Raw genomic sequence first — 57,671 nt, 5'->3', positions numbered from 1 at the left:
CCGCATTTAATCCATCAGTATAAGGACGACGGCCAACTGACACCAAACAATAATCGCCTTTAAACTCAACAACTTCTCCTTTTTTATTTTCAGCTTTCACAATGACCTCATCCCCTTTTCGCTCTACCGACTGTACTTTATGAGACATGGCCATATTGAATTTAGCTTTCTTAAAGACCTTGTTTAATTCTTTGGATAGTGAAGCATCCATGGTTGGTAAAATGCGATCCATATATTCTATGACGGTTACCTCAGCTCCCAATCGTCTATACACCTGACCTAATTCGAGTCCGATAACACCACCACCAATGACAATCATATGTTTCGGGATCTCCTTCAATTTCAACGCTTCAGTTGAGGTAATGATTCGCTCCTTATCCAGAGTGATAAATGGCAAATTAGAAGGCTTAGACCCTGTAGCGATGATAATATGTTTAGCTTCTATCTCTCCAGCATCTTTTCCATCAATCTTTATATGAGTGGCATCCTTAAAACTACCTAAACCTTCGTAAACATCCACTTTATTTTTCTTCATCAAAAAATCAATACCACCAGTGGTTTGGTCAACTACAGCCTGCTTTCTTGAGATCATCTTTTTCAAGTTTACTTTAATTTCCCCTGGAATTTCAATACCATGATCTTCAAAATGTTTAACTGCTTCCTCGTAGTGATGCGACGATGCCAAGAGCGCTTTACTAGGAATACAACCCACATTCAAACACGTACCTCCTAAGGTTGAATATTTCTCAATTATTGCTGTTTTCATTCCTAATTGTGCACAACGGATGGCTGCAACATATCCGCCAGGACCAGAACCAATAATGGCTACATCATATGATTTCATATACTATTTTTTATCAGATTTCAATTGAATTACAAAAATACAATTTTGATTATTGAATTACTACTTTTTCACAGAGTTTGAAATAGCTTCAAAAAAAATAGCCCATTAAACCACAGTTATTTTCAAACCAATGGTAAATGAGCATATTTTCCCTCTGAATTAATAGCAATTCAAAATTGAAGATTTTATAAAACTATTGCAATACTCAATTTGAGTATTAACACTTAGAGAAAATTTTGATTGGATTTCAACATCCCTATAAGTTCACCAGTAGAGGAAATATTAAGTTTTTTTAGAATATTTCGACGATGTGTATCAACCGTATGAGGACTAATATTCAATTTTTCGGAAATGACTTTACTCGAATAATCTAAAATGAGTAACCTGATGATATCACGTTCCCTATTACTAACAATATCGCTTAAAAGTTTTTGCGAAAAGTTATTAAAATAAACCGTTTTATATTCGTTGTGCTCATTAAGCAATTTGGCAGATGCTGTAATATCCATTCTAATATGAGAATCCAGCACTGTATAATGCGCTAGACCAATAATGGGTTTGCCTTCAGAATCGAAAACTAGTGGTGTGGTGTTTTGTACAATATTGACATAGACGTCATCGGCATTTTTAAAACGAAAGTTCCAAGTATAATTCGCACGTTTTCTTTGTTCTTCAGACATCTCAGCAAGGGTAAATTCCATTAACTGATTTAATGCAGATAGCCAGCCTTCAATATCATCTGGGTGAATTCTACTCCAAAAATAACGCATCCCTTTTACGGTCATTTCTTGGGTATCTAATCCCAAACAAGCCGTGAAGTTTTTACTAATAAATTCAAAGGTCAAATCTTGTGTATTAGTGACACAAAAAAACGTCGAGCTATAAGGCAACACCTTATCTAAATCCACAATTTTCTTTATGTGTTCTTGTAATAGCGGTTGATCGTAGGATTTGAATATTGTTTTATACAAATCCTTTATGCGGTTATATTTCATAGCAAACTCAGTCAACTTTTAGAGCGTTATAAAAATACAGTTAATTTTTAATTTGGAAAACCGAGCATGTCACCCATGCCAACAGTAAACAACCAACAACCATAAATAGCGTGTTCTACTGAAACCATGACTGTCGATTTCGTTTTTAGATAGGTGAATGCGAAAAGAATACCTCCAATGAACGTCATAATTAAAACTAATGTATTCTTAAAGAACAGATGTGCTAAAGAAAACACTAAAGCATTGACAATCACAAAAACAGTTTGACTTTTAAACATGTTCTTATAACGTTCGAAAAAGAAGGTACGATATACAAGTTCCTGCGGATAAACAGACAAGGAACTATAAATTAGTAGTAGCAACAGCCAGAAGAAAGGTTTGTTTAACATCACATAAAAGAGTTGTGATTTATCCATAAACCACACGTACAACACCGTTAGAATAGCAATGACTAAGAGTTGAATTAAAACACGTTTAAAAAAGTGGCGCCAATGAAGATTTTTGGCCATTTTAAATTTGACATGTTCTATTCGCAGTAACACAAAAAGCACATAAACAAAACCTAAACAGCCGATACTGAATTTTATTAATATCGGATAATCCAAAATATAACTTAACGGAATCAAAATGAAGATGCCAATAAATTCCAGTAGTTTAAATCGTATCGATTGCATAGGTCAAATGACGTAATAATTAGAGATGAATAGCGGTTGAGTGCTTGACTTCATTAATCATAAAGGTACTATGCGTGCTTCCAATATGACTAATCGTCGTTAGTTTTTTTACCATGAATTCTCTAAAAGCATCCATATCTGCAACAATTACTTTCAGTAAATAATCGTAGTCACCACTGGTGTGATAACATTCCATAACTTCATCAAGTTGCACGACTTCTTTCTCAAACTGAACCACACAATCCTTCGTGTGTTGTACTAATTTAATACTACAAAAAGTCACAAAGGGTTTCTCCACTTTTTTTTTATCAATAAGTGCGACATATTTAAAAATAACTCCTGATCGCTCCAGTTTTTTAATGCGCTCATAAACCGCTGTAACCGACAGATTGAGTTTATTAGACAACTCTTTATTTGTCTGCTTACTATCCTTCTGAAGTAATTGTAGTAATTTTTTATCGATAGCATCTAAGGTATTCATATGGAAAAATTTTCTAAAATGGTAATAAATTATCCTACAGTTGCAATAAATAAAACTATAACAACAACTTTATCAAGATTTATTTTCTAAATATAAACATAACTATTGATATATTATCTATTTCTATTGAATTTTGAGGTGCATAAATCATTAAAACTATTAGTAATGGCATTTAAACCAGCTAACAACATTCAGGATTTACAATACTTTGGAGAATTTGGAGGTGTTAATCCATCTATTTCAGATTCATCCACTTATACATTTTTATCAGCTAAAACCATGTTTGATACCTTTGAAGGTAATGCCGATGGTTGCTATCTGTATTCTCGTCATTCCTCACCTTCCAATTTATATTTAGGAGAAGCCTTAGCCGCTATGGAAGGTACAGAAACCGCGAATGTTTCTGCCTCAGGAATGGGTGCTATTACACCAGTCATCATGCAGCTTTGCGGTGCAGGTGATCATATTGTTTCTAGCAGAACTATTTACGGTGGCACCTATGCTTTTCTAAAAAACTTTACACCACGTTTTCATATTGAAACCTCCTTTGTTGATATCACTAAGTTGGAAATGGTTGAGGCCGCCATTACCGAGAACACCAAAGTCCTTTATTGTGAATCAGTGAGTAATCCTTTGTTGGAAGTTGCAGACATCAAGGGTTTGGCTGAAATAGCAAAGCGCCATAACCTCAAACTGGTAGTTGACAACACCTTTTCTCCTTTGTCCATTTCACCAGCAAAATTAGGTGCTGATGTGGTGATCCACAGTATCACAAAATTCATTAATGGCTCTAGTGATACTGTTGGTGGTGTGGTCTGTGGTACACAGGAATTTATTAACGATTTAAGAAATGTCAATGATGGCGCTTCTATGTTGTTAGGATCCACCATGGATAGCTTACGCGCTGCTTCCGTTTTGAAGAATTTAAGAACTTTGCATATTCGTATGCAACAACATAGTTTCAATGCGCAGTTTTTAGCTGAAAAATTTGAACAAGATGGTTTAAAAACGGTATATCCAGGATTACAATCTCATCCTTCTCACGAATTATTTAAATCGATGATGAACGTCAAATACGGCTTTGGTGGTATGTTGACCATTGACGTTGGAAGCTTGGAGAAAGCTAACGAACTCATGGAATTGATGCAAGATAAAAACCTTGGATACTTAGCAGTTAGTTTAGGCTTTTATAAAACCTTGTTTTCAGCCCCTGGAAGTTCCACCTCTTCGGAAATTCCTGAGGAGGAACAACAAGAAATGGGTTTAAGTGACGGCTTAATTCGCTTTTCAATAGGTTTGGATGCCGATATTGAACGCACGTATCACATGATGCGCGACTGTATGGAAGCACTGGATATACTCAGTCCGAAAGCCACGGCTTCAGTATAAAGCTTATTGTTTTTGTTTGAGCAAGGCTTTAATCTCGTCAATATCTTTTTGTTGGGATTCAAGCTTTGCTTTTAAACGGTCATTTTCTTTTTTCAGCTCAATCATATAAAGATACGCTTCCTCAATTTTTTCCAAGTTGGTCACAGTCATCTCTCCCACACTGATATTCATACCATTGGCCTTTACTTCCTCATAAGATTTCACATTCGGCAAGTGGCCATGCGCCATGATAAAACGTTCAATCTCTTCCAAAGATTTAAAGGAATAGGAATTATTTAAAGCTGATTTTCCAGTGTAGTAACTTTCAAAAACATAATCCGGATACGTAGTCACATCAGTGATGATATCACCGATAACAGCCATATTTCCAGTGACAGAAACTGTCGGTCCACCAACAAGATCAATTTTCACACGCTCAATACCATTACTTAAAAACCTAAACGCATCATCAGCATCATCATATTGAATGCCGTAATTAGCATAGGTAGTTGAATGAGCCAACACCATTTTGTTAGCATTGTTAAATCCACTCGAAAACATATATAACATAGGAGCAGGCGTGCCGTTTGAGGCTGGAAAAGTGATACTGGTTTGATCGTTGACGAAGGTAATATCATCACCAGCGTTTGCGAGATTGAGTACATTTCCAGTACGCGTCCAAAAGGAAGTTGATGGCACATCTGCCCAGCTCAAATTACCTGTCCCATCGGTTTGTATAATTTGGCCATTCGTACCTCTGGTAAGAGGAAACACATAACTATTTGCTATGGTCGTACCAAAAGACACTTTTCCTAAAAAATAGGCTGCGAAGTGATTACCAGTTGTATTAACCGAGTTATCAGAATAAACACCATAACTACTATTGGTTCCGGTAGTCAACATTTCGTTGAATACACCGTATACATTACTCGTCGGACTTCCAACCGAGGCATCTATAACATTTTTAACCCCATAAAAATTAGCATTTGCCAAAGCTGGTAATTCCAGATTGTTATAAACACCAACCACATAATCAGATGATGGTATTGGGTTTAATGGAGCGCTGATATTATAAACAAATTGATTATTGACACCAATCGACGTTGTTGAAAAACTTCCATTCATCTCAAAATTATTGTGAACACCGTATTGTTCACTTATGGTATCGAAGTATTGATAAAAACTATTAGATAGTCCTGTTCTGGCATTAGCATCGCCTACAAATACATTGTAAGCGCCATAACTATTAGCACTGGTATCAGTTGAATTGAAATAACTGTTTACCCCATACTTATTGCCATAAAAACTATTCATATAATTGTAGACACCATTGAATTCTTGAGTCCCTCCAGCTACATTATTATAAATCCCATAGGTAGGACCTAAGGCATTAACGAAACCATTATAAGCACCATATTGAGTACCCGCTGATCCATTGGCAAATTCCGAAAGCATACCGAAATTGTCAGTAACTGATGCATTCGTATTGTTAAACCTGTTCTCGACACCTGTTAATGATAAACCTTCACTATTGGTAAAGTCATTATCGACCCCTTTAAAAAATGACGCTGAGCCATTCATATCATTATCTATAGCAATAATGCTTGCCGAACTGTTGCCGTACATCTGATTCCAATTACCGATACCATCAACAGAATTAGCAATAGTCATGTCGTTGTGCAAACCGTATTGGTTGCCCTGACCGTTCAACATGTAATTGTGGATTCCGTAATGTTGACCAGCACCCGAATTATGAATGGCTTGATACATTCCATATTGATTGGAAGGGGAATCCCCAGTCATCACCGTAAACACCCCATGATCTACTGGACTCAAAGAATTAGCGGAATCAAAAAAATTATATAAACCATAGCGATTACTAGAGCCCCCTTGACCAAAGTTATTATAAACCCCACGCTTGTCGGCACTATTGCCTGTAAATTCATTTTGAAGTCCGTAATGCACGGCCGCACCATTATTGGAAATATCGTTATAGGTTCCAATTTTAGACCCTGTTCCTGCCCCTCTCAAGTAGTTGTAGGCACCATAATGTATTCCTGAACCGGCACTAATCAAATCATTGTACACCCCAAATTTATCGCCATTACCTGTACCAGTAAAACTATTGTGCATGCCATAATGCATACCACTTCCATCTCCAGCTAAGCTATTGGCGACCGCATATTGTAAATTATTATTGTCATTTATGATTAGATTTGTAGTTCCATGCACTCTTCCTGTTGCCGTTCCTCCGATATTGTTATACGTCCCATACATGAAGGCTGTTCCTGAGCCTGAAATAATAGTCGCATTCCCATATTTCTGACCAGTACCCGAGGTTACCAAATTATTATAGACCCCAAAATGGTCCCCATTGGAGGTGTTGTTAATATCGTTGTATACACCGTACTGATCTCCAGTTCCATTTCCAACTAAGGAATTATAGGCACCATAATGTTCTGCCGAGCCCTGGTTATTGATAATGGTTCGTACACCAAATTGTTCACCTGCACCACCACCACTCAAGGTGTTGTAGAGTCCGTAATGAGCACCTGTACCACCACCATTTATATAAGAATTAAAACCTCGTTGTGCTCCATCACCATTACTTAAAACTCTTCCAAATACACCAATATGTGTTGCATCAGAGGAATTGGTCACCTCTGATAATATCCCGTAGGTCGTCGTATTTGCCGATCCCGTCATTGCAACGGAAATCCCACGCCCGCCATTGGGCTCCTCTACTTCTAGTCGCCAATCGGCTGTATTTTTTCCAATCGCCAAATTCCCTAAAGTGTATTGATCATCGTTAATATCATCGGGTGCTGTTGTGGTACCTTCTTCATAAAAATCGTGGTCGTCGTCACCTACAGAACTGGCATCCACCCAACTTACATTTCCTGCACCATCGGTTTGCATAATTTGATTGGCCGTGCCTCGAGAGGCTGGAAAAACATAATTATTGGCATTGGTAGTTCCTACTGATAAAGCGCCTAAATAAAATCCAGCAAAACTGCCAGCTTTAGTGACGTTGGAAAAGACACCATAATGGGTGCCTCCTGCCGAATTTAATATGTTGACATTAACCCCATATTTATTACCAGTGCCTGTTCCCGAAATTATATTGTCGATGCCGTAATGGTTGCCATTGCCAGTACCACCAATATCATTTCGCATGCCGTAGCGATTACCGTCACCGTTAAAATTTAAATCATTGAAAACCGCAAGTTTTGGCCCATCACCCGTATTGAACTGATTATAAACCCCAAACTGTTCTGTGTTTCCTGTGCCCTGTAAACTGTTAAAGGTTCCTGTAAGATTTCTTGTATTACTTGCGTTGGAATTGATAATCCAATTATAAGTTCCGTATTGCCAGCTCGACGATGACCCAGTGATTTGATTGTAAACACCATAATTGGTAGCATCGTTGGTGTTATTGATACCATTATAGGTACCAAAACGCGTAGAGGTTATTGTGGATGGTGAACTCGAAATCGTATTATACGTCCCATATTGTGGTTTATCGGCATCTTCAATAATGGTATTGTAAGTACCATATCGTTGAGAGTTTCCGGTATCATTCATATTGTTATAAATGCCATACTTCAAATTATCTCCAGAACCAGACATCAAGTTGTAGATACCACGTTGGGTATCTGCATCACTTGGTAAAACCCCCGAGACAGAATTGAAAATACCGGTAACTGGTCCTCCCAGATTAAATCCGTTTCGATTGTAAAAGGTGGTAGGCGCTGTATTTTCTGTGACATCCAGTCGAAAACCAGGCGCATTGCTTCCAATGGCTAAATTTCCGAAGGTATAGGTATTATCATTGATATCGTCTGGCGGATTTGTAGAACCTTGCTCATAAAAATCGGCATCAATACTTCCCGATTGCTGTATTGGCAACCATTGGGCGCCATTGAAGAAATAGAAGCCTACACCATTACCACCAGTAACCGTCGCATTGGTGTTCCATACCAATAACCCTGTAGCAGGCGCATTTATAGGCGCTACAACATTCGTTACATCAAGTAGGTTAATTCTTGGTACTAGAACACCTTTGTCGGTTGCCGTAATGTCTAAAATGGAAGAATTTTCAGGGGTTGTTGTGCCAATACCGACTTGCGCATTGGTGTAACAAAACATCATAATACTAACCAATAGGGTAAACTTAAAATGTCTCATAATCATAGGGATAAAACCCTAATATAAAACGCTCTTTCTATTGATGACAGATTTTTTTTATCGATGGTAAGTAATAATGTATAAATGGTAAGTTATATCAATAAGCAATTGATGCATAATTGAAACTCTAATACTTAATACACCATATCACATTGACATTTGTTGGTCGTGATTCATTACCACCTTCTGTTGCTGAATCAAAAGCAGCAATATCAATACTATGCTGGTGACTGCCAGTGTTTTGTGTATATTGAGAGGGTACATTGAGTGAATGAGAATGAGAACCTGCACTGTACATATTGGCTGTTGCGTTCACTGAATGTGCGTGAGCACCACTTCCTAATGTATTAATAGTTCCTGTACCTGGTCTGAGCTCCCTTATCGTCGTTCCACCACCAAATGCACCTGGTGTTGCCACATCCACTTCTCTGTAATATAATTGGTGATAATGATTTCCGCCTGTATTTGTTCCACCATTAACATATATATTATGAGTATGATTACCAGTCGAATTTGTATTTGCCGTATAGCCATTCACATAATGATTATGTATTCCACTGGCAGTCACATTACTATTAGGTGGGTCAATTTGATGAAGATGCATGGCATTTTCGAAAGTTTGTTTAGTCCCAACAACGTCACCAATAGCTCCATCTCCTCTATCAGTACGTGTTGCAGCATCGGGATCTGTTCCAGCACCATTGTCCAAACCTCTTAAAAATTCTCCGCGATAATCCGGTAAATTAAACGTAGTAGAACCATCGCCATTGCCATAAGTCGTCCCTATGACCGCGAAAAGTTCGGCATAAGTAGTTCTACTCACGGCACTGCCGTCACAGCTCAAATAACCCATAGGTAAAGTAGCAGATGGAAACGCAAAAACAGCACCAATAGGTACGCCATCTCTACTCTTATCCATCAGTCTTACCCACTGTGTACCGTTGTAAAAATAAAACCCAGACACATCATCTGTTTGATAGATCAAAAGGCCTTCAGCAGGCGCACTAATAGCAATACGTTCAGCAACTAACATTCTAGGCACTAAAATACCTTTATCATTGGCCGTCACATCTAGAGCAGACGAGGCATCTGGCGTGGTTGTTCCAATTCCAACTTGCGCATTTATTATACCTAAGGAAAAGACGGTGAATATCAGTAAATGCGTTATCGATTTCATAATAATAGTTTGATTATGAACTCAATATAATACGATTCAACTATTTCGATACAATATTTTACGTGAACGGTGTGTTTTTTTGTGTGAATGGTTCATTATTGACCTTTTAAACGCCTCCAAAGTGCCCGCATCGTAAATTTAAAATCCTCCATTGCGGGAGCAAAAGGCTTCATATCCAGACGACCATGAGTTTTGTAGAGCTTTAAATTAAATACTGATTGATACCCTTCCCTAGTTTCGACCAATGGATACCTCAAGTCTTTATATACATAAGTTGAATCTTCTAGAGACTCGACGTTGTAATAATCATTGCTAAACCATGCTAACCTTTCAATATCTTCATAAGTCGCTGAGGTCAAAACACGTGATTTAGGAATTGTTTTCCAATCTGAAAATCGACGAGAAGTGTCCAATAAGGAATAAAATCCCACATGATATTCATTTTCGGTTTCTGCAATGCCATACCATAACACATTATTCAGAATTGTTGGCTGTGAACTAAAACGGTTAAATGACACATTCTGTTCTATTAAAGATTGACTAAAAATATCATCAATGCATAACTTATTTATGACTGTTAATAGCATATAAAAAGAACTGATGCCGATTCCTAACTTCAACCAATAGCGACGTCGCTGATGCTTCCTATTAAAAAACATCAACGTGATTATACAAATCAAAAAAGGCAAGGTATACAATGGATCTGCTACAGCAATATTATTAAAAGCCACCCGATAATTAGAGAATGGCGAAAACAACTGTGTCCCATAAGGTGTGAAACAATCCAGAATTGGATGCGTAAACAATGACCAAAAGAATAGCCGTATCCAATCATGTAGGCGCGTTGTTCCTTTCCGTTTTCCAGTATTATATAATTTATGAACCATCCAACCTAAAGCAAAAGCTGCAATCACTGCAAACAAAATGGAATGCATGAAACCTCTATGAAATAACATGGCATCAATTTCATTATTGAATAAAAGACTTCCTACAAGTACATCAAAGTCTGGTATGGTACCTCCAAGAGCACCAAAAAGTAATGCCTTATTGCCAATTTTACGTCCCAATACAGCTTCTCCGCAGGCTGCTCCTAAGACAATTTGGGTTAATGAATCCATTAAAAGTGGTTATATAAATCGCTAAAGTACGCAAGAATTATGATTTGCAGAATAGGCAACATTATCGTAACATTACAATTCAAAACCTAATAAACCACTTCATGGATAGTCAAGATATAAAACCAAGAGTACCACAGGACGAAAATATTATTGAAAACAAAGAACTTAATATTTGGGAGGCTTTAATTCCTGTTTTTGCTCTTATTATCTTACTAGCCTATAATGTTTTTGTTTTTGGTGACGATGCCATAAGTGGCAGCAATCAATTTATTCTTTTACTTGGTGCTGCTATTGCAGCTATTGTCGGTTTTTACAACAAGGTGTCTTTTAGCCAAATGATAGATGAAGTTGCCGAAAATGTTAAATCAACAACTGGCGCCCTACTTATATTATTGATGGTAGGCGCTTTAGCAGGCACATGGCTGGTTAGCGGTGTCATACCTGCGATGATTTATTACGGGCTTCAAATCCTCAATCCGACCATTTTTCTGGCGGCTTGTGTTATTATTTGTGCTATTATTTCTATAGCCACTGGAAGTTCTTGGACGACTTCTGCCACTGTGGGTATTGCTCTTGTAGGAATTGGTGAAGCCTTGGGAGTGTCTATGGGTATGACTGCTGGTGCGGTGTTATCTGGTGCCTATTTTGGGGATAAAATGTCACCCTTAAGTGATACCACCAATTTGGCGCCTGCGATGGCTGGTGGTGAGCTTTTCTCTCACATAAAGTATATGGCATTGACTACTGTACCTACCATTTTAGTGACTCTGGTTGTATTTATTATTCTTGGTTTTACACAAGATGTTCAAGGAGCGACAGATACGTCACAACTCCTTGCTGATATTGATAGCACCTTTAATATTAACGGTTGGTTATTCCTAGTGCCTATTATTGTCATCATTCTCATTATAAAAAAAACATCGCCTTTAGTAGCCCTTCTTATTGGGACACTCTTAGGTGGTATATTCGCTCTTATTTTTCAACCACAAATTGTGGCGCAAATTGCTGGTGTGGAATCTTTAACATTCCATTCAGCCTATAAAGGTGTAATGAATGCCATTACTGTTAAAACAACGATTGCCACAGAAAACGCTACTTTGAATGATTTGTTTTCGGCATCAGGTAAAGGCATGTCTGGAATGTTAGGAACGATTTGGCTCATCATTTGTGCCATGACATTTGGTGGCGTCATGGACGCTATTGGAGCGCTGTCAAGAATAAGTAGAGCTCTATTAAGTTTAGCATCCTCTACCTTCGGATTATTTGCAAGTACAGTGGCAAGTTGTTTGGCGTTAAATGTCACAGCTTCGGACCAGTATTTAGCCATAGTGGTTCCTGGAAAAATGTTTAAACAGGCCTATGAAGATAAAGGTTTAGCTCCTGAAAATTTAAGTCGTACGTTGGAGGATTCTGGTACTGTCACATCGGTACTTGTACCTTGGAATACCTGCGGTGCTTATCAATCTGGTGTTTTGGGTGTTCCTGTGGTTGATTATTTTGTGTTTGCCATATTTAATTGGTTGAGTCCGTTTATGACACTTCTTTTTGCTGGATTCTCAATAAAGATCAAACAACTCGCTGATCGTAAAAATTAATTACGCATCATATATCACGCTATATTATCAAGTTGACAATCTATAGACTATCAAATTATTGATTTCGTAAAATATACACCGCTTTTTTGATGCCATATTTTAAGACTATTAACTTATAATATTATATAATTTAATTCAATTTAAACACGTGTTTTTAGTGACTAAATTTGCTGTATAAATTAATAATCATTTAATTAAATAATATGGCATTAGTAGGAAGAAAATTTCCAGATTTAAGCGTAAACGCAATGAACGAAATGGGTGACACTTTTAAACTCAACGTTCTTGAGGAGGCTAAAAACAACAATAAAAAAGTAGTATTATTTTGGTATCCAAAGGATTTTACATTTGTATGCCCAACTGAATTGCATGCATTTCAGGCTGCAATGAGCGAGTTTGAAAAACGAAATACCATCGTTATCGGAGCGTCTTGTGATACGGCTGAAGTACATTTTGCATGGCTTAGTACAGCTAAGGATCATGGTGGTATTGAAGGTGTAACTTATCCTCTTTTAGCAGATTCAAACAGAAACTTGGCATCTGCCTTAGGTATCTTGGATATTACCAACGAAACTTATAATGAAGAAACAGGTTTATTAACTGTGGAAGGTGACAATGTCACTTACAGAGCTACCTACATCATTGATGAAGAAGGAATCATACAGCATGAAAGTATAAATAACATGCCTTTAGGTAGAAATGTGAATGAGTACTTAAGAATTATCGATGCATTGACACATGTTCAAGAAAAAGGAGAGGTTTGTCCAGCGAACTGGGAAGAAGGAAAAGATGCGATGCAAGCGAATGCTAAAGGAACTGCTGAGTATTTGAAAGCACACTTAAACTAAAACACGATGTTGAAGGAATTAGATCAAGATAATTTATCACAATTAATAGCAGATAATGACACTGTTGTAGTGCAATATTCAGCCACTTGGTGTGGTAACTGTCGTATCATGAAACCAAAATTTAAAAAATTGGCTTCTGAAAATGAAAATATGACATTCGTGATGGCAGACGCTGAGAAATTTCCTGAGTCTAGAAAATTGGCAACCGTTGATAATTTGCCGACGTTTGCAACGTTCAAACAGGGAAGTTTTGTTAACCAAACACAAACCAATAAGTTTGATGTTTTAAAAGGTTTAGTCGATGAAGTTGCCAGTAATTAAACATTTGTCTCAGTTTATAGAAGACAATGATGAAGACTATGTTGTTGAAACTATTGAAACTTTAGAGAACCTTACGGAGGTATCTTCGCTTAAGGACGAGGAGCTTGACGTCATCGGTGAATTAATTTCCAACATGTATGGTGCTTTAGAAGTGACCAAAATGGTTAAAGAAGGGACACCTAAGAAGGAAGCCTTAAATACCTTTATGTCACGTGTATTAGGATCAATTGACAAATAAACGCGTCTATTCGTATAAAAAAGTCACATAACCAATTAGTTATGTGACTTTTTTTTTAATAACATTGAGACGTCTATAGGACCTTTACGATACTTTCAAACGCTTTTTCTTGTGCATAATCAGCGGCCGTCTTCCCGTGCTGATCTTTAATAGATGTATCAGCACCATGCTCCAGTAATAACTTTACAATATCCTCTTTCCCATAAGTGGCAGCAAACATCAGAGGTGTTGTTCCTACGTGGTTTTGCGTATTTAAATTGGCTCCTGAATGAATGAATTTATTTACAAGACTCAAATTACCTTTAAAACAAACACCAGACAAAGCGGTATTGCCTGAGGCATCCACATCGTCAATTTTCGCATTGTGTTCAAGCAGCATATTAACAACCGCTTCCTTATCAAAATAGCTTGCAAATATTAACGGTGTAAACCCTCTAGAATCTTTAGCATCTACCAATTTAGGATTAATATTTAAAAGGGCCATCACGCGATCCAAATCACCAGAACGTATTGCTTCAAAAAACACTTCCGTATCTTTCATATTTACATTTTTATAAACAAAAAGGAACGTCACCATAGGCTCGTTCCTTTTCTGATTAAATTAACAATTATTTTAAATCGAATCGATCCAAATTCATGACCTTATTCCAAGCAGCCACAAAATCTTTCACAAATTTTGCTTGTCCGTCGTTAGCACCATAGACTTCTGCAATGGCTCTTAATTCGGTATTAGAACCAAAAATTAAATCAGCACGAGTTCCTTTAAACTTAACTTCTCCTGTCCTTCTATCCTTCCCTTCGAAATAACGGTCGTCCTCTGACGTTGCGCTCCAAGTGTAAGTCATATCGAGAATGTTCGCGAAGAAATCATTGGTTAGACTGCCTACATTGTCTGTGAAAACACCATAATCTGAGCCATCATAATTCGCACCTAAAACTCTAAGGCCACCAACCAATACCGTCATTTCTGGTACTGAAAGCGTTAATAAGTTAGCACGATCAACCAATAAGTCCTCAGCCGCCAATTGAAGATCTGATTTTATATAATTTCTAAAGCCATCAGCGAGAGGTTCTAAGTAACCGAAGGATTCTATATCTGTTTGCTCTTGAGAAGCATCTCCTCGACCTGGGCTAAATGGCACCTTAACAGAATTTCCTGCCTTATTAGCCGCTTCTTCAACACCGGCAACACCGCCTAAAACAATTAAATCTGCCATCGATATTGTTCCGCTAAATTCCTTTTGAATGCCTTCATAGACGTTTAATACTTTTTGTAATTCTGAAGGGTTATTAACCTCCCAACTTCTTTGTGGCTCTAAACGTAATCTTCCACCGTTTGCTCCACCACGCATATCCGAACCTCTATAAGTGGACGCAGAGGCCCAAGCTGTTCTCACAAGTTCTGATACGGTTAACCCAGAAGCAAGTATCATCTTCTTCAGACTCGTAATATCGCTCTCGCTTAAGGTATAGTTTGTTTTAGGAATCGGATCTTGCCATAAAAGTTCTTCTTTCGGCACTTCAGGTCCCAAATAACGATCAATAGGTCCCATATCACGATGGGTTAATTTATACCATGCTTTTGCAAATGCTTCCTCGAATGCCTTGTGATCCTTGTGGAAACGTTTAGAGATTTCCAAATAATCTGGATCCACTTTCAGTGAAATATCAGCTGTAGTCATCATCAAAGTTTGTTGACCATTCGGATCACCTGCTTTTGGCGCCATTCGCGCTTTTGAGGCTTCAGTTGGCTTCCATTGGTATGCTCCTGCAGGACTTTTTGTCAACTCCCAATCATAGTTTAATAAAACATCAAAATAATCGTGATCCCACTGAATTGGATTAGGTGTCCAAGCACCTTCAATACCACTCGTAATCGTATCATCGAGAACACCAGTACCAAAAGAGTTTTTCCATCCTGTACTCATTTCTTCGATTGAGGCACCATGAGGTTCTTTGCCTACATATTTATTTGGATCGGCTGCACCATGTGCTTTTCCAAAAGTATGTCCTCCAGCGACAAGAGCCACAGTTTCTTCGTCATTCATGGCCATTCTTCCAAAAGTTTCACGCACATTTTTCGCTGATCCCATAGGATCAGGGTTTCCGTTAGGACCTTCAGGATTCACATAAATCCAACCCATCATCACGGCCGCCAAAGGATTTTCTAATTCACCTTCTTCATAGCGCTCGTCATTTGCACCCCATTGCGTTTCACTTCCCCAATACACATCTTGTTCTGGTTCCCAAATATCTTCTCTTCCTCCAGCAAATCCATAGGTTTTAAAGCCCATAGATTCTAAGGCGCAATTTCCTGCTAAAATCATTAAATCAGACCAAGAGATATTGCGTCCATATTTCTTTTTTATCGGCCACAAAAGCAATCTGGCTTTATCTAAATTACCATTATCAGGCCAACTATTGATAGGTGCAAATCTTTGGTTACCACCACCAGCACCTCCTCGACCATCACCTATTCTATAAGTTCCTGCACTGTGCCATGCCATTCTTATCATAAATCCACCATAGTGTCCATAATCGGCAGGCCACCAATCTTGGGAATCGGTCATTAAGTCTAAAACATCTTGCTTTAGAGCTACAAAATCTAAACTATTGAAAGCCTCTGCATAATTAAAGTCTTCACCCATAGGATTAGACTTTGGCGCATGTTGTCGCAGAATGTTCAATTTTAATTCATTTGGCCACCAGTCGCGATTCTTGACACCACTTCCAGCAGTATGCTTATTGGTACCACTCAAAAAAGGACAGTTTGCCGCACTTTCATTAATATCAAAATTTTTTCCATGAGACGAATCACTAGAATGAGGATTGTTTTCCATAATATGTTAGTTTTAATTAATTTGATTATTTCAGTGTCATAAATTTAGAGAATTCACAATTCAATACATAGTTTATTGACATTTTTATATATTATATTACAATAGATAAAAATTATACCCAATTGCCCTTATATATTGTTTATGAATACAGGAGCTTTTGCGTGTTTCAACTGCATTGTGAATTCTAAAGCATTAAAAAAGCCACACTCGTCTGAATGTGGCTTTTCAACAACCTAACTAAATCAATCAAAATATTATCTAGCGATAATTACTTAATTTGTTTAACAAATATAATAAAAAGTTAAACAGTTTTTATTGTCTTTATAATAACTTTAACGTTGTATCAAATTGAATTTAAAAGGCGCTACTTTTAGGATTTAGGTAACAAAACGCTATCAATCACATGAATCACACCATTCGACTGATGAACATCTGCAATAGTCACCATGGCTGAATTCCCTTGTTCATCTGTAATATAGACGGCATTGTCTTTAGTCCATATCGTTAACATGCCACCACTTACAGTTTCAACTGTTGCTTTACCTTTACCTTTTTTGATAAGTTTCGAAATTGATTTAGCATCCCATTTACCAGCTACCACGTGATATTTCAATACGGTTTGTAACATGGCTTGATTCTCCTTCTTCAATAAACTCGCCACAGTCCCTTCTGGTAATTTATCAAATGCTGTATTCGTAGGTGCAAATACAGTAAATGGCCCATCACTCATCAATACTTCCACCAAATCTGCTGCTTTCACAGCTGCTACCAAGGTCGTATGGTCTTTTGAATTCACAGCATTTTCAACAATGTTTTTACTCGGATACATCTCGGCACCACCTACCATTTTAGTGTCTTCTTTTATCATCTTACTTTGTGAGAATGCATTTTGAAATGTGATCATACTCATTGTGATGAACAGCATCCCTAATAAATTTTTAGTTTTCATAATTTTTTAGTTTTAATTAATAATTGTTTCTATCCATACAAACGAAATAACAAGCTATTGGGTTTTTTAATAATTGATTTTTCTTTTTGAAAACCGTTTTTTGTTGTAACTTAATGAAGGAAAAACAGACTTATAATAAAAACACAAGCATCATGACAGATTCCACATACACCAAAATATTTTCAGGAAATTTTATCATAGTACAATTAGCCTTAGACAGATTAAAGAGTGCTGGCATTAATGCCGTTATTAAAGACGAATCTGAGTCAGGTAGACTGGCTGGTTTTGGAGCCTCTATACAAGGGTACCAAGAATTGTATGTTAGTAACGAGGAGCTGGATCAAGCACGCCTTGTTATCAACAGTGTCAATGAAGAATTAAAATCTAATGAGAATCAGGACTTATAGACGTCAATATTAGGCCGTGACAGCATACATTTTGTCTCGGAGTTCTTTGACTTTTTTATCACTCATATATTCGTCAAACGTCATATAACGATCTATCACACCATTAGGTGTTAATTCAATCACGCGATTAGCCACAGTCTGTGCGAATTCATGATCATGAGTTGTAAATAGTACGGTACCTTTAAAGTTTTTCAATGAGTTATTGAATGCGGTAATACTCTCTAAGTCTAAGTGGTTGGTCGGTTCATCTAGCATTAAGACATTTGCTCTTACCATCATCATTCTACTCAACATACAACGCACTTTTTCACCACCAGATAAGACATCGGCCGTTTTTAAAGCTTCCTCGCCACTAAAAATCATTTTACCCAAGAAACCTCTAATATATACTTCTTCACGTTCTTCTTCTGTAGTTGCCCACTGTCGTAACCAATCTACTAAGGATAATTTGTTATTAAAATATTCACTATTATCTAGCGGTAAGTAGGACTGAGACGTCGTGATTCCCCAAGCAAATTTACCAGCATCTGCTTTTTCCTTTTCATTTATGATTTGATAAAAAGCCGTTGTGGCTCTCGAGTCTTTAGAATATACAACCACCTTATCTCCTTTTGTTAAGTTGATATCGATATTCTGAAATAGTGTTTCACCATCGATAGAAGCAGCCAAACCATCTACATTCAAAATCTGATCTCCTGCCTCACGCTCGCGCTCAAAGATAATGGCAGGATAGCGTCTACTAGATGGTTTAATATCAGAAATATTAAGTTTATCAATCATTTTCTTTCTACTCGTTGCCTGTTTAGATTTCGCCACGTTGGCAGAAAAACGACGGATAAATTCCTCTAATTCTTTTTTCTTTTCTTCAGCCTTTTTATTTTGTTGAGCACGTTGTCTTGCTGCTAATTGTGATGACTCATACCAAAATGTATAATTTCCTGAATAATGGTTAATCTTCCCAAAATCAATATCTGAAATGTGGGTACATACGGCATCTAAAAAGTGTCTATCGTGCGATACCACAATCACACAGTTATCGTAGTTAGCCAAGAAATTTTCCAACCATGAAATCGTTTCATAATCCAAATCGTTGGTAGGCTCATCCATGATTAAAACATCTGGTGTTCCAAATAGCGCCTGAGCTAATAAGACTCTTACTTTTTGCTTCCCATCCAAATCACTCATCATCGTGTAATGAAAATCTTCCTTGATTCCCAAATTCGACAACATAGCAGCTGCATCGCTATCGGCATTCCAGCCATTCATTTCCTCAAATTCTACTTGAAGCTCTCCAATCTTTTCGGCATTTTCATCCGTATAATCGGCATACAAAGCATCAATCTCAGATTTCAGTTTAAACAATGGTTTATTTCCCATAATGACAGTTTCCAAAACGGTATGCTCGTCGTAAAGATTGTGATTTTGCTCTAATACAGACATACGTTTTCCTGGCTCCAAATGCACATGACCTGAAGTTGGGTCTTGTTTGCCTGCTAAAATCTTTAAAAACGTTGACTTACCTGCGCCGTTTGCCCCAATGATTCCGTAGCAATTTCCATTATTGAAAGTGGTATTTACTTCATCAAAAAGGACTCTTTTACCAAACTGAACTGAAAGATTTGAAACTGATAACATAGTCTATATTTTAATTTTTTGCAAAAGTAGAAAAAAGTCTTTACTTGTAAGAAGCTTAAGGTCTTTATTTTTATTAAGTTCATTATCCTAGAACTAGTGTAAAATCAACATTTAACAACGTATTAACAACAGTTACTAGTTGCAAGCTCTATTTTTGTATGAAGCATATACCTACGATTTAAACCTCTATGAAGCTATACATTGTTACTTGTTTACTAACCTCTTTGTTTTTAGGGTGTCATTCTACGCCTGATAAAGGCGAAATCGCTTATTTCGGAGGAGAAATTATTAACCCGAATAATAATTACATCACGCTATATGCCACAGAAAACGACCGTGATACCATTTATTTGGATGAAAACAATCGGTTTCTTCATAAAATTGAAGGTTTAACTGCTGGTGTTTATAAATTTACACATGGTGGCGAGTATCAAACCATCATAATAGAACCCAATGACAGTATCCTATTCAGGTTGAACACCAATGATTTTGACGAATCTTTGGTATATACTGGTGAAGGCGCAAAAAAGAACAATTACATCATTAAATCGTTTTTAAATGATGAGATAGAAAACAAAAAAATCATCAATCATCACGATTTAGAGCCTGAAGCCTTTGAAAAGTTTATTGAAGATCTCAGACAACAAAAATTAGAATACTTAGAGCGCTTTACCTCGACACAGAAAACATCGAAACTATTTCAAAAAGTAGCGCAATCTAGTATCGACTATAATTATTATGCCTACAAAGAAATGTATCCGTTTGGGTATTATGGTAGCAACAGACTTATTCATTTTAAAGACTTACCAGAAAACTTCTATGATTTCAGAAAAGATATAGATTATGATGATGTGAATTTGAGCGGTCTTGCCGTATATTCTAACTTCATTTACTGGCATTTTAGTAATTTGGCGCTTCGGAAATATTATCAGGATGGCTCACACCAGCCATTTGACAGACATTCTCTTGACTACAATTTGGAAAAACTCAGATTGATAGACAGTACCATTTCCAATGATTTGATCAAGAATTTCGCATTGACACAAGTCACTAAAGATTTTATCTTTAACAGTACGAATGCTGAAGAGTCTGAGAAAATTTTAGAATCTTTTCTTGAAAAAAATACAGATGAACAAGGAAAATCTTATTTATCGAGTATTGCAGAAGCCTCTATTAATCTACATCCAGGAAATTTATTACCGAATACCAAAATTGTAGATGTGAACAACAATGTATTGGATTTACGCTCGGTCATTAATAAACCGACCGTTGTGTATTGCTGGTCGTCAAATTTTAAGGCGCATTACAGAAATAGCCACTATATGATGCGTAGTTTAAAAAGTAGATATCCAGACATGGAGTTTATCGCCATAAATATCAATGATTTTGATTTAGATTCTTGGAAAAAAACCTTGAGTCTTTTGAAATTTCCAACGGAAAATGAATATATTTTTAAAAATCCGAAAGAAGCCATTCGTCTATTTGCTATAGCAAGGTCGCATAAAGTCATGATCGTTGATAAAAAAGGCTACATCATGAAAGCCAATGCTAATTTGTTCAGTGAGCAAATGACTGAAGATATTGAAAGTGTCTTAGCTTTAAACCAATAAAAAAAGCTCAATAACACCATGTTAAAGAGCTTTCATTATATATTCTAACCTTCGGAGGTATTTAGTTCCCTTTGTTATAGTCAGCCAAAAACTTCTCCAAGCCAATATCTGTCAAAGGATGTTTCAATAATCCAACGATAGAACTCAATGGTCCTGTCATCACATCAGCACCTAATTTAGCACAATCAATGACATGCATAGTGTGACGAACAGAAGCTGCTAATATTTCAGTTTCAAAACCGTAATTATCATAAATCATTCGTATCTCAGCAATGAGATTTAGCCCATCTGTTGAAATGTCATCTAATCGTCCGATAAAAGGCGACACGTAGGTTGCGCCTGCTTTCGCTGCCAATAATGCTTGTCCAGGTGAGAACACTAACGTAACATTCGTTTTAATGCCTTTATCTGAAAAGTACTTACAAGCCTTAACACCATCTTTTATCATGGGCAATTTTATCACGATTTGATCGTGCAAATCAGCTAAAGCTTCGCCTTCTCTAATCATCCCTTCAAAATCTGTCGAGATGACTTCAGCAGACACATCGCCATCAACAATATTGCAAATATTCACATAATGCTTCATGATGTTATCATGTCCTGTAATGCCTTCTTTAGCCATTAATGACGGATTGGTGGTTACACCATCTAAAATTCCCAAATCTTGAGCTTCTTTAATCTGATCAAGGTTGGCAGTATCAATAAAAAATTTCATCTGTAATTAGGTTATAGTTGTGTTTTAAATTATGGCGAATTTACAATTTTATTACGCCTTTAAGCACAGCAAATTATTAAATGATATTAACAATCTTTTGGCCAATCTTGCGCAGATCTTTATAATTTATAATGGTTTAAAAGGAGTTTTTCGTAGAGCTTATCGGGTAAGATTCTCTTCAATACGATTGAAAATTTTTGCATGAACGCACCTACTTTATAATGTATTTTCGGATTTGAAGTATTCATGATTTTATAAATCTGTTCTGCAACCATCTTTGGGTCGCCACCACTATCTACATCCTCATCGATAGCTTTTAGCACAGAACCATAAGTTGTTTCATATGGTGATCCTGAAATAACTGGCGCATGGTATCTTCCTGCGGCTATATTCGTGGCAAAATCACCTGGCGCCACGTTTGTCATATGAATGTTAAAATCTTTGATTTCCATTCGGAACGCTTCTGTTATTATTTCCAACGCACCTTTACTCGCACTGTAAACGCCACGATAGGGCAATCCCATATAACCTGCGATAGACGTGATATTTATGATAAGACCTGAATTCTGCTCACGCATGTGTGGCAATACGGCCTTGATGACGTTAATAGGACCAAAAAAGTTCGTTTCAAAATTGCGTTTGATCTCTTCGTTGGGAGTTTCTTCAATAGGTCCTGTAATACCTGCTCCAGCATTATTAATAACAACATCGATTCGCCCTTCAGTGGTCACAACGGTCTGAATGGCTCTCGTAATGGAATCTTCATTGGCAACATCTAAGGCAACTAGCTTAATCTTTGATTTAGGATAACGTTCTGGAGATCTGCTCGTACCATACACTATTTCCCCTTTATTTGCCAAGAATTCTCCAATAGATTTACCAATTCCTGAGGAACCTCCTGTAATTAATACAACTTTAGACATAATTAATTCGGAATATAATTCAAAAGTACAATTTAAAAAGGAAAGTTATGGGTACAAAAAAAGGCAAGCTACCTACATCACACCGCTACGACCGCGTACCTTTGCTTCGTTCCCGACCTGGAGGATTAAGCAGGAGCTGGTTGTGTAGGACTTGCCGAGTGCAAAGATACAATCTTTTAATACTTTTCCAATGATTTTTTAAACTGAATTTAATTAAATAACTTGCATTAAAATCATTTCAAGAATGCAGTCAATTAAAACTTTCATAATCACCATTTTAACCTTTTCACTTATAGCTTGTGGCAATACGGGATCACAAAAAACGAACCTTACCATTGAGACAAATGCTAAGGATAATGTGGCGAAACTAGGTGAAACCATCAATTTCACCATAAAAAACCCAAAAGCGTTAGACATTTCTTCGGTACAATTTCAAATGAATGATCAACCAATAGAATCTAGCATAAAGCTCGATGACGAAAAGCTCGGTATTCACACCATCAAAGCTATAGTGACATTGGAGGACACTTCAGAAGAAATCAGTGCTAAGATTACCATACTAAACAATGTGACACCAAAAGTTTATGGCTATAAAATTATCAATGAATACCCACATGATATCACATCTTACACACAAGGTCTCGAATTTTACAATGGTGCCTTATATGAAAGCACAGGCCAATATAACGAATCAAAACTGAGGAAAGTCGATTACAAAACAGGTGAGGTTTTACAAAATGTGGCTTTGGCTGATCAATATTTTGGTGAGGGCTTAACCGTTTTTAATGAAAATATCTATCAACTGACGTGGCAAGAAAATATTGGTTTTGTGTATGACGTCAATACACTTGAAAAAACGAGTAGTTTCACCTACGGTAAAAGTAAAGAAGGCTGGGGACTTTGTAACGATGGTAAGACTATTTTTAAATCGGATGGTACCGAAAATATTTGGCTATTGAACCCTGAAACACTAACTGAAGAATCTCACATTCAAGTTTATACCAATAAAGGTCGTATTGTCGGCATTAACGAAATGGAATATATTGATGGTAAAATTTATGCCAATCGCTATCAAAAAAATGGTGTGGCGATTATCAATCCTAAAAATGGCGCGATTGAAGGTGTGATAGATTTTTCGCCTCTTCGAAAATTGGTTACCCAACATCAAGGTTTGGATGTCTTAAATGGTATTGCATATAATCCAGACACAAAAACCATTTTCGTGACAGGAAAACGCTGGGATAAATTATTTGAAGTTGAAGTTTTTGAAAAGTAATCTAGACGACCCAAGGTCAATGTTTTAAACAAGCTAATGGACATTCACGAAGAAGAAATAACGGTTTCCCAGACTGATTTAGATGCCAGAAACCATGTGAATAATGTACGTTATGTACAATGGGTTCAGGATATGGCAGAATCTCACTGGCTTTTGAAATCTTCAGAAGCTACTAGAAACAAATTTTATTGGGTGATGATAAGTCATCATATTCAATATAAGGGAGAAGCCTTATTAGGAGACCAACTTCTTTTAAAAACCTATGTCAAAGAAACCAAAGGAGTTAAGTCTGTAAGAATGGTCGAAATCTATATGAAAGACTCCTTAAAGTTATTGACAAGCTCGGAAACCATCTGGTGTTATATGTCGCATGACACACACCGACCTGCGCGAATCCCTGAGGACATCCAGCGCTTATTTAGTTAAAGGATTGCTAAATGGCATGTTAAATTCTCTTAATTAAGAATTAAATTATTCTTATAAGTTATTAATTTAAGGAAACAACCACCTTGATTTTTTTGAAAAGGCTTTTTATTTATATAGCTCTTGTTTGTTTTGCGGCTTCCGTTAGCGCTCAAAATAACATTTCAGGATACATTTATGATGACCATGCGTCACTTCAAGGCATCAGATTACTGAATAAAACACAACATATACGCTCCTATACGGATCAACATGGCTATTTTGAAATACATGCGTCAATTAATGACACCATAGAAATTAGTTCATTGTTTCATCAACAAAAAATGTTTCTAGTGACATCTTCCTTGTTTGAAGAGGACATGGTCATTGAACTCAAAGCGATTACCAACGAATTGGATGAAGTTGAAATTCATAAAGTGATTCAGAAACCAATGGATACGATTGTATTTGAAGCTCGATTCGGCAATCAACTCGCCAATGACATAAAAAATCGACCATGGCTCTATAGTATGCAACCAAGTAGCAATATTGATTTTATAGCGCTCGGTAAAAAAATAGTTAAACTTTTTAAAAAGAAGAAAACCAAAACTACCATTACCTATATAACTCCAGAAGATCTCGAAAACTGTTTTGAAGAAAGTTCGTTATTTACGAGAACGTTCCTTAAGGAAGAGCTTCATATTCCCATGGATTATCAATACCTCTTTTTCGACTATTGCAGTGCGCAAAATTTAAATAGCAAATTATTAGACAAACAAAATGAATTCTTGCTTTTAGAGGCATTGATAGAACACAGTAAAACATTCCATAAATTACTTACCGAGAGCGAAAAGCATTAATTTTCTACTATTTTTTGACCATGATACTAAAAGATGATTTCAAAAGTTATATTTTTAAGGCCTGAGGTGAAAATGTTGTAACTATTTTTCCCTACAAGACATGAAATCGCTATGAAAAGAATTATATATTTTTTATTAACGCTATCAACCTTAGTATTTTGGAGTTCCTGTCGGAAAGATTTTGACTTTGCACCAAGTAACGGTGCACTAGAGTTTTCAAAAGACACCATATATTTAGACACCGTTTTTAGCAACATTGGATCGAGTACTTATAACTTAAAAGTTTATAATCGAAGTGATGAGGATATTTCCATTCCAACCGTGAGATTGGGACAAGGTCAAACCTCCAATTACCGTCTCAATGTAGATGGTATGCCAGGAAAGGAATTTGAAAACGTCGAACTTCTAGCCAACGATAGTTTGTATATTTTCATTGAAACAACTTCAGATATTCAAACGCTTTCTCAAAACAGCTTAGAATTCCTTTACACAGATGCTATAGAATTTGACAGTGGCAATAACTTCCAAAAGGTAGAACTCGTAACGTTGATTAAGGACGCTGTCTTCATTTATCCTGATCGTGACGAAACTACAGGTATTATAGAAACGCTTGTGTTTGATGTTGATGGTGATGGAACGCCAGACGAAACACCCATACAAGGTCGTTTTTTAGAAGCGGATGAACTCACGTTTACCAATGAGAAACCCTATGTAATTTACGGTTATGCCGCTGTAGATGAAGGCGACGAACTGACCATTGAAGCAGGCTCACGTGTTCATTTTCATGCCAATTCTGGATTACTTATAACGAATAATGCATCGCTTAAAGTGAATGGTGAGATAAGTGATGATCCAGAACTTTTAGAAAAAGAAGTAATTTTTGAAGGTGACCGATTAGAACCCTTATTTGCTGATATTCCTGGACAATGGGGAACGATTTGGTTGTTTCCTGGGAGCCAAAATATTGACATTAATTACGCTACTATTAAAAACGGAACGGTAGGTATCCTTTCCGAAGGTAATCAAAATGATAATAAACTCTCGATTGCGAATTCTCAAATATACAACTCAAGCAACTTCGGCATCTTAGCAAGAGCCAGTTCTGTAACCGCTGAAAATATCGTGATCAATAACTCCGGACAATCCTCTTTCGCTGGAACATTTGGTGGTCGCTATAATTTTACACATGCCACCATAGCTAATTACTGGAACAGTAGTTTCAGACAATTTCCAGCGCTGCTGCTAAACAATTATATAACAGACGAGAACAATGTCGATCAAGGTAATGATCTTGATGAAGCTGTTTTCAACAATTGTATTATCTATGGCAATGATAATCCCGAGATGATATTAGATCAAATTTCAGACTCCAGCTTCGCATTTAATTTTCAGTTCAATAATTGCCTGATACGATTCCAAGACACGAACGGTAATTTCTCAGGTCCAAATTATAATTTTAATGACCCAGAAGCTAATTTATATAATAACTGTATTTTTAATAGTAACCCTGATTTCAAATTACCTTTCGAAAATGAGCTCATGATAGGTGACAATTCTGGAGCTATAGGTATTGGCGATCCTAATTTCATAATTAACAACGACCTCCTTGGAATGCCAAGAACTTCGCCTCCTGATGCCGGTGCTTATCAGCATGACACCTTCGAAGACGACGAGTAAAACAGCTTTTAAATAATAGAAAAAGACCTCTCATATGAAAGGTCTTTTTTTGTTTGTATAGCTTGTTTTCTTTATTCCTTTAAGATGCAAACAAAGGTTTATGACTCATGAGCTCATTCACTTTCGTGGCAATTGTTTCCAAACGCTCATCATTTTCATAATTCATAAGTGCGTCATCAATGAGTGCCACAATCGTTTCCATATCATCTTCTTTAAGCCCTCTAGTCGTTACAGCTGCCGTACCGACTCTTATTCCTGAAGTCACAAACGGACTTTTATCATCAAATGGCACCATATTTTTATTGACTGTGATATCAGCTTTACCTAAAGCTTCTTCAGCCGCCTTCCCTGTAATATCCTTATTTCTCAAATCAATCAACATCATATGATTGTCTGTACCACCAGAAATAATATGGTAACCTCTATTTACAAATGCTTTAGCCATAGCTGCCGCATTATTTTTAACTTGTAACATATAATGCATAAAGTCGTCAGAAAGTGCTTCACCAAAGGCAATCGCTTTTGCGGCAATAATGTGTTCTAACGGACCGCCTTGATTTCCTGGGAATACTGCTGAATCCAATAAAGACGACATTTTTTTAAGATTGCCATTTTTTAATTTTAGTCCGAAAGGATTGTCGAAATCCTGTCCCATCATAATCAAGCCTCCTCGAGGTCCTCGTAAGGTTTTATGCGTTGTTGTAGTCACAATATGACAATGTGGTAATGGATCATTTAAAATACCTTTAGCTATTAAACCGGAAGGATGAGAAATATCTGCTAGCAAAAGCGCATTAACACTATCCGCAATCGCTCGAAACCTTTTAAAATCAATATCACGAGAATATGCCGAAGCACCAGCGATAATCATCTGAGGTCGTTCTTTAGTGGCGATTTCTTGAATCTTATCATAGTTCAAAACCCCTGTCTCCTTTTCTACTCCATAGAATACAGGGTTGTATAATTTTCCCGAAAAGTTCACTGGTGACCCATGCGTTAAATGACCACCATGAGAAAGGTCAAATCCTAAGATTTTATCACCAGGCTTTAAGCAAGCTGCAAAAACAGCTGTATTGGCCTGACTTCCAGAATGTGGTTGCACATTTGCCCATGCAGCTCCGAACAAGGTCTTCGCGCGATCAATAGCAATTTGCTCCACTTCATCCACCACTTCACAACCACCATAATAACGTTTCCCTGGATAACCTTCTGCATATTTGTTAGTTAATACTGAACCTGCAGCTTCCATCACCTGGTCGCTTACAAAGTTTTCAGAAGCAATAAGCTCCAAGCCGTTAATTTGTCTCTCCTTTTCCGCTTCAATAAGCTCAAAAATTTGTGAATCGCGTTGCATATCTAAAGTTTAAATTATGTTTTTCCAAAAGTAAGAAATCAAGTTCTGAAAAAGATTTAAAAAAGAGCGTTTTATCTATGGTTTTATGAGCAGGTTATCAACAGTTAAATTTCATTAATTTTTTATGGTTTTATGCAATTAAATATGTAGGTTTGAATTAACTAAAAATCAACAAAAAAACGCTACCTATGTCTATAACTGCAAATAATCCTGATCGTACATCATGGTTGCACGTTGGAAAAAATTCAGATTTCCCGATTCAAAATATTCCATTTGGTGTGTTCTTAACGCGTGATGATATTATCACGATTGGAACACGTATTGGTGACACAGCTATCGATCTTGGCGCTTTGCATCAATTAGGTTATTTTGAAGGCATTCCTTTAACGGATGATATATTTCTTCAAGATACATTGAATGATTTTATAGCGGATGGTCGAAAAACTTGGCGCTTGGTACGTAATCGTATCGCTGAAATTTTCGATGCCGAAAACGATACTCTAAAGAACAACATTCCACATAAGGAAACCATTCTTTTTCGCTTGGATGAAATAGAAATGCAGTTGCCTATTCAAGTGGGTGATTATACCGATTTTTACGCAAGTAAAGAGCATGCCACTAATGTGGGCACGATGTTCAGAGATCCTGAAAATGCCTTAATGCCTAATTGGTTGCATTTACCTGTGGGTTACCACGGAAGAAGTTCGTCAATTATTCCTTCTGGAATTCCAATTCACAGACCACAAGGTCAAACCATGCCTGATGGTGCAGATACGCCAGTGTTTGGTCCTTCTAAATTGGTAGATTTCGAATTAGAAATGGCTTTTATCACAACGGATGCTAACGACTTGGGAGAACCAATTCCTATTGATGAAGCTGAAGAATATATTTTCGGATTAGTTTTATTTAATGACTGGTCGGCTCGTGACATTCAAAAATGGGAATACGTACCATTGGGACCTTTCCTCGGAAAAAACTTTGCGTCTTCCATGTCACCATGGATTGTTACTTTAGACGCCTTGGAACCATTTCGAGTGGAAAGTCCAAAGCAAGACCCAAAACCATTGCCTTATTTACAATCGAAAGGCAAGAAAAGCTTCGATATTAACTTAGAAGCAGCCATTCAGCCGAAAGGTGCTAAAGAAACGACCGTGTGTAAATCAAATTTCAAATACATGTACTGGAATATGGCGCAACAATTAGCACATCATACCGTTAATGGTTGTCCTGTAAACTCTGGAGACATGATGGGTAGTGGCACAATATCTGGTCCAACAGAAGATTCTTATGGATCCATGTTGGAATTATCATGGAAAGGTACCAAACCACTTAAAATGAAAGATGGCACCGAACGTAAGTTTATCAATGATTACGATACCGTGATCATGAGAGGCTATTGTGAAAATGATGGCACACGTATCGGATTTGGTTCCGTAAAAACTCAGTTATTACCCGTTTTTAATCCGAAGAAAAAGAAATAAACATTTTCCATATATTTACGAACCCTCAATATCAAACTATTGAGGGTTTTTTATTTTGGCATCAAAATTGAAATCTACTAGTTATAAACTAAAATTACAGACTTATGAAAAGACTATTACTCCTAACAGTACTTCTTTCATTACTCGTATCCTGTAGTGGAAGGAAACAAATTGAAAAAGCGATCAGTTATGGTAATTATGACCAGGCGATCAATGATGCGCTTCAAAAATTATCTAACAATAAGGATAAAAAGCGCAAGCAAGACTATGTGATCATGCTGAGAGATGCCTACTACAAAGTTTTAGACCGCGATTTAAGCGCTATCAAACACTTAAAAAAGGACGGTAACCCAGAGCAGTATCGAACTATCTATGAGACTTATCTAGATTTGGATGCCAGACAAAATGCGATTAAACGTGTGTTACCATTACAAATCAATGGGAAAACCATCAATTTTAAGTTTAAAGATTATTCTTCGGAAATTGTTGACTATCGCTATAAAACCTCTGATTATTTAATTGATGAAGGGATTGCCCTACTGGATTCTGGTAATAAGTATGATGCTAGGGAAGCCTATGATATCTTTACTTATATAGAACGAATCAATCCAAATTTTGAGGAAACTAGAAGTCTGATGACTGAAGCTCACAATAAAGGCACTGATTATGTCATTGTATCTATTGAGAATCAAACACGTCAAATTATTCCACAACGACTGGAAGCTGACTTGTTAAACTTTGACACCTATGGTCTTAATCAATTTTGGACGGTCTATCATGCCAATGCTGCTGAAGATCTTGACTATGATTACGCTATGGCTCTGCAACTAAAGCAAATTAATATATCGCCTGAACGCATTAAGGAACGTCAAATCTTACGTCAAAGAGAGATTGTAGATGGTTGGGAATACCAATTGGATGCGAATGGTAATGTTATGAAAGACAGCTTAGGAAATGACATTAAAATAGATAAAATCATTAATGTGAAAGCGCGTTTATTTGAGTTTGAACAACAAAAATCTTCTCAAATATTGGCGGAAGTGGTCTACAGCGATTTGATCAACCAGCAGGTATTAGAACGATTTCCAATAGACAGCGGCTATGAGTTCCTGAACTTATTTGCGACCTACAGAGGTGATAAAAGAGCACTTACTCGTGAGGATTTAGATATAATCAACAACAGAAGGGTCGGTTTTCCTAGTAATGAACAAATGGTGTTTGACACAGGAGAAGATCTAAAAATTCGATTGAAAAAAATCATTAGTAGCTATCGAATGAATAGAGGTTAATAAACTTGAGATACGATATGATAAATCAAAACTCCCATGCGAAACGTATGGGAGTTTTTTTTAATCTCAACGCAACCATTTGGTAAAAACATCATCTACTAAGAAACATTGACTTTCCAATCATGAAAAAACAACTACTCTATACGTACTTCGCTCTTATAAGTGTTATGGCCTTTTCGCAAAATCCTCCAAGTATATATTTATCTGACAATTATTTTGGCGTTATCGAAGGTAATTCCTATGAATTCTTTTTATATTTAAATAGCGCTTCTACCACGGACATCACAGTCAATTTGTTAACTGCTGATGATACTGCAGATGCTTCAGATTATACGCCTATCTCTATGACTGTAACGATTCCCGCAGGTCAATTAGAAAGTAACGTCATATCCGTTGCTACGACAAATGATTCGAATATTGAAGAAAATGAGTCCTTTTTTCTAGGGTTTTTCGTGACTAGCGGAAACACTTCAAATAGTTACGTTTCCGAATCCATTACCATACGCGATAACGATACTATTCCAACACTTTATATCGCTTCAACAGCTACTCTAATTGAAGGGGAAATCGAGGACCATACTATGAGTTTAAGCAATTATTATAACTCAGATGTAACAATAGATTTTACAACATCTTCGGATAATGCAGATTCTTCAGATTATGTGGAAACGATTGCTTCTGTGACTATTTTTGCTGGTGAAGACGAAGCTCAGTTTCCTATAATCACATTAGATGATGGCAATGAAGAACCTCTTGAATCCTATATAATCACTGCTACAGTTATAACAGGAAATACCGTCAATGAAGTCATTTCTATTTATGTAACCATAATTGACAATGACGTCATGCCTACATTAAATATAACTGCCTATGATAGTTTTGAATTTGACTCTGCATATGTATCCGCCTCATTGAGCAACTATTATAACAGTGATGTGGTAATTGAATTCATATCTGCTAATGGAACAGCAGATAACAACGATTATTCAAACGTAAATGAAACCAAAACTATTATTGCTGGAAATTATAGCACTACTTTTGTTATACCATTAACTGATGACGACATAGATGAACCGAGTGAAACCATTAATTACACTATAAATGTACTTTCTGGCAACACTACCAATACTGTGTTAACTGGGACAATAACAATTATAGATAATGATGGTCTTCCTGATGTGCGGATTATGCCTATTATTAATAATAATATCTCGCAAGGCGATGTTAATCTACCAACTACTGAAGAAGGTTATCCAGTGAAATTTAAATTAAGACTTACTGACGTAAGCCCAATCGATACGGATATTACAATAACAACGACAAATGGAACAGCCGATTCTTCAGATTTTACAACTGCAACTTTTACAACAACTATACCTGCTGGATATATTTCTAATTATTTCGAAGAGTTTGCTTACGAAACCATTCTCGATCAAATTGAGGAGGAGGATGAAGATTTTTTGATTAATGTTCAAGTGACTTCGGGTAATACATTTGACGATAACATAACTAAACAAGCTATCATCCAAGACAATTATGTTCTAAATGCACAACCAGATCGAGTTATCTCTATATTAGAAGTTGGAACATCGTTTCAAGTATTAGACAATGATACACTAGAAGGATTACCAGTTGATCCATCTAATGTCAACGCATCAATGTCTCCAAATACTATTGGCGTCACTATGAGTCCAAGTGGTGTTTTATCCGTACCTTCTAGTGTCCCTTTGGGTTATCACAATGTTGCTTATCAAATATGTGAATCTTCAGATCCAACGATTTGTGATACAGCAACCGTAAGAATACACGTTACATCTCCTTTAGAAGTTATTACAAATATTATGTACGTCGACTTTAATGGCGATGGTTTTACAAGTGCAGGAGATACTATCGAATATGAATTCACAGTAGCCAATAACGGAAATGATGACATAACTAATATTGACGCAACTGTAAACTGGCCTGATTTAGACATTGTTGGCGGACCATTACCCAGTTTAGCCCCAGGAGAAATCGATACAACTTCCTTTAGAGCAACTCATATTATAACTCAAGACGATATTAATTTTGGATATTACAATGGTGGCTTAGAAGGTGTTTCCTTTCAAGGCACATATTATGGTAATCAAGTGAACACTTATTTGTATGACCCTAATCTTAATTTTCAATTACAACAGTCAGATGGTATAAAACTTAATGCTTTTATAGATACCAATGGTAATGGAACCCAAGAGTCTGGAGAGGTCAATTTTCCTCTGGGTCAGTTTAACTTTGAAATCAATAATGATGGGATGATTCACAATTTATATGTGTCCCCACATTATTTATATGAATCCAACCCAAACACCACCTATAATTTAACATATACTGTAGATCCTGATTATGCAGAATACAATTATACTGATGCTAGTTTTTCAAATATTACAGTGCCAATAGGCTCTGGAATTACAACTTATAATTTTCCTATAACAGTAACCCCTTACGAAGATCTTTCTATTAATATTCAACCTGGATGGACTCCTCCTAGACCAGGGTTTGAATATAACAACCTGGTAACAATCAATAATAATTCGAACGAAACAGTAAATCTCCCCACCATAGATTTTAATCACGACAATGTCTTAAATTTTGTTAGTATCCTTTATACGAATCCGTTTAGTACTGTTCCTCCTTCCGAGATAACCACAACATCCTCTGGATTTAGTTTTGACTACCCCTCATTACTTCCATATGAAACAGTTTCCTTTTATGTCAACCTAGAAGTACCTGTAATACCTACAGTTAGTTTGGGACAACTTGTTAATAATAATGCCGAAATTTCATTATTATCCGGTGACATATCACCTGCTAACAATACATCAAATCTAACCCAAACGATTGTAGGAGCCTACGACCCAAATGACATGACTGAGCGCCATGGCCCTGAAATTTTACATTCTGAATTCTCTATTACTGATTACCTTACCTATACTATTCGATTTGAAAATATAGGAACAGCTAATGCTATCAATATTAGAGTTGAAGATTTATTAGATGAACAACTTGATGAAACTACTTTAAAAATGGTAGATGCTAGTCATAGCTATACTTTGGAACGTGTAGGAAAACAATTAGAATGGAATTTCTTTGGAATTGATTTACCTCCTTCTATTGATGATAACAGCTCCATAGGTCATGGCTACATTACTTTTAAAATCAAACCATTTCCAGATTATGAAATCGGTGATATCATCCCCAATACGGCGGAAATTTATTTTGATTTTAATCCACCGATAATTACCAATACATGGACAACCGAATTTATTGACGATAATTTAAGTGATTTAGACTATACTTATGAACATTTAACCGTCTATCCAAATCCAACAGCGCATACATTATATATTCTAAATAATTCAGTGGTCAATTCTTTAACTATAACGTCATTACTTGGTGAAATAGTTATGAATGCACAACCAAACAAAACTCAAATTGATTTGGATATAAGTTCACTTTCAAACGGTATTTATTTGATGTCCCTTGAAAGTGATAATGGAGAAAAAACAGTAAAAATAGTCAAGCAATAATAAATTTATTTTTAAATAAAACGCTCTAAATCTAAATCATTGATCGCACCATGCGACGCATGGGCTACCGTAATACCGTTTTTAATAATGATTAATTGTGGTGATTGATGCAGCACTTGAAACTTATAGCCAACTTCATCAGAAACGTTTCTGTAGCTCAACAAATCAAGATAATATAGATCAGCTTCAGTATCTAAGTTGTAAGACCTCACAAATTGCTTCATCACCATACTGCTAATGCCACAACGGGTAGAATGTTTAAAAATAAGTTGTGTTTTGGTTTTAGATTGTTCTTCTATCGCATTGAGCTGCTCTAGGTCTGTTAGAGCTTGCCATGGCAATACCTTCTCTTCCTTGGGCTCCGAAGTCCCGAATATCTGTTTAAAAAATCCCATAGGTGATACGTTCTGAAATTAAGTCGTCAATATTTTTTAACCTTACAAGCGATTGCGCTCTACTGGTCATTTTCTCGTTGCATGCTAGCAAAGATATAATTTGCAATGCGCTTTGCAATCACATCATGGGCTTTTTCATTAGGATGGCCATCATATCTCGATATGAGAAAGTCATTGCCCTCTCCCTCAGGGAAATCAGAAGCACCATTCATATAAGTTAGTTGTTGCTTTGATGCCGAATACGTCATAAAAGCATCATTTATTTCATTAAACAATTCTGGGCGTTCTAGTAAATTGAACTCAGGCATTTGATACAAAATAAACTCTGACGTATTCTCTTCACAAATCTGCGCAACGTCATCAAAGAGCTGCGTAGTTGTTATCCAGTTTTTATTGGTCTCTTTATAACCTTCAGTAGTAAGAAAATAAAAATCACCAAAAGGCATCACAATACCTTGCAACTTCAGTTCCTTTTGAAGATTCGTAGACAGGTATCTAGCGAGTTCAGATTTTGAATACAAATTTTTCACAAAAGCTTTAGCATTGGTTCGACTCGTTTTCTTGGCTCTTTTGGGCGGATTTTTTGTTGTCGAATCAGTGGTTCCAATTCCCTGTGATGTCTCAAATCCACCTAAAATATCATTAAAATTATAAGCCCAAAAAACGACGTGTGGCTTAAAACGCGCTTCATAATACTTAAATGAGTTATAATTATCAATGGTATTATTACTAGGCCTTGAAATATCCAATACTTGAAGCGTTTTCCCATTCAAATTAAAATCGCTTAAGTGCTGTATCAAACGTTTCGAAAATTTGCGGGTTTCTGGTATACCAGCGCCATGAATATAGGAATCACCAATCACCATAATTCGCAATTGTTGTGCATCTAATTCGAAAGTATCATCATCCAGACGTTTTTTCAAGGCTGAATCTTCCGTTTTTATAGCGATTTCAACTGGAGCATGATTCAAGAGATCGTAAGCTTTATTAAAACGAATAAGCAACTCTCCTACTACGAGAAACATGACAATAGTTAATATGGCTGATCCTTTTTTTCGCATCTAAAACTGAAAATAAATAAATTCAACTTCTTGGTTGGCATTCCAAACCACAATACTCCAAAACACGAAGCTTACCAGCAACTTATCCGAAAATTTTAACCACCAATGATTGGTAGGCGCATATTCCAGTCCGTAAGCCCTATGTCTATGAAACCATTCAATCATCATAAAAACAGCAATTAATACAAGTAATCCTAAAGGTAAAACTTCTGGTATAGACCAGATGGAATACGAACAAATTTCAAGGAGTATAGACATGGCATGCGTGAGGTTATCAGCTCTAAAAAACACCCATGCTAAGACGGTTAAACTAAAGGTTATCAAAACACCAAAGAGCTCTCTAAAATTTGGAAAATATCGGCCTTCAGCAATGGTATCTGTATATTTCCTATTACGTTGGCGCAATAACAACGGTAAAAAATATAAGGCGTTTAGAGCTCCCCAAATAATGAACGTCCAATTGGCGCCATGCCAAAATCCGCTTACAATAAATATTAAAAATACGTTTCTAATGACTTTCGATTGTTTTCCACGACTGCCTCCAAGAGGGATGTATAAATAATCTCTAAACCAGGTAGATAACGATATGTGCCAGCGTCTCCAAAACTCTGCAATATCTCTTGAAAAATAAGGAAAATTGAAGTTCTTCATCAAATCAAATCCAAACAATCTTGCCGTACCAATAGCGATATCGGAGTAGCCTGAAAAATCACCATAAATCTGAAATGCAAAAAGCAAGGCACCTAAAAACAAGGTGCTTCCAGAATATTCTGAAGAATCGCCAAAAATTTGATTCACATAAATGGCACAATTATCAGCAATGACCATTTTTTTAAAAAATCCCCAAAGCATTTGTCGCAAACCATCCATAGCTTTTGCTTTATTAAATACCCTAGTCACATAAAATTGCGGCAACAAATTTTTGGCGCGTTCAATAGGTCCAGCTACCAGCTGAGGAAAAAAACTAACAAAGGCCGAAAAGGCTATAAAATCACGAGTCGCATCCAATTGTTTTCTGTAAATATCTATGGTGTAGCTAAGTGTTTGAAATGTATAAAAGCTAATACCTACTGGTAATATGATGGACACCGATTGTATGGAAATATCTGAACCAAAAAAGGAAAAGGCACCAACAAAATTGTCAAGAAAGAAATTGAAATATTTGAAAAATGCTAGAATTCCGAGGTTAACGAAAACACTCAGCAGCAGCAGCAGCTTTCTTTTTCTAGCGTTTTCAGTAGACATCATAAAGCGACCAATACTGTAATCAACAACGGTACTGAAGAGTATCAGACTGAGAAATCGCCAATCCCACCAACCATAGAATACGTAACTTGCTAGAAATATTAATACGTTTTGTGCCTTTAAATCTTTTTTGAGCAACCAATACAGCAAAAAAACTATCGGCAGGAAAATCGCAAAATCAATGGAATTAAACAGCATCTTTGTTTACGCTAGTTTTGGAGTACATTTAGGCCCCAATTCTGAACACATTTCAAATACATCGACTGACGAAAAGTCACGCTATCACACACTAAATCGGTCATTTTGTCGTTTTATATTCGCGTTTTACAATTGGTAGGGTTATTGTCATATGATTGGCGTAAAATACTAATAAAATAATACTTAAGATATATGAACTTTAATAATTATACCATAAAATCCCAAGAAGCGATACAGCAGGCACAGCAGCTTGCTCAAAGCTTAGGGCATCAACAAATAGAAAATGAGCATATTTTTAAAGCCATTTCCGAAGTTGATGAAAATGTGCTGCCATTTGTTCTTAAGAAGCTGAACGTTAATATGGATGTCCTCAAATTGGCATTGGATAAACAATTGGAGAGTTTCTCAAAAGTAACAGGTGCAGATCTCATGATCTCGCGAGAAGCCAGTAAAACGTTGAACGAGGCTTCTATAATTGCGAAAAAAATGAACGATGATTTTGTGTCTGTTGAACACTTACTACTAGCCATTTTTAAATCTAATAGTAAAATTGCACAGATGCTCAAAGACCAAGGTGTCACAGAGAAAGGTTTGAATGCGGCTATTGAAGAACTCCGCAAAGGCGATCGTGTGACCTCCCAAAGTCAAGAGGAGACCTATAATTCATTGAATAAATACGCTAAGAACCTTAATCAATTAGCAAAAGACGGGAAGTTAGATCCTGTGATTGGTCGTGATGAGGAAATCAGAAGAATCCTTCAAATTTTATCACGTCGTACGAAAAACAACCCGATCCTTGTTGGTGAGCCAGGAACTGGTAAAACCGCTATTGCCGAAGGCTTAGCGCATCGAATTGTTGATGGTGATGTGCCTGAGAATCTTGTCGACAAACAAATTTATGCCTTAGATATGGGTGCCTTAATTGCTGGTGCTAAATTTAAAGGAGAGTTTGAAGAGCGCTTAAAGGCCGTTATCAAGGAAGTGACTACAAGTGAAGGTGATATTGTCTTATTTATCGATGAAATTCATACGCTTGTTGGCGCAGGTGGCGGACAAGGAGCTATGGATGCTGCAAATATCCTAAAACCTGCTTTAGCTCGAGGAGAACTGCGTGCCATTGGTGCCACCACACTAGATGAATACCAAAAGTATTTTGAAAAAGATAAAGCCTTGGAACGTCGTTTCCAAAAGGTTATGGTGGATGAACCAGACACTGAAAGTGCTATTTCAATCCTACGTGGTATCAAAGAAAAGTATGAAACACATCACAAGGTAAGAATTAAGGATGAGGCCATTATTGGTGCTGTTGAGCTTTCGGAACGCTATATAACGAACCGATTTTTACCTGATAAGGCGATTGATTTGATGGATGAAGCCGCATCAAAATTACGTATGGAGATCAACTCCAAGCCTGAAGAATTAGATGTTTTGGATCGTAAAATCATGCAGTTGGAAATTGAAATTGAAGCCATAAAGCGTGAAAAAGATGAAACCAAACTGAAGGCATTACGTGCAGATTTGGCGAATCTGAAAGAAGAGCGTAACGATATTAATGCGAAATGGAAAAGTGAGAAAGAAGTCGTTGACAATATTCAGACCACAAAATCAAATATTGAAGCGTATAAATTAGAGGCTGAAAAAGCAGAACGCGAAGGTGATTATGGGAAAGTGGCTGAAATACGCTACGGAAAAATCAAGGAAGCCCAAGAACAACTGGAAAAACTTCAGAAAGATTTGCAAGAAAACCAAAGTGAAAGCTCCTTGATAAAAGAAGAAGTAACTTATGATGATATTGCTGAAGTAGTTGCTAAATGGACCGGTATACCAGTCACGAAAATGCTTCAAAGTGAAAGAGACAAATTGCTAAAACTTGAAGATGAATTACACAAGCGTGTGGTTGGTCAAGAAGAAGCGATTACGGCTGTAAGTGATGCCGTGAGACGCTCAAGAGCTGGCCTTCAAAACCCACAAAAACCCGTAGGAACTTTCTTGTTTTTAGGAACCACTGGTGTAGGTAAAACTGAATTGGCAAAAGCTTTAGCAGAATATCTCTTTGATGATGAAAATGCCATGACACGAATTGATATGAGTGAATATCAAGAACGTCACAGCGTGAGCCGTTTGGTAGGTGCACCTCCTGGATATGTTGGCTATGATGAAGGCGGACAATTAACTGAAGCTGTAAGACGCAAGCCTTACTCTGTAGTCTTGCTTGATGAAATTGAAAAAGCCCATCCAGATACCTTTAACATTTTATTGCAAGTTTTAGATGAAGGACGATTAACAGATAATAAAGGGCGTGTTGCCGATTTTAAAAATACGATCATAATTATGACCTCCAATATGGGAAGTCAGATCATTCAAGAACGTTTTGAAGCTACCAAAGATGTTGAATCAGCCATGGAAGCGGCAAAAGTAGACGTCTTGGCACTTTTGAAACAAAGTGTGCGACCTGAGTTCTTAAATCGTATCGATGACACGATCATGTTTACGCCTTTAACACAGAATGACATTAAGATGATTGTTGGTTTACAATTAAAAGGTGTTCAAAAAATGATTGCGAAGCAAGGTATCACATTTGATGCGACACCTGAAGCTATTGATTATTTAGCACGTAAAGGCTACAATCCGGAATATGGAGCTAGACCAGTGAAACGTGTCATTCAAAAAGAAGTTTTAAATGCCTTGAGTAAAGAAATTCTCTCAGGCAACGTAACGACAGATAGCATCATATTGTTAGATGCCTTTGACGACCAATTAGTGTTTCGAAATGAAGCCAGTATTGTCGCTGAAGAAATTTAAAAGGAGCTGTAACAAATGGCTTCGATAAGAGTCTTTTAAGTGGTTGGTTAGTTGAAAAGCAATGCGAGTTTTAGCAATAAAATGAGCGTTGCTTTTCTTTTAGTTGTCAGTCAAATTATCGTCCGTTGTTTTAAAGTATATTGCATCTACAAACGGTCATTACAAGTTAATTTCTTATCAAAGTCTGCACTGAAGTAAGGAACCGACACCTTCATCTAGAATCACTATAAATAGCAAGTTTAAAAACTAGATAAAACCTTAAAATTGAGGATTTTTTGTTAAAAAACTGTTTACAACTTACTCTATAGACAATAAAAGTTTCATAATTAAGATTATGATAATACGAATTAATTAGTAACTTTGAATTGCTATTAATTCCCAAATTTACATTAGTTAAAAGCAAGCTAATTCTTCTTCAAATCAAGAATTAGTGCATAATAGACCTACTTTCATATGAATATTAACTCATATATTGACCACACACTTTTAAGTGTTAATGCCACAGAGCGTGACATTATAGACCATTGCAACGAAGCCAAGAAATACAAGTTCTACTCTGTTTGCATCAACAGTTGTTATGTCCCTTTAGCCAAACAATTACTCAAAGATTCTAAAGTAAAAATTTGTACTGTTGTCGGGTTTCCTTTGGGTGCAACTTCAACGGAAACAAAAGTTTTCGAAGCCAAACAAGCCATAGACGATGGTGCTGATGAAATCGATATGGTGATGAATATTGGTGTTTTTAAAAGCAAAAACTATGTGGAAGTTTTTAAAGATATCAAAGATGTTAAAACAGCTATTGGAAAAACCCCTTTAAAAGTCATTATAGAAATTAGTGAACTCTCAAAAAATGGTATTGTAAAAGCTTCAGAAATCTGTATAGACGCAAAAGTTGATTTTGTAAAGACCTCTACTGGTTTTACTAAAAGTGGCGCCACGCTAACTGCTGCGAAAATTATTAGAAAAACGGTTCGAGATAATTGTAAGATTAAAGTCTCTGGAGGTATTGGCGATTATGAAACAGCAAGAAAATATATTGATATTGGTGTGGAGCGCATAGGTACGTCTAAAGGTGTCAACATTGCCAACGGCGAATTATCCGATGCCGACTATTAGTGATCACTATTTAACCGTCATTTGTAAATTTTAAATTGAGAGTAGCTATATTTGAAACTCATTAAACAGTTACGCTCATGAAATCACTTATCGCATTTTTACTAGTTCTAACGTTCGGACTATCGTCTTACGCCCAAGACACAAGTACGCAACAAACAGAAACGACTTATTATCTTATCCGTCATGCAGAAAAAGATCAAAGTGATAAGACTAACAGAAATCCAAATCTTACAGATGAAGGAAAAGCAAGAGCGATTCGTTGGAGTACTATTCTGCAGCATATAGAATTTGATGCCATATATTCCACCAATTATAATCGTACACAACAAACAGCACAACCTACAGCCGAGAAAAATAATCTGACGGTTCTATCTTATGATCCAAGGAATTTATATTCAGAGGATTTCGCTGAAGCAACCTTTGGGAAGACCGTTTTAATTGTTGGTCATAGCAATACAACTCCTGCTTTTGTAAATGCTATTATCGGACAAAAATTATACGAGGATATTGACGAAAGCAACAATGGGAATCTTTACATCGTCACGATTTTAGATGGCAAAATATCGCATCAGGTACTAACCATCAATTAAAAGATACTTGGATATCTTCTAAAGCAATATTTGAAAGCAGTTCTAACTTGTTATTCGAAAACAACTGAGGTAATTCAGTAAGACCAACCCTTGGGTCTTTCGGTTTATAATTGTCATAATCTACAAAACGAATGCCTGTTATATAGCGTTCATTTTTGGCTTTTCGAAAACGTAATCCTTGACCATCTGCTTCGTTATACGAATACGCCAAATACGTCACTTTATAAGTCTCCTTATCAATCCAGTACATAAACACATCTTCGAAATCTTCGCCACCACCTTCTTCAGAAAATGTCACTTGAATACTGTAGAAAACGTCGTTGTCAATCGTTGTATCAGGTAATAGTTTCAAATTCACAGCGGCATCGTTTAAGCCATATGGCAGCACCGAAAAATAATGAACAGAATTAACGGAAGCCGAATACCTCGGAATCATGGAGTCTGCTACTATCATTTCCTTAGAATCTAAAAAGCGTTTAAAGCCTTCATTTGACAAAACATCTCTTACAGTGGTGACCGAATCCTTAGATGTCCGTTCCAATTTAAATTGCCCTTGGTTGCGTATAGCTTTATAACGTTTATCTCTAAAACTAAATGAAATTGTTGATGTATCTACGATATGACCTCCTGCAACGGCAATAGCACGATCTACGATAGCTTCAGCAGAACTAGTTTCGGTTTTAGAATCGACACAGCTCCATAGAAAAACCGCCGTAAGAAGTATTAAAATCTGTTTCATGTTTAGAACATTTCAGTCATAAGTCGGAAAACTAATGACTTCATTTCATACAAAACTATTAAAATTATTTACCTTTGTCTATCATGCAAAAAACGGTAAACATAAAGAATAAAAAGGCGAAGTTCGAGTACGAAATCTTAGATACGTACACCGCTGGCATTGTATTGACTGGTACCGAAATTAAATCTATTAGAGATAGCAAGGCATCGATTGCAGAAAGCTTTTGTGAATTTAATGATCGAGGTGAATTATTTGTCATCAACATGACCATCCAAGAATATGTTTATGGCAATTACTACAACCATAAACCAAAGGCGCAACGCAAATTATTGCTTAATAAACGAGAGCTTAAAAAACTAGAAAAGGAAGTCAATATTAAAGGAAACGCTATCGTTCCATTGCGCTTATTTATCAATGATAGAGGCTTGGCAAAAGTAGAAATAGCCTTAGGAAAAGGTAAAAAACTCTATGACAAGCGTGATTCTATCAAGGATCGAGACAACAAACGAAACTTGGATCGTATTAAGAAAATTTATAGGTAATTTGTGATTGTTTAACAATTCTGAAGGTGATTAATCATTATGTTTGAACCATCCAGGCAACCATTTCATAGAAAATGACGTCTGTATGAATATAACCATCAATCACGATACTTATGACCTTAACATTACGCTTTTGCATTTTTGCGCTTTTCATTAGTTTTCAAAGTTTTTCTCAAATTGTAGGAACCGTTACAGGTAGTAACGATCAACCACTAGCATTCGTCAACATCTTTATTGAAAACACCTATAAAGGAACCACTAGTAACGAAGATGGTTATTATGAACTGAATATCACGAATCCAGACACCTATACCGTCGTTTTTCAGTATTTAGGCTATAAAACCGTAAAAAAAGAAGTAGACATCTCATCCTTTCCGTTTACTCTGGATGCCACACTCATAGATGAGGAAATATCACTGAATGAAGTGGTTATTAATTCAGAAGAAAATCCTGCTAACATTATTATTCGGAAGGCCATTGCACAAAGAGAGATCAATCTGAATAAAATTAAAAGCTATGCAGCCGATTTCTATTCTCGCGGACTCATACGAATTAAGGATGCTCCTGAAACATTTATGGGACAAGACATGGGCGATCTTGGTGGCGGCTTAGACTCTACGCGCAGTGGTGTGATATATTTATCCGAAACTATTTCAAAATTGCAGTTTCTAAGACCTAATAAACTCAAGGAAAAAATCATAGCTTCGAAAGTGAGTGGCAATGACAATGGCTTCAGTTTTAATACCGCAATAGATGTGGAGTTTGAGCTTTATGACAATACCATCACTTTGGGGAATAAAATTGTCTCTCCCATCGCAAATAATGCCTTTGGATACTATCGTTATCAACTAGAAGGTGTATTTTATGATGATCGCGGAAATTTGATAAACAAAATAAAAGTAACACCGAGACGAGAAAACGACCCTGTGTTTGAAGGATTGATTTATATTGTTGAGGATCAATGGACCATTTATGCTGCGGAACTCGATATTACTGGGACTCAAGCACGCATTCCTGCAGTGGATAAAATTACCGTTACCCAAAATTTTTCCTATTCAGAAAAAGACGCTATTTGGGCTAAAATCTCACAGAATATAGATTTTAAATACGGTATTTTTGGCATAAAAGGTGACGGTCGTTTTACAGCTGTGTACAGTAATTATGAATTCAACTTAGGTCTGACAAGAAAAGATTTTAATCGTGAGATTGTGTCATTTGAAGCAGAAGCCAATAAAAAAGATTCTCTATTTTGGAAAAGCTTAAGACCTGTTCCCCTAACGGAAGAAGAAATAACCGATTACATTAAAAAAGACAGTATACAGGTTGTTCGAGAATCAAAAACTTACAAAGATTCTGTCGATTCCGTAAAAAATAAATTGAAACTAGGAGATATATTAGGTGGTTATACTTACAATAATTCTTATGAAAAATGGAGCGCAGGTATCTCCTCTCCTATTGAAGCTATCAGTTTTAATACCGTTCAAGGTTGGAATGCTGATATAGGCGTGTTCTACCGAAAATATTACGATGAGTACCAACGGTATTTCTCGATTAACGGAAACATCAATTATGGCTTCAGTGATGATCGCTTAAGAGGAACCGTTTCGGCTACTTACAAATTTAATAATATCTCTAGACCCTACTTGACCCTTTCAGGTGGTGTGACCACACAGCAATTTAATGGCAGTGAACCTATCTCAAAAAGTTTCAATACCGGATTTTCATTGTTTTCTGAACAAAACTTTATGAAAATCTATGAAAACAGCTATGTTTTAGCATCTTACTCCAATGAATTGTTCAACGGATTTCGAATAAATACAAGTCTTAGTTATCAACGACGAAAAGCCTTATTCAATACCACAGATCAAGCGTGGTACCCTAAGGCAGATCGCGAATATACTAGTAACAATCCGCTGGATGAAACCGCGTATGGCATCGCTCCTTTCGCAACGCACAATATCATGAAGTTCAACCTGAGTGCCCAGATCAATTTTGCTCAGAACTATTTGAGTCATCCCGATGGTAAAATTAATGTACAAAGCTCTAAATATCCCACGTTGCGAATTGGCTATGAAAAAGGGTTCTCCTCCTCTGTTGATGGCTATGACTTTGACCAGATAAAATTCAGATTATCTCAAGGCTTGAATGTATCAAGTATGGGACGTTTTAATTATAACCTGAAAGCTGGAAAGTTTTTCGGTGGCGATGATATTGCATTTGTCGACTATCAGCATTTTAACGGGAACCAAACTAATTTTGGCCAAGGTACATATCTAGATGTTTTTAATAATTTACCTTATTATGCACTAAGCACTAATGACGCGTATTTGGAGATGCATGCCGAACATGATTTTAATGGTTTTATATTGGGCAGAGTGCCGCTTTTGAAAAAACTTAATTTTAATTTAGTGCTTGGCGCTCATGCCTTGTCGACACCAAACACGAATCCTTATCAAGAGTATTCCGTAGGTCTCGACAATATTGGTTGGGGAAAATTTAGATTTTTACGATTAGATTACGTACGTTCGTATCAAAGTGGATTTCAAAGTGATGCCATTATTTTTGGCCTGAAATTTTTCTAAACTCATAATTATGAAACGTCTCATTTTTTTATTCGTATTATCCAGTACCACATTGTTCGCCCAACAAGAAGTAGACTACTCATCGCATGTAACGACGCTAGACAGCACTTTGGAATCACTGTACTCGGTGATTTCAGGAGAAAAAGGTGAAGCACGCGATTGGGATTTGTTCCGTTATTTATTTCATAAAGACGCCAAGCTTATCCCAACTAGCAAAACGAAAGACGGTAAATTTGATGCGAGTTTTATAACTCCTGATGGTTATATAGAACGCGCTGGAACATGGTTAGTAGAGAATGGTTTTCATGAAGTTGAAATTCATCGAAGTACACAAACTTTCGGAAATATAGCTCAGGTATTCAGCACCTATGAATCTTACAGAAGTAAAAGCGACTCAGAACCCTTCATGAGAGGTATTAATAGCATTCAATTATTACATGATGGTCATCGCTGGTGGATTGTCAATATTTATTGGCAACAGGAAACTGAGGATCATCCTATTCCTGAAGCCTATTTACCAAAACACTAGTTTTTATCTTCTAATAACGGTACAAATCGAAATTCTCCAAACTCGTGTTGTTCAAAGTCTTTGGGACCTTTTCTGACGATCAAAGTCATGACCTGAACATCATCACCTACAGGAATGACTAATCGTCCGCCTATTTTTAATTGACTCAATAGTGGCTTTGGAACAAATGGTGCTCCAGCAGTGACAATAATACTATCAAAAGGCGCTTCACTTTCCATGCCAATATAACCATCTCCAAACACCAACTTCTTCGGCCTATACCCTATTTTAGGTAAAAACTGACTGGTTTTTTTATACAATTCATGCTGACGTTCAATACTGTAAACCTTTGCTCCCATGACACATAACACGGCTGTTTGGTAGCCACTACCCGTCCCAATTTCTAAAATTTTATGACCAGGCTTTACCTGAAGTAATTCTGTTTGAAATGCCACGGTATAAGGTTGTGAAATAGTTTGATCTGCCGCAATCGGGAACGCTTTATCTTGATAGGCATGATCCAGAAAACCTGAATCCATAAAAAGATGTCTAGGAATTCTTCCAATGGCCTCAATAACCTTTGGGTCAGTTATCCCTTTATTTTTGATGACCTCAACGAGTTTCTGCCGTAGTCCTTGATGTTTAAGCGTGTCTTTCAAAGTTGATAAGTTAGGTTCTCTATGCTAAAATAATGCAAACATTTTTATACTAAAAATTAAACTGAAGGGATTTATTAACCATATCAATTTCCACATTATTTATCGTAAATTTCATCATAAAAACTACGAAAAATCTTATTTTTGTTGAAAACGTAAAACAATGCTAAAAGCTGGTGTTCTTGGTGCTGGTCACCTCGGTAAAATTCATTTAAGACTTCTTAATCAATCTGAAAAATATGACCTCATTGGTTTTTATGATGCAGATGAAACCAACGCAAAAAAAGTTGAAGAAGAATTTGGTTATAAGTACTTTAATTCCATTGAAGCCTTAATAGATGCTGTTGATATGGTCGATATTGTGACACCAACCTTATCACATTACGATTGTGCTAAAAAAGCCATTTCTAAGGGCAAGCATATTTTTATCGAAAAGCCTATCACAAATACCGTTGAAGAAGCAGAACATATAAGAAGCTTATTGGCAGAGCATGATATTCGTGGTCAAGTAGGCCATGTTGAACGCTTCAATCCTGCATTTATCGCCATTAAAGATCAGGTCAAAAACCCGATGTTTATAGAAACACATCGTCTTGCGGAATTCAATCCGCGAGGAACAGATGTACCTGTGGTATTGGATTTAATGATTCACGATATAGATATCATTTTGAGTGTAGTTCCTTCCAAGGTTAAGCATATTTCAGCAAGTGGTGTTTCAGTAATTAGTGATACACCTGATATTGCGAATGCACGTATTGAATTTGAAAATGGCTGTGTGGCGAATTTAACAGCCAGTCGTATATCTCTTAAAAACATGCGTAAAACGCGATTTTTTCAAAAGGATGCCTATATTTCAGTGGACTTCCTTGAAAAGAAATGTGAAGTAGTCAAGATGAAAGATGCACCTGAACATCCAGGAGATTTCGATATGATTCTCCAAAATGCCGAAGGCGTTAAAAAACAAATATATTTTGACAATCCTGAAATCTCTAACAACAATGCCATTTTAGATGAATTGGAAACCTTTGCGGATGCTATCAATAATAACACAACACCAATCGTTACACTGCATGACGGCACCGAAGCTCTGAGAGTCGCCACCATGATTATCGATTGTTTTTAATAACGAATAAATAAAGCGTATAAATAAATGAAAAATGTAGCAGTTATAGGTGCAGGTACAATGGGAAATGGAATTGCCCATACATTTGCACAATCTGGATTTAAAGTACAATTAATAGATATAAGCGAAGCATCGCTCAAAAAAGGTATGGCGACCATTGCAAAGAACTTAGACCGCATGGTGGCCAAAGAAAAAATAACCGAAGCCGACAAAGAATCCACTTTAAATAATATTACCACCTTCACAAATTTAAATGAAGGTGTTGAATATGCTAGTTTGGTAGTAGAAGCAGCGACTGAAAATATCGATTTAAAACTCAATATATTTAAACAATTAGATGAAGCTTGTCCGGAAGACACTATTTTAGCGACCAATACCTCATCTATTTCTATTACACAAATTGCGGCTGTCACCTCTCGTCCTGAAATGGTTATTGGTATGCATTTTATGAATCCAGTGCCGATTATGAAGTTGGTTGAAATTATACGTGGATATAATACCAGTGATGAGGTCACCAAGAACATTATGGAATTGTCTAAAACCCTTGGTAAAATTCCAACCGAAGTTAACGATTACCCAGGTTTTGTAGCGAACCGCATCCTAATGCCGATGCTCAATGAATCTATCGAAACATTATATAATGGTGTTGCTGGTGTGGAAGAAATTGATACCGTGATGAAATTGGGAATGGCACATCCAATGGGACCTCTGCAACTAGCAGACTTTATTGGGTTAGATGTCTGTCTTTCTATTTTGAATGTGATGTACAACGGCTTTAATAATCCTAAATATGCGCCTTGCCCATTGTTAGTGAACATGGTAAGAGCTGGAAAATTAGGTGTTAAGTCTGGTGAAGGCTTCTATGACTATTCTGAAAGCAGAAAAGCAGAACATGTGGCGAAGCAGTTTTTAAAATAATTTCTAAAAATGATAATTTTCAATGTACTAGAATATGACTGGAAAGATTTGGAGGTTATAGTTTCAATTCTTTCGGATGCATTGTTAATTATATTTGGTTTTTTTGGAGCCATTTGGGCTTACCACACATTTTACACTAACGAAAATAAGGCTGGTTTATCAATTTATTATAAACAGTTATCACATTACAAAATCAAAAAGAATAAATACTTTCTAAATATTTTAATTAATATTAAAAACGTTAGTAACAGAGAATTGAATTTAGTTTTGGATCAAACTTATATTAAGGTGTTTAGGAAATCCAAAAATGGTTTGAAGTTAATCGGATCATTCAAAGGAAGAGATTCTGAAAACTTGAATATAGAAAATGCCAGAATTAGATCGGGTGTTGATTATAATTTCCCTTATTTAATTGACTTACACAAACAAGGAAAATATTTTATTGAATTCTCAGTAAAAACGGATATGGACAAATATAAAAGTACACCATCTATTTTACTCAGTAAAATAAGAAGATTGTCTAATAAAATTCTAAGGGTGATTGTAAAACTTATTTTTTGGAAAAAAATAAAAATTGTTGACAGAGATACTAAGTTCATTAGATGGTATGAAAAAATTTATTATGTTATTGAATAACTTTTTACACATAAATTAATTGGCAAAAATTCTTCCTTTTAAAGCCGTTAGACCAACAAGAGACAAGGTGAGTCTCGTCGCTTCTAGATCTTATCAAACCTATACACAGGCGGAACGAGAAGCGCGATTAGACTATAATCCTTTTTCATTCTTACATATTGTAAATCCAGGTTATAAATACGATAGGGAAATCACAGGAACTGAACGCTATCAACTTGTAAGAAATCGGTATTTAGAATTCAAAGAAGATTCGATTTTTGTTCATGACGAGACAGCTGCCTATTATATTTACAAAATTGTAGATCGCGACTATCAGGAATTTAATGGGATTGTAGCTGCAGCCAGTGCTGAAGACTATGAAAATAACATTATAAAAAGACATGAAGATACGATAGAATATCGCGAAAGAATTTTCAAAGATTATTTAAAAACTGTAGGCTTTAACGCAGAACCTGTACTGCTCACTTATCCTGATAATAACGTAATCTCTGAAATCATTGAAGAGGTGCAGCAAGAACGTGCCGAATTCGAATTTACAACCACGTATCGCGATACACATTACCTTTGGAAATTAGAGGATATTGATCGCATAGCCGTGATTCAAAAGGAGTTTGAAAAATTGCCTACGATTTATATAGCGGATGGACATCATCGCTCTGCATCTTCCTATTTATTATATCAAGATGAGAAAAACCACAACCCGAACCATACTGGCAAAGAGAGTTACAACCATTTTATGTCGTTCTTAATTCCTGAGTCCGAATTGCGAATTCATGAGTTTAATCGACTCATAAAAGATTTAAACGGTCACACAAAGGAGGAGTTTCTCATACAACTGGATACAATTTTCAGAATTGAAAATCGAGGAATAATGCCTTATAAACCCTCTAAAAAACATCATTTCAGCATGTATTTAGATGGTGAGTTTTATTCTCTATATCTGCGGAAAGCCCTCTATAATTTTGAAACGTCATTGGATGCTTTAGATCCACATATTTTATACAAAACTATTTTACATCCTATTCTGGGTATTGAAGATCCAAGAAATGATATCCGCATTGATTATGTCAATGGAAAAAAGGATATTATAAATGTTAAAGATAAAATTGATAACGGTGAGTTTGCCGTTGGGTTTGGTATGGTTCCTGTTGATATTAATGAAATGAAACAAATAGCGGATGACGGTCTAAAAATGCCTCCGAAAAGCACATTTATTGAGCCTAAACTAAGAAGTGGTGTCACGATTTATGAATTTTAAACGGTCATTAAAATATCTATTGCAAAACGAGAACAAAAATTTGAATTGAAATGAGTATTGCAGAAAACTTACATAAGATAAAACAAGAAATTCCAAACCACGTGTCTCTAGTTGCAGTTTCTAAAACCAAACCTATCTCAGATTTGATGGAAGCTTATAAAGCTGGTCAACGGATTTTTGGAGAGAATAAAATCCAAGAAATGACTGATAAGCATGAGCAAATGCCTAAAGACGTTCAATGGCATATGATTGGTCATGTTCAGCGAAATAAAGTGAAATACATGGCAAGTTTTGTGAGTCTTATTCATGGTGTGGACAGCTTAAAACTGCTAAAGGAAGTCAATAAACAAGCTAAAAAACACGACAGAATTATCGATTGCCTGCTTCAAATTAAAATTGCTGAGGAAGACAGTAAATTTGGTATGTCATCACATGATGCAAAAGCATTGTTGACTTCTGAAGCTTTTTCAGAATTAAAACATATTAAAATTACAGGCGTTATGGGTATGGCCACCTTCACGGATGACGAGCAGCAAATCACGCAAGAATTTAAGCGACTAAAAACGGTTTATGAAGATTTAAAAGACATCGCAACCGCGAATTGTCAATTTCAAACTATATCCATGGGTATGAGTGGTGATTATCAAATCGCCATTCAATGTGGAAGTACTATGATTCGCGTTGGAAGTAGTATATTTGGCAGCCGAAATTACTAAACATTTAGAGTTATTTACGCGATACTAGACATAGAAACTACCGGAGGAAAGTACAATGAAGAAGGCATTACAGAAATTGCCATCTATAAGTTTGACGGTCATCAGGTGGTTGATAAATTCATAAGTCTGATCAACCCAGAGCGAGAAATTCAACCGTTCGTTGTCAATCTTACAGGCATTAATAGCAACATGCTCAAGAATGCGCCAAAATTTTATGAGGTGGCTAAGCGCATTGTGGAAATTACTGAAGATTGTATTATTGTGGCGCACAACGCGCAATTTGACTATCGCATATTAAGAACTGAGTTTAAACGCTTAGGATTTGGCTTTAAACGAAAAACACTGTGTACCGTAGAATTGTCGAAACAACTCATTCCTGACCAACCGTCATACAGTCTAGGTAAATTGACAAGAGCATTGGGCATTCCAGTAAGCGACAGACACCGAGCTAACGGTGACGCCATGGCTACTGTTAAATTGTTTAAAATGTTACTCTCTAAAGATTTAGAGAAGCAAATTATCAAGAACAATGTCAAAACAGAAACCGTCAAAAGACTGAATGAGACTCATAAAACCATCATTGATAAACTGCCTTCTATTACTGGTGTCTATTATATTCATGATGAAAATGGCGACATCATCTACATAGGGAAAAGTAAAAACATCAAGCATCGTATTAATCAACATTTTACAAACAACAGTACTAAATCTAAAAAGCTACAATTACTGGCTAAATCAGTGACCTACGAAGCTACTGGAAGTGAACTTGTGGCACTGCTGAAGGAAAGTGAAGAAATTAAACGAAACAAACCACTCTACAACAGAGCCTTACGCAGAACTATTTTTACACACGCCTTATACAGTTTTATCGATGACAATGGCTACATCAATTTAAAAATTGATAAAACCAACTCCGAATTACGTCCCATAACGACTTTTAGTAATATACAAAGTGCAAAAAGCTTTATGTTTAGAGTCGTGGAAACCTATGAACTTTGTCAAAAATTAACAGGGCTTTACCCAACAAAGTCCAACTGTTTTAATTATACCATAAAAAATTGTCATGGTGCGTGTATTCTCGAAGAGCCTCCCGAATCCTATAATAAACGCGTGGAAGCTCTTATAGCCAAAAATAGCTATGACAATAAAAATATGATCATCGTAGATCAGGGTCGCGATATTGATGAACGAAGCGTTATATATATAGAGAACGGTGTTTTCAAAGGATTAGGATTCGTTGACCTGAATCATCAAATTACAAATATAGATGTGTTACAATCTGTGATTACACCCATGCAAAACAATAGAGACACACAACATATTATTCAAAGCTATTTAAGGCGAAACAAAAGAGTTAAAACCATTTCTATCTAACCTAATCATGAGAGCATTATTTTTATTTTTAATTTTCACCAACATTTTCACGGCAAAACTTTTTAGCCAGTCTGGATTTAATTCGGAAGGCATGGAAGTGACCAAACAAGATTTAGAATTAAATGTCTATGAGAAAGATTCTACGGCTCGCGCTTTGGTTATTTATGAATTTGGTAAAAGTTATGTGGATCGGGAAACCTTCAGACTTAACACCGAGATTAAGAAAAAATTAAAGATTTTGAATCGTAATGGATTCGACAAAGCTACTGAAACGATACATCTATACACACCAAAAGGTATCAATAAGGAAAAAATATCTAAAATAGTCGCAACGGTTTATAATCTAGAAGACGGTAAGGTTACCAAAACAAAATTAAATAAGGATGATATTTTTGAGGAAGTCTATCGTGAAGATCAAACCTTGGTTAAATTCACGTTTCCAAATATCAAAGTGGGTTCGGTCATTACTTATAGTTATGAACTAGAGTCTCCTTACATGTTTAAATATAAAAGTTGGTATTTTCAGGATGACATCCCTAAACTGCATAGCGAATACCGACCAAGCATTCCTGGAAATTGGGAGTATCACATCAAATTGGTAGGTGGTAAAAAATTGTATATGAATTTTTCTGAAATCAGAAAAAACTGCTTGCATGCCTCTGGTCGAGGTTCATCAGACTGTGGTGATTATATATACATTATGAAAGATATTCCTGCTTTTATTGAAGAGGACTACATGACCACAAAGCAAAACTATTTGGCTAGAATTGAATATGAACTCAAAGTATTTAGAGGTTTTGACGGACGTATTGATAATATTACCAAAACTTGGAAAAGTGTTGAAGGTGAACTGAAGAGCGACAGTAGTATTGGACGTCAACTAAAGAAAAGTGGAGCTGTAAAAGACTTATTAAGTGATGACATAGCAACTATCAAAGACCCGTTAGAAAAAGCCAAGGCAATTTACAAATTTGTGCAATCCAATTATACCTGGAATGAGGAATTTAGAATTTTTGAAAATGTTTCTATTAAAGACCTAATTGACGAAAAGTCAGGTAGCGTTTCAGAGATTAATATTTTACTTCATAATTTAATGGATGTTCATGATATTGAGGTAAAACCTGTGTTACTCTCTACAAGAAGAAATGGCCTAGCAACAAAAATTTACCCAGTTATTTCAGATTTCAACTACTTAATTGTTCAAATTACTGTTAATGATGAGACCTATTTATTGGACGCCACAGATAACTACTTAACCTTCGGACAATTACCGTTTAGATGTTTGAATCAATATGGAAGACTTATAGATTTTAAGGAAGGTGGCTACTGGATAGACATCTTCCCAGAATCACTGAACCTTCAGAAATACCTCGGACAATTTAGCATTGAAGATAATACGATCAAAGGAAAGATAGAAGGCACTAGTAGTGGTTATCATGCGCTCATAACAAAAAGAAAATATTTCAGTAATGAAGAAACTTATTTGGAAGACTATTATGTCAACCAAAATAATGACCTGCAATTTCTATCTCATTCTTCAGAAACTACTGATAAGACAAGTCCTGAATTTAAGGAAATATTTGACGTTGAAAAACCTGTAGACGTGGTTGGAGAAACCTTATATATCAATCCAATTCTTATGACATTTTTCGATGAAAACCCTTTTAAATTACAAGAACGAACATACCCAATAGATTTTGGTTTCAAGGACACCTACCTCTATACGGCCAAAATAAATACAGAAGGCTATGACGTGATTGAGTTCCCAAAACAGGCTAGTATTGGTCTACCTAACAATTCAGGAACCCTTTTGTTTAACACGAATGTCGAAGAAAATTCTGTAGTCATCTATTTTAAATTTAATTTTAAAGAAGCTATTTACGACGCAGGATACTATCCTTATTTGAAAAATTATTTTGCTACGATTGTCGATATAGAAAAAAACTCATTGATTGTATTAAAAAAGAAACCATAACTTTTTAGTACTTTTGAAGTAATGGATACTCAAAAACCGCAATCTGATTGGCGTCATAAACTTCATGAAATTATTTATGAAGCAGACACTCCTGCTGGTAAATTGTTTGATATCATCTTACTTTTTTTCATCTTGGCCAGTATTGCTTTGGTCATGTTGGAAAGTGTAAACCACATAGGCACGAAGTATTACGACTTACTCAATCTAGGCGAATGGATCGTCACCATATTGTTTACCATTGAGTACATTGCAAGAATTATAATCGTCAAAAAGCCATGGAACTATATTTTCAGCTTTTATGGTATTGTTGATTTTTTGTCGACGATTCCTAAATACCTCTCTTTCTTTATTGTTGGTTCTCACGCCTTGGTAACATTAAGAGCTCTGAGACTCTTACGTGTTTTCCGTATCCTAAAGCTCGCCCGTTATTTGGGAGCTTCCAATCAATTAAAGGACTCCATTATTGCGAGTAGAGTAAAAATAGCGGTTTTCCTATTTGCTGTTTTAGTCTCTTCCGTAATTTTTGGAACGATTATGTATCTTATTGAAGGCGAAGAAAATGGCTTTACAAATATTCCTAAAAGTGTGTATTGGTGTATTGTCACATTAACTACAGTAGGTTTTGGAGATATTGCGCCTCAAACACCTTTGGGACAATTTATCACTTCTATAATCATGATACTAGGTTATGGCATTATTGCGGTACCAACAGGTATCGTTTCAGCTGAATATGTGAGAAGTAGTAATAAAGCAGAAAAAGAAAAGCTAGAGGGTAATCCACCTGAGCAATTGCATCTCAACTCTCAAGTATGTAGCAATTGTGCCAGTAGTGATCACAAAGATAATTCAAGGTTCTGTCACAAATGTGGTCATAATCTGCATGTTTAAATATCAAATTAAAATCAACGGTCATTTCGAATAAGCAACCTATACTCATCTCTATTGTTGGTCCAACAGCCATTGGCAAAACAGCACTAAGCCTTCAATTAGCTCAGCATTTCAATACGGAAATTATTTCAGCAGACTCCAGACAATTTTACAAAGAAATGTCTATTGGAACCGCTGCTCCAACACCTTCCGAATTAGCACAAGCACCACATCATTTTATTCATCACCTTTCGGTAGATACGTATTATAACGTAGGTGATTTTGAAAAGGATGCTATTGATACCATAAATGAATTGCATAAAACACATCAGGTCGTCATTATGGTAGGTGGCTCCGGACTTTTTGTGGATAGCGTTACGAAAGGCTTAGATGACCTACCCAAAGTAAACATGGAACTGAGAGAAGAGCTGAACAAGCGTCATCAAGCCGAAGGACTGGAATCTTTACAATTACAATTAAAAACACTGGATCCAAAAGCCTATGAAACGATCGCTATCGATAATCCGAAACGCGTTATCAGAGCGCTCGAAGTCTGTCTATCATCTGGTCTCACATACACATCATTTTTAAAAAAAGAAGATAAACCTAGACCTTTTAAAACCATCACCATTGGGTTAACAGCAGATAGGCAAATAATTTATGATCGCATCAACCAGCGAGTGGATCTTATGATGAATGCTGGTTTATTGCAAGAAGTTAAACAACTCTATTCTAAAAAACATCTCAATGCGCTCAACACTGTAGGCTACAAGGAACTCTTTCGCTACTTAGACAACGAATGTAGTTTAGAAGAAGCCATTTCGGAAATTAAAAAAAACACGAGACGTTTCGCTAAGCGACAGCTCACGTGGTTTAAAAAAAATAAAGAGATTATCTGGTTTGATTACAAAACAGGTATAACACAAGTTATCAGCACTTTAGAAACTATTTTACCTAATTTAAAGTAAAAATTTAATTATAAATCCAAAAAATGCTTATTTTCAATTAATTAGCTCTACATTTGTCGCTTAAATAATATAATATACATTATGAGTAAAGGTACCGTAAAATTCTTCAATGATTCTAAAGGTTTTGGATTTATCACTGAAGATGACAACAACAAAGAGCACTTTGTGCACGTTTCAGGTTTAATTGACGAGGTTCGTGAAGGAGATCAGGTGGAATTTGAATTGACACAAGGACAAAAAGGATTAAATGCGACTAACGTAAAAGTTATCTAATATATTCCCGATATGTTTAAGAAAAAAGCCAATCTCGATGAGATTGGCTTTTTTATTTTATGATACTTTCAATTTATGCTTCTTGGTTCACCACAAGTCTAAATCCTTCTCCGTGAATATTTAAGATTTCAACGTTAGGATCTAATTTCAAATACTTTCTCAATTTGGCGATGTAGACATCCATACTTCTGGATGTAAAATAATTGTCATCTCTCCAAATTTTAGTAAGCGCTAATTCTCGTGGCATGAGATCATTTTCATGTAGTGCGAGCATTCTCAGTAATTCATTTTCCTTTGG

At 36.3% G+C, this 57,671-nt stretch carries 50 protein-coding genes and 1 other RNA gene (2 of these 51 cut by a window edge); 30 read left to right on the top strand and 21 right to left on the bottom strand.

Annotated elements, in window-relative coordinates; all coding sequences use genetic code 11:
* From lpdA to ACU8DI_RS05075, 4 genes are all read right to left on the bottom strand, one after another.
* Positions 1-844, bottom strand: partial view of a dihydrolipoyl dehydrogenase gene (gene lpdA / locus ACU8DI_RS05090; RefSeq protein ID WP_447111670.1) — the 5' portion only. Its footprint begins 557 nt before the window's first position; the window shows 844 of its 1,401 coding nt (coding positions 1-844); it begins with the start codon at positions 842-844; the stop codon falls past the left edge of the window.
* 224 nt (positions 845-1,068) lie between these two features.
* Positions 1,069-1,839, bottom strand: coding sequence for a LuxR C-terminal-related transcriptional regulator (locus tag ACU8DI_RS05085; protein ID WP_447111669.1), 771 nt, complete (start codon positions 1,837-1,839; stop codon positions 1,069-1,071).
* Between the two features lie 47 nt (positions 1,840-1,886).
* Entirely contained in the window at positions 1,887-2,348 is a 462-nt protein-coding gene (locus tag ACU8DI_RS05080) for a CPBP family intramembrane glutamic endopeptidase (RefSeq protein WP_447111668.1), read from the bottom strand.
* A 184-nt stretch (positions 2,349-2,532) separates the two neighbouring features.
* The gene (locus ACU8DI_RS05075) at positions 2,533-2,994 is read right to left on the bottom strand and encodes an Lrp/AsnC family transcriptional regulator (protein ID WP_447111667.1); all 462 of its coding nucleotides are present in this window, start codon (positions 2,992-2,994) and stop codon (positions 2,533-2,535) included.
* Positions 2,995-3,159: 165 nt separating this feature from the next.
* Here ACU8DI_RS05075 and ACU8DI_RS05070 point away from each other — a divergent pair, with 165 nt between their 5' ends.
* On the top strand, positions 3,160-4,383 hold the full coding sequence (locus ACU8DI_RS05070; protein ID WP_447111666.1) for an aminotransferase class I/II-fold pyridoxal phosphate-dependent enzyme: 1,224 nt from the start codon (positions 3,160-3,162) through the stop codon (positions 4,381-4,383).
* A gap of 3 nt (positions 4,384-4,386) precedes the next feature.
* On the opposite strand, the gene ACU8DI_RS05065 is transcribed toward ACU8DI_RS05070, so the two are convergent.
* The 3 genes from ACU8DI_RS05065 to ACU8DI_RS05055 form a co-directional block, all read right to left on the bottom strand.
* Positions 4,387-8,550: a beta strand repeat-containing protein gene (locus ACU8DI_RS05065; protein ID WP_447111665.1), complete on the bottom strand. Its 4,164-nt coding sequence runs from the start codon at positions 8,548-8,550 to the stop codon at positions 4,387-4,389.
* Between the two features lie 127 nt (positions 8,551-8,677).
* Positions 8,678-9,727 (bottom strand): phage tail protein, encoded by a 1,050-nt coding sequence (locus ACU8DI_RS05060; RefSeq protein WP_447111664.1) that lies wholly within the window; start codon positions 9,725-9,727, stop codon positions 8,678-8,680.
* Between the two features lie 95 nt (positions 9,728-9,822).
* Positions 9,823-10,845 carry a metal-dependent hydrolase gene (locus ACU8DI_RS05055; RefSeq protein ID WP_447111663.1) on the bottom strand — a complete coding sequence of 341 codons (1,023 nt, stop codon included), beginning with the start codon at positions 10,843-10,845 and terminating at the stop codon, positions 9,823-9,825.
* A gap of 101 nt (positions 10,846-10,946) precedes the next feature.
* Here ACU8DI_RS05055 and nhaC point away from each other — a divergent pair, with 101 nt between their 5' ends.
* The 4 genes from nhaC to ACU8DI_RS05035 all read left to right on the top strand — a co-directional run bounded on the left by nhaC (position 10,947) and on the right by ACU8DI_RS05035 (position 13,847).
* On the top strand, positions 10,947-12,440 hold the full coding sequence (gene nhaC, locus ACU8DI_RS05050; RefSeq protein WP_447111662.1) for a Na+/H+ antiporter NhaC: 1,494 nt from the start codon (positions 10,947-10,949) through the stop codon (positions 12,438-12,440).
* A 203-nt stretch (positions 12,441-12,643) separates the two neighbouring features.
* Positions 12,644-13,288: a redoxin domain-containing protein gene (locus ACU8DI_RS05045; protein WP_447111661.1), complete on the top strand. Its 645-nt coding sequence runs from the start codon at positions 12,644-12,646 to the stop codon at positions 13,286-13,288.
* 6 nt (positions 13,289-13,294) lie between these two features.
* On the top strand, positions 13,295-13,609 hold the full coding sequence (locus tag ACU8DI_RS05040; protein WP_447111660.1) for a thioredoxin family protein: 315 nt from the start codon (positions 13,295-13,297) through the stop codon (positions 13,607-13,609).
* Positions 13,590-13,847 (top strand): DUF6952 family protein, encoded by a 258-nt coding sequence (locus ACU8DI_RS05035; protein ID WP_447111659.1) that lies wholly within the window; start codon positions 13,590-13,592, stop codon positions 13,845-13,847. The genes ACU8DI_RS05040 and ACU8DI_RS05035 overlap by 20 nt, the downstream gene beginning before the upstream one ends.
* Before the next feature lie 73 nt (positions 13,848-13,920).
* Here the strand turns inward: ACU8DI_RS05035 and ACU8DI_RS05030 are convergent, their stop codons facing one another.
* The 3 genes from ACU8DI_RS05030 to ACU8DI_RS05020 all read right to left on the bottom strand — a co-directional run bounded on the left by ACU8DI_RS05030 (position 13,921) and on the right by ACU8DI_RS05020 (position 17,636).
* On the bottom strand, positions 13,921-14,424 hold the full coding sequence (locus ACU8DI_RS05030; RefSeq protein ID WP_447111658.1) for an ankyrin repeat domain-containing protein: 504 nt from the start codon (positions 14,422-14,424) through the stop codon (positions 13,921-13,923).
* Positions 14,425-14,455: 31 nt separating this feature from the next.
* Positions 14,456-16,687, bottom strand: a complete 2,232-nt coding sequence (katG, locus tag ACU8DI_RS05025; protein ID WP_447111657.1) for a catalase/peroxidase HPI — start codon at positions 16,685-16,687, stop codon at positions 14,456-14,458.
* Between the two features lie 370 nt (positions 16,688-17,057).
* Positions 17,058-17,636, bottom strand: a complete 579-nt coding sequence (locus ACU8DI_RS05020) for a fasciclin domain-containing protein (protein ID WP_447111656.1) — start codon at positions 17,634-17,636, stop codon at positions 17,058-17,060.
* Positions 17,637-17,788: 152 nt separating this feature from the next.
* Between ACU8DI_RS05020 and ACU8DI_RS05015 the strand changes: the two genes are divergently transcribed.
* Positions 17,789-18,043 (top strand): putative signal transducing protein, encoded by a 255-nt coding sequence (locus ACU8DI_RS05015; RefSeq protein WP_447111655.1) that lies wholly within the window; start codon positions 17,789-17,791, stop codon positions 18,041-18,043.
* Positions 18,044-18,052: 9 nt separating this feature from the next.
* Here ACU8DI_RS05015 and ACU8DI_RS05010 read toward each other — a convergent pair whose 3' ends face one another.
* Complete coding sequence (locus ACU8DI_RS05010; protein WP_447111654.1) at positions 18,053-19,678, bottom strand: ABC-F family ATP-binding cassette domain-containing protein; 1,626 nt, start codon at positions 19,676-19,678, stop codon at positions 18,053-18,055.
* Between the two features lie 188 nt (positions 19,679-19,866).
* Here ACU8DI_RS05010 and ACU8DI_RS05005 point away from each other — a divergent pair, with 188 nt between their 5' ends.
* A complete protein-coding gene (locus tag ACU8DI_RS05005) occupies positions 19,867-21,288 on the top strand; it encodes a TlpA family protein disulfide reductase (RefSeq protein WP_447111653.1) in 1,422 nt (473 codons plus the stop codon).
* A 61-nt stretch (positions 21,289-21,349) separates the two neighbouring features.
* On the opposite strand, the gene fsa is transcribed toward ACU8DI_RS05005, so the two are convergent.
* From fsa to ffs, 3 genes are all read right to left on the bottom strand, one after another.
* The gene (fsa, locus tag ACU8DI_RS05000; protein ID WP_260096814.1) at positions 21,350-22,003 is read right to left on the bottom strand and encodes a fructose-6-phosphate aldolase; all 654 of its coding nucleotides are present in this window, start codon (positions 22,001-22,003) and stop codon (positions 21,350-21,352) included.
* A gap of 119 nt (positions 22,004-22,122) precedes the next feature.
* Entirely contained in the window at positions 22,123-22,926 is an 804-nt protein-coding gene (locus ACU8DI_RS04995) for an SDR family oxidoreductase (protein WP_447111652.1), read from the bottom strand.
* 58 nt (positions 22,927-22,984) lie between these two features.
* Positions 22,985-23,083: signal recognition particle sRNA small type (ffs, locus tag ACU8DI_RS04990), an RNA gene on the bottom strand.
* Positions 23,084-23,170: 87 nt separating this feature from the next.
* Here ffs and ACU8DI_RS04985 point away from each other — a divergent pair.
* From ACU8DI_RS04985 to ACU8DI_RS04970, 4 genes are all read left to right on the top strand, one after another.
* Positions 23,171-24,202: a glutaminyl-peptide cyclotransferase gene (locus ACU8DI_RS04985; protein ID WP_447111651.1), complete on the top strand. Its 1,032-nt coding sequence runs from the start codon at positions 23,171-23,173 to the stop codon at positions 24,200-24,202.
* Between the two features lie 36 nt (positions 24,203-24,238).
* Positions 24,239-24,628, top strand: a complete 390-nt coding sequence (locus ACU8DI_RS04980) for an acyl-CoA thioesterase (RefSeq protein ID WP_447111650.1) — start codon at positions 24,239-24,241, stop codon at positions 24,626-24,628.
* A gap of 92 nt (positions 24,629-24,720) precedes the next feature.
* Entirely contained in the window at positions 24,721-25,464 is a 744-nt protein-coding gene (locus ACU8DI_RS04975) for a hypothetical protein (protein WP_447111649.1), read from the top strand.
* 111 nt (positions 25,465-25,575) lie between these two features.
* Positions 25,576-27,141, top strand: a complete 1,566-nt coding sequence (locus ACU8DI_RS04970) for a hypothetical protein (protein ID WP_447111648.1) — start codon at positions 25,576-25,578, stop codon at positions 27,139-27,141.
* Between the two features lie 79 nt (positions 27,142-27,220).
* On the opposite strand, the gene glyA is transcribed toward ACU8DI_RS04970, so the two are convergent.
* Entirely contained in the window at positions 27,221-28,495 is a 1,275-nt protein-coding gene (gene glyA, locus ACU8DI_RS04965) for a serine hydroxymethyltransferase (protein WP_447111647.1), read from the bottom strand.
* 188 nt (positions 28,496-28,683) lie between these two features.
* Between glyA and fahA the strand changes: the two genes are divergently transcribed.
* The 3 genes from fahA (at position 28,684) to ACU8DI_RS04950 (ending at position 34,831) form a co-directional block, all read left to right on the top strand.
* On the top strand, positions 28,684-29,976 hold the full coding sequence (fahA, locus tag ACU8DI_RS04960; RefSeq protein WP_447111646.1) for a fumarylacetoacetase: 1,293 nt from the start codon (positions 28,684-28,686) through the stop codon (positions 29,974-29,976).
* Positions 29,977-30,080: 104 nt separating this feature from the next.
* On the top strand, positions 30,081-31,265 hold the full coding sequence (locus tag ACU8DI_RS04955; RefSeq protein ID WP_447111645.1) for a hypothetical protein: 1,185 nt from the start codon (positions 30,081-30,083) through the stop codon (positions 31,263-31,265).
* A gap of 122 nt (positions 31,266-31,387) precedes the next feature.
* Positions 31,388-34,831, top strand: a complete 3,444-nt coding sequence (locus ACU8DI_RS04950; RefSeq protein ID WP_447111644.1) for a DUF7619 domain-containing protein — start codon at positions 31,388-31,390, stop codon at positions 34,829-34,831.
* A gap of 11 nt (positions 34,832-34,842) precedes the next feature.
* On the opposite strand, the gene ytxJ is transcribed toward ACU8DI_RS04950, so the two are convergent.
* Genes ytxJ through ACU8DI_RS04935 form a run of 3 tightly spaced genes read right to left on the bottom strand, consistent with a single transcriptional unit; the run spans position 34,843 to position 37,730 of the window.
* Positions 34,843-35,226, bottom strand: a complete 384-nt coding sequence (gene ytxJ, locus ACU8DI_RS04945; protein ID WP_447111643.1) for a bacillithiol system redox-active protein YtxJ — start codon at positions 35,224-35,226, stop codon at positions 34,843-34,845.
* Positions 35,227-35,285: 59 nt separating this feature from the next.
* The gene (locus ACU8DI_RS04940; RefSeq protein WP_447111642.1) at positions 35,286-36,287 is read right to left on the bottom strand and encodes a hypothetical protein; all 1,002 of its coding nucleotides are present in this window, start codon (positions 36,285-36,287) and stop codon (positions 35,286-35,288) included.
* On the bottom strand, positions 36,288-37,730 hold the full coding sequence (locus tag ACU8DI_RS04935; protein WP_447111641.1) for an MBOAT family O-acyltransferase: 1,443 nt from the start codon (positions 37,728-37,730) through the stop codon (positions 36,288-36,290). It abuts the gene before it with no gap.
* A gap of 192 nt (positions 37,731-37,922) precedes the next feature.
* Here ACU8DI_RS04935 and clpB point away from each other — a divergent pair, with 192 nt between their 5' ends.
* From clpB to ACU8DI_RS04920, 3 genes are all read left to right on the top strand, one after another.
* Positions 37,923-40,532, top strand: a complete 2,610-nt coding sequence (gene clpB, locus ACU8DI_RS04930; RefSeq protein WP_447111640.1) for an ATP-dependent chaperone ClpB — start codon at positions 37,923-37,925, stop codon at positions 40,530-40,532.
* 453 nt (positions 40,533-40,985) lie between these two features.
* The gene (gene deoC, locus ACU8DI_RS04925; protein ID WP_447111639.1) at positions 40,986-41,648 is read left to right on the top strand and encodes a deoxyribose-phosphate aldolase; all 663 of its coding nucleotides are present in this window, start codon (positions 40,986-40,988) and stop codon (positions 41,646-41,648) included.
* Positions 41,649-41,725: 77 nt separating this feature from the next.
* Positions 41,726-42,238: a SixA phosphatase family protein gene (locus ACU8DI_RS04920; protein ID WP_447111638.1), complete on the top strand. Its 513-nt coding sequence runs from the start codon at positions 41,726-41,728 to the stop codon at positions 42,236-42,238.
* On the opposite strand, the gene ACU8DI_RS04915 is transcribed toward ACU8DI_RS04920, so the two are convergent.
* Positions 42,231-42,977: a DUF6503 family protein gene (locus ACU8DI_RS04915; protein ID WP_447111637.1), complete on the bottom strand. Its 747-nt coding sequence runs from the start codon at positions 42,975-42,977 to the stop codon at positions 42,231-42,233. The two genes, ACU8DI_RS04920 and ACU8DI_RS04915, sit on opposite strands and share 8 nt — an antisense overlap.
* An 83-nt stretch (positions 42,978-43,060) precedes the next feature.
* Here ACU8DI_RS04915 and smpB point away from each other — a divergent pair, with 83 nt between their 5' ends.
* The 3 genes from smpB (at position 43,061) to ACU8DI_RS04900 (ending at position 46,630) form a co-directional block, all read left to right on the top strand.
* Positions 43,061-43,519 carry an SsrA-binding protein SmpB gene (gene smpB / locus ACU8DI_RS04910; RefSeq protein ID WP_447111636.1) on the top strand — a complete coding sequence of 153 codons (459 nt, stop codon included), beginning with the start codon at positions 43,061-43,063 and terminating at the stop codon, positions 43,517-43,519.
* Positions 43,520-43,632: 113 nt separating this feature from the next.
* Positions 43,633-46,101, top strand: a complete 2,469-nt coding sequence (locus ACU8DI_RS04905; protein ID WP_447111635.1) for a DUF5686 and carboxypeptidase regulatory-like domain-containing protein — start codon at positions 43,633-43,635, stop codon at positions 46,099-46,101.
* A 10-nt stretch (positions 46,102-46,111) separates the two neighbouring features.
* Positions 46,112-46,630, top strand: coding sequence for a hypothetical protein (locus ACU8DI_RS04900; protein WP_447111634.1), 519 nt, complete (start codon positions 46,112-46,114; stop codon positions 46,628-46,630).
* Here the strand turns inward: ACU8DI_RS04900 and ACU8DI_RS04895 are convergent.
* Positions 46,627-47,268 carry a protein-L-isoaspartate(D-aspartate) O-methyltransferase gene (locus ACU8DI_RS04895; RefSeq protein WP_447111633.1) on the bottom strand — a complete coding sequence of 214 codons (642 nt, stop codon included), beginning with the start codon at positions 47,266-47,268 and terminating at the stop codon, positions 46,627-46,629. The genes ACU8DI_RS04900 and ACU8DI_RS04895 overlap by 4 nt on opposite strands.
* A gap of 160 nt (positions 47,269-47,428) precedes the next feature.
* Here ACU8DI_RS04895 and ACU8DI_RS04890 point away from each other — a divergent pair, with 160 nt between their 5' ends.
* The 10 genes from ACU8DI_RS04890 (at position 47,429) to ACU8DI_RS04845 (ending at position 57,373) form a co-directional block, all read left to right on the top strand.
* Positions 47,429-48,388: a Gfo/Idh/MocA family protein gene (locus ACU8DI_RS04890; protein WP_447111632.1), complete on the top strand. Its 960-nt coding sequence runs from the start codon at positions 47,429-47,431 to the stop codon at positions 48,386-48,388.
* A gap of 27 nt (positions 48,389-48,415) precedes the next feature.
* Entirely contained in the window at positions 48,416-49,306 is an 891-nt protein-coding gene (locus ACU8DI_RS04885; protein WP_447111631.1) for a 3-hydroxybutyryl-CoA dehydrogenase, read from the top strand.
* 9 nt (positions 49,307-49,315) lie between these two features.
* Complete coding sequence (locus tag ACU8DI_RS04880; protein ID WP_447111630.1) at positions 49,316-49,942, top strand: hypothetical protein; 627 nt, start codon at positions 49,316-49,318, stop codon at positions 49,940-49,942.
* Between the two features lie 19 nt (positions 49,943-49,961).
* On the top strand, positions 49,962-51,200 hold the full coding sequence (locus tag ACU8DI_RS04875) for a DUF1015 domain-containing protein (protein ID WP_447111629.1): 1,239 nt from the start codon (positions 49,962-49,964) through the stop codon (positions 51,198-51,200).
* A 50-nt stretch (positions 51,201-51,250) separates the two neighbouring features.
* The gene (locus ACU8DI_RS04870) at positions 51,251-51,916 is read left to right on the top strand and encodes a YggS family pyridoxal phosphate-dependent enzyme (RefSeq protein WP_447111628.1); all 666 of its coding nucleotides are present in this window, start codon (positions 51,251-51,253) and stop codon (positions 51,914-51,916) included.
* Positions 51,917-51,928: 12 nt separating this feature from the next.
* Positions 51,929-53,290 carry an exonuclease domain-containing protein gene (locus tag ACU8DI_RS04865; protein WP_447112060.1) on the top strand — a complete coding sequence of 454 codons (1,362 nt, stop codon included), beginning with the start codon at positions 51,929-51,931 and terminating at the stop codon, positions 53,288-53,290.
* Between the two features lie 7 nt (positions 53,291-53,297).
* Entirely contained in the window at positions 53,298-55,265 is a 1,968-nt protein-coding gene (locus ACU8DI_RS04860; RefSeq protein ID WP_447111627.1) for a DUF3857 domain-containing protein, read from the top strand.
* Between the two features lie 21 nt (positions 55,266-55,286).
* Positions 55,287-56,153 (top strand): ion transporter, encoded by an 867-nt coding sequence (locus tag ACU8DI_RS04855; protein ID WP_447111626.1) that lies wholly within the window; start codon positions 55,287-55,289, stop codon positions 56,151-56,153.
* A 41-nt stretch (positions 56,154-56,194) separates the two neighbouring features.
* Positions 56,195-57,100, top strand: coding sequence for a tRNA (adenosine(37)-N6)-dimethylallyltransferase MiaA (gene miaA / locus ACU8DI_RS04850; protein ID WP_447112059.1), 906 nt, complete (start codon positions 56,195-56,197; stop codon positions 57,098-57,100).
* An 81-nt stretch (positions 57,101-57,181) separates the two neighbouring features.
* Positions 57,182-57,373, top strand: a complete 192-nt coding sequence (locus ACU8DI_RS04845; protein ID WP_447111625.1) for a cold-shock protein — start codon at positions 57,182-57,184, stop codon at positions 57,371-57,373.
* A 73-nt stretch (positions 57,374-57,446) separates the two neighbouring features.
* On the opposite strand, the gene ACU8DI_RS04840 is transcribed toward ACU8DI_RS04845, so the two are convergent.
* Positions 57,447-57,671, bottom strand: partial view of a response regulator transcription factor gene (locus ACU8DI_RS04840; protein WP_447111624.1) — the end only. Its footprint extends 486 nt past the window's final position; 225 of the gene's 711 nt are visible here — the last part of the coding sequence; the start codon falls outside the window, past its right edge — the gene reads right to left on this strand; it ends in the stop codon at positions 57,447-57,449.

Source organism: Psychroserpens sp. BH13MA-6 (genome assembly GCF_052983595.1).
This window is presented reverse-complemented; position numbering and strand designations above follow the sequence as displayed.

Bases quoted from the DNA above. Each gene is read 5' to 3' on its own strand.
- ACU8DI_RS04860 (WP_447111627.1), top strand. From the start codon at position 53,298: ATGAGAGCATTATTTTTATTTTTAATTTTCACCAACATTTTCACGGCA.
- deoC (WP_447111639.1), top strand. From the start codon at position 40,986: ATGAATATTAACTCATATATTGACCACACACTTTTAAGTGTTAATGCC.
- ACU8DI_RS04970 (WP_447111648.1), top strand. From the start codon at position 25,576: ATGAAAAGAATTATATATTTTTTATTAACGCTATCAACCTTAGTATTT.
- ACU8DI_RS04935 (WP_447111641.1), bottom strand. From the start codon at position 37,730: ATGCTGTTTAATTCCATTGATTTTGCGATTTTCCTGCCGATAGTTTTT.
- nhaC (WP_447111662.1), top strand. From the start codon at position 10,947: ATGGATAGTCAAGATATAAAACCAAGAGTACCACAGGACGAAAATATT.
- ACU8DI_RS05045 (WP_447111661.1), top strand. From the start codon at position 12,644: ATGGCATTAGTAGGAAGAAAATTTCCAGATTTAAGCGTAAACGCAATG.
- ACU8DI_RS05030 (WP_447111658.1), bottom strand. From the start codon at position 14,424: ATGGTGACGTTCCTTTTTGTTTATAAAAATGTAAATATGAAAGATACG.
- ACU8DI_RS05075 (WP_447111667.1), bottom strand. From the start codon at position 2,994: ATGAATACCTTAGATGCTATCGATAAAAAATTACTACAATTACTTCAG.
- ACU8DI_RS04905 (WP_447111635.1), top strand. From the start codon at position 43,633: ATGACCTTAACATTACGCTTTTGCATTTTTGCGCTTTTCATTAGTTTT.
- ACU8DI_RS04915 (WP_447111637.1), bottom strand. From the start codon at position 42,977: ATGAAACAGATTTTAATACTTCTTACGGCGGTTTTTCTATGGAGCTGT.
- ACU8DI_RS04980 (WP_447111650.1), top strand. From the start codon at position 24,239: ATGGACATTCACGAAGAAGAAATAACGGTTTCCCAGACTGATTTAGAT.
- ACU8DI_RS04845 (WP_447111625.1), top strand. From the start codon at position 57,182: ATGAGTAAAGGTACCGTAAAATTCTTCAATGATTCTAAAGGTTTTGGA.
- ACU8DI_RS04940 (WP_447111642.1), bottom strand. From the start codon at position 36,287: ATGCGAAAAAAAGGATCAGCCATATTAACTATTGTCATGTTTCTCGTA.
- ACU8DI_RS05060 (WP_447111664.1), bottom strand. From the start codon at position 9,727: ATGAAATCGATAACGCATTTACTGATATTCACCGTCTTTTCCTTAGGT.
- ACU8DI_RS04985 (WP_447111651.1), top strand. From the start codon at position 23,171: ATGCAGTCAATTAAAACTTTCATAATCACCATTTTAACCTTTTCACTT.
- ACU8DI_RS04950 (WP_447111644.1), top strand. From the start codon at position 31,388: ATGAAAAAACAACTACTCTATACGTACTTCGCTCTTATAAGTGTTATG.
- ACU8DI_RS05005 (WP_447111653.1), top strand. From the start codon at position 19,867: ATGAAGCTATACATTGTTACTTGTTTACTAACCTCTTTGTTTTTAGGG.
- ACU8DI_RS05080 (WP_447111668.1), bottom strand. From the start codon at position 2,348: ATGGCCAAAAATCTTCATTGGCGCCACTTTTTTAAACGTGTTTTAATT.
- ACU8DI_RS05015 (WP_447111655.1), top strand. From the start codon at position 17,789: ATGACAGATTCCACATACACCAAAATATTTTCAGGAAATTTTATCATA.
- fahA (WP_447111646.1), top strand. From the start codon at position 28,684: ATGTCTATAACTGCAAATAATCCTGATCGTACATCATGGTTGCACGTT.
- glyA (WP_447111647.1), bottom strand. From the start codon at position 28,495: ATGCAACGCGATTCACAAATTTTTGAGCTTATTGAAGCGGAAAAGGAG.
- ACU8DI_RS04885 (WP_447111631.1), top strand. From the start codon at position 48,416: ATGAAAAATGTAGCAGTTATAGGTGCAGGTACAATGGGAAATGGAATT.
- ACU8DI_RS05040 (WP_447111660.1), top strand. From the start codon at position 13,295: ATGTTGAAGGAATTAGATCAAGATAATTTATCACAATTAATAGCAGAT.
- ACU8DI_RS04955 (WP_447111645.1), top strand. From the start codon at position 30,081: ATGAAAAGACTATTACTCCTAACAGTACTTCTTTCATTACTCGTATCC.
- ACU8DI_RS05035 (WP_447111659.1), top strand. From the start codon at position 13,590: ATGAAGTTGCCAGTAATTAAACATTTGTCTCAGTTTATAGAAGACAAT.
- ACU8DI_RS04890 (WP_447111632.1), top strand. From the start codon at position 47,429: ATGCTAAAAGCTGGTGTTCTTGGTGCTGGTCACCTCGGTAAAATTCAT.
- clpB (WP_447111640.1), top strand. From the start codon at position 37,923: ATGAACTTTAATAATTATACCATAAAATCCCAAGAAGCGATACAGCAG.
- ACU8DI_RS05055 (WP_447111663.1), bottom strand. From the start codon at position 10,845: ATGGATTCATTAACCCAAATTGTCTTAGGAGCAGCCTGCGGAGAAGCT.
- fsa (WP_260096814.1), bottom strand. From the start codon at position 22,003: ATGAAATTTTTTATTGATACTGCCAACCTTGATCAGATTAAAGAAGCT.
- ACU8DI_RS04920 (WP_447111638.1), top strand. From the start codon at position 41,726: ATGAAATCACTTATCGCATTTTTACTAGTTCTAACGTTCGGACTATCG.
- katG (WP_447111657.1), bottom strand. From the start codon at position 16,687: ATGGAAAACAATCCTCATTCTAGTGATTCGTCTCATGGAAAAAATTTT.
- ACU8DI_RS05085 (WP_447111669.1), bottom strand. From the start codon at position 1,839: ATGAAATATAACCGCATAAAGGATTTGTATAAAACAATATTCAAATCC.
- ACU8DI_RS04855 (WP_447111626.1), top strand. From the start codon at position 55,287: ATGGATACTCAAAAACCGCAATCTGATTGGCGTCATAAACTTCATGAA.
- ACU8DI_RS04870 (WP_447111628.1), top strand. From the start codon at position 51,251: ATGAGTATTGCAGAAAACTTACATAAGATAAAACAAGAAATTCCAAAC.
- ACU8DI_RS05065 (WP_447111665.1), bottom strand. From the start codon at position 8,550: ATGAGACATTTTAAGTTTACCCTATTGGTTAGTATTATGATGTTTTGT.
- ACU8DI_RS04900 (WP_447111634.1), top strand. From the start codon at position 46,112: ATGAAACGTCTCATTTTTTTATTCGTATTATCCAGTACCACATTGTTC.
- ytxJ (WP_447111643.1), bottom strand. From the start codon at position 35,226: ATGGGATTTTTTAAACAGATATTCGGGACTTCGGAGCCCAAGGAAGAG.
- ACU8DI_RS05010 (WP_447111654.1), bottom strand. From the start codon at position 19,678: ATGTTATCAGTTTCAAATCTTTCAGTTCAGTTTGGTAAAAGAGTCCTT.
- smpB (WP_447111636.1), top strand. From the start codon at position 43,061: ATGCAAAAAACGGTAAACATAAAGAATAAAAAGGCGAAGTTCGAGTAC.
- ACU8DI_RS04995 (WP_447111652.1), bottom strand. From the start codon at position 22,926: ATGTCTAAAGTTGTATTAATTACAGGAGGTTCCTCAGGAATTGGTAAA.
- ACU8DI_RS05070 (WP_447111666.1), top strand. From the start codon at position 3,160: ATGGCATTTAAACCAGCTAACAACATTCAGGATTTACAATACTTTGGA.
- ACU8DI_RS05020 (WP_447111656.1), bottom strand. From the start codon at position 17,636: ATGAAAACTAAAAATTTATTAGGGATGCTGTTCATCACAATGAGTATG.
- ACU8DI_RS04880 (WP_447111630.1), top strand. From the start codon at position 49,316: ATGATAATTTTCAATGTACTAGAATATGACTGGAAAGATTTGGAGGTT.